The following is a 56,847-nucleotide window of genomic DNA, read 5'->3' on the forward strand; positions in this document are numbered from 1 at the left end:
CTGCGAGCGTGCCGAGAACATCAGTACACGGCTGGCCGGGGCGCGGATGAACAGCTCCTGCAGGGCCTGCTGGTTGTCCAGCTCACCGCTCATGTCGAGCACCACGATGTCTGGCTTGAGCTTTTCCGCCAGGCTCACGGCGGCCATGGCATCGCCCGTGTCGCCCACCACGGCGAAGTCTTTCTTCTGCTCCAGCAGGGCGCGCAGACCGGCGCGGAAGAGGGGCGAGTCGTCGGCAAGCAGGATTCGGCAAGGCATGGATAAGGGCCTGTTTCGCAAGGGAAGGGGGCGGCAGGCCTGCTCGATCCGAAAGCGCACTGCCGCGCGAAAGCGCGATCAGTCCTTTGCTGCCGATGGGCGCGGCAGTGCCTCCCATCATAGGCGCTCGAACACCGACGGCAGTAGCGGACGCAGGGGCAGGTCCAGTTCGTGGATGCTTTCGCTGTGGCCGATCATCAACAGGCCGCCGGGGCGCAGGTGCGCCAGCAACTGCCGGAGCATGCCACCTCTGTGGCGTGGCGCCAGGCTCGACAGCAGGTTGCGCAGAAGAATGACGTCGAAGCGCTCCAGATGTTCGGGCAGCGGCCGGATCAGGTTGATCGCTTCGAAGCGCACCTGCTCGCGCAAGGCGGGCGCGACGCGCAGGCGGCCGGCCATCTCGCCGATGCCGCACAGGCAGTGGCGGGTCAACCAGCCTTCGGGAAAGTAGCGGGCCTGGGCGATGTCGTAGATGCCGGCACTGGCATGTTCCAGGCGTTGCGTGTCGAAGTCGCTGGCCAGCACTTGCCAGCCGGGCAGTTGGGCGTGCTCGGCGGCAACCATGGCCAGGCTCCAGGCTTCCTCGCCGGTGGCGCAGGCGGCGCTCCAGAGGCGTGCGGGGTGGCCAAGAGCGGGCAGCCAGCGGGCCAGCCACTCGAAATGGCGATGCTCACGGAAGAAGTAGCTGTCGCGAGCGACCAGCAGGCGCAGCAACTGATCGTGCTCCTGCGTGCCCTGCTGCTGGTCGAGCAGTGTGAGGTATTGATCGAAGGTGCTCAGGCGATGAGCTTTCAGGCGCTTGTGCAGGCGCGCAGCGACTACGGCGCGGCGGTCGTTGGCCAGGTACACGCCGGTAGCTTGCTCGACCCGCTGGCGAATGCGCGCAAAGTTGTCTTCGCTGAGCAGTGGCGGGCGCGGCATCCTTCAGGCTCCTTTGGCCTTGGCTGAACAGTTGGGGCCTGTGGTGATCGCGCGCATTCCCTGCGTCCTGTCTGGAGTTGGTGGAGGGGATGATAGCTAGTGGCTACTTGCCTCCATATCGGGGGCGCCCTTAATCCTCAGGTGTGCGCGCAAATGAAAAAGCCCTGCCGGTGAGGGCAGGGCCTTAGGTGACAAGCTTAAGCCTGGGGATCAGTCGCGCCAGTGACGCTTGTGCTTGCGGTGGCCGTAGTGGTGGCCGCGGTCATAGTAGCGGCGATCGTCGTAGTCGCGACGGTAGCGGCGTGATTCGTGGCGCTCGTCTTCGTCGGCCTTGTTGCCCATGTAGTTGCCCAGTGCGCCACCGGCGCCACCACCGGCTGCCGCGCCGATATAACTGCCGGTGGTGCCGCCCATGGAGCGACCCACCACGTTGCCGCCGGCCGCGCCCAGTGCGCCGCCGATGGCCGCTTCGCCACGCTGGCGCTTGTCGGCACCCAGGGCGCCGCCGGCCGCGCCGCCCAAGCCGGCACCAATGGCGCCGCCGGTGCTACCACCGATGGAGTTGCCCACCACGGAGCCCAGTACCCCACCCAATGCGCCGCCAATGCCGGCCTCGGTGGTGCCGCCTGCCATGGCAACGCCGCTGAGCAAGCTGAAAGACAACAACAGAATCGAGGAGTACTTCTTCATCAAGAGAGCCTCAGAGGGATGACGAGGCGGAATTTGAGGCTCGGCGAGGCGCCTGGCAATTGAAATCCGACGAGTAGCACGAGTTGTACACAATTCTCTAAGTTATTGAATTATGTATGAAACTTTCGCGTTTTTCGGCTGTCTGAGCTACTTATGACGAAGCCCTGATCCATTGCGGAACAGGGCTTTTTTTGTGGAGATTGCCCGGCTCTGTAGAAGCGGCTTCAGCCGCGATGCGGGCAATACGGTGTCTGCCACCCGCTTCGCCGGTGATCGCGGCTAAAGCCTCCTACAAACACCTTCGCGAGCGAATCAGATGATTCGCCCGTTGTCCTCCGCGCGTTCCAGCTTGATGGCGATGAACTTCGACGTCGGCGTGTGGCTGCCATCGCCGATGCTCTCCAGCGGTACCAGTGGGTTCACCTCCGGATAGTACGCCGCCGCCTGGCCTGCGGGAATGTCGAACGCCAGCAGGGTGAAGCCCTGCACCCGGCGCACATGCTCATCCCCCCACAGCGATACGATGTCGACCTTCTGCCCCGGCTGGAAGCCCAGGCGGACGATGTCCGCTTCGTTGACGAACAGCACGTCGCGCTGGCCGCGCACGCCGCGGTAGCGGTCGTCCATGCCATAGATGGTGGTGTTGTACTGATCGTGCGAGCGCATCGACTGCATGATCAGGTCCGGCACCTGGCCGCTGGCACGCACACGCGCGTCGAGCAGGCTGTCGGGCAGCAGATTGGCCTTGAAATTGGCGCGGCCGCTGGCCGTTTTCCATTGCCGGCTGCCGGCACTGTTACCCAGGTAGAAGCCGCCAGGCAGTTGCAGGCGTTCGTTGAAATCGGCGAAGCCCGGGATGGTATCGGCGATCAGGTCGCGGATGCGGTCGTAGTCGGCCACCAGCCAGTGCCAGTCCACCGGCAGCTTGCCCAGGGTGGCGGCGGCGATGCCGGCGACCACCGCTGGCTCCGAGCGCATCTGCCTGGACAGCGGTTTGAGCTGGCCGTTGGAGGCGTGGACCATGCTGAACGAGTCTTCCACCGTGACCGCCTGGGGGCCTTCACCCTGCAGGTCGATGTCGGTGCGGCCCAGGCACGGCAGGATCAGCGCCTGCTTGCCGTGGACCAGGTGGCTGCGGTTGAGCTTGGTGCTGATGTGCACGGTCAGCTCGCAGTTGCGCAGAGCCTGCGCGGTGCGCTCGGTATCCGGCGTGGCCTGGGCGAAATTGCCGCCCAGCCCGATGAATACCTTGGCCCGGCCGTCGAGCATGGCGTGGATCGCCTCGACGGTGTTATGCCCGTTGTGGCGTGGCACCGGGAAGCCGAAGCGCTTTTCGAGGGCGTCGAGCAGGAACACCGGCGGGCGTTCGTTGATGCCCATGGTGCGGTCGCCCTGCACGTTGCTGTGGCCGCGCACCGGGCACAGGCCGGCGCCTGGCACGCCCAGGTTGCCGCGCAGCAGCATCAGGTTGACGATTTCCTGGATGGTCGGCACCGAGTGGCGGTGCTGGGTGATGCCCATGGCCCAGCACATGATCACCCGCTTGCCCTTGCAGTACATGCGTGCCGACAGCTCGATGTCGGCCAGGGTCAGGCCCGATTGCGCCTGGATCTGCTCCCACGGGGTGGCATCGACCACCGCCAGGTACTCATCCACGCCATGGCCGTGCTCGGCGATGAAGGCGTGGTCGAAGATCGGCGGTTCGCCTTTGGCGTGCGCCTCGCGCTCCCATTGCAGCAGGAACTTGGCCATGCCGCGCAGCAGCGCCATGTCGCCGCCCAAGGCTGGGCGGAAGAATGCGGTGTTGGTCGGGCGGTCGGTGTTGGTCAGCATCTCCAGCGGGTTCTGCGGGTGCTGGAAACGCTCCAGGCCGCGCTCCTTGAGCGGGTTGACGCAGACCACCTGGGCGCCGCGCTTCACCGCGTCACGCAACGGGTCGAGCATGCGCGGGTGGTTGGTGCCGGGGTTCTGGCCCCAGACGAAGATCGCGTCGGCGTGCTCGAAGTCGTCGTAGGTGACCGTGCCCTTGCCCACCCCCACGCTCTGGCCCAGGGCCACGCCGCTGGCCTCGTGGCACATGTTCGAGCAGTCGGGGAAGTTGTTGGTGCCGTAGGCGCGCACGAACAGCTGGTACAGGTAGGCTGCTTCGTTGCTGGCCCGGCCGGAGGTGTAGAACTCGGCCTGGTCAGGGCTGGCCAGGTTGTTCAGGTGGCGGGCGATCAGGGCGAAGGCGGCGTCCCAGTCGATCGGCTGGTAGCGGTCGGTGGTCGGGTCGTAGACCATCGGTTCGGTCAGGCGGCCCTGGTATTCGAGCCAGTAGTCGCTCTGCTCGCGCAGCGCGCTGACGCTGTAGCGGGCGAAGAACGCCGCGTCGACGCGGCGCTTGGTGGCTTCCCAGTTCACCGCCTTGGCGCCGTTCTCGCAGAACTTGACCATGCCGCTCTCGGGCGAGTCGCCCCAGGCGCAGCCGGGGCAGTCGAAGCCGCCGTTCTGGTTGGTCTTGAGCAGGGCGCGGATGTTCTTCAGGGCGTTGTCGCTGCCCACCCAGGCCTTGGCCACGCTGCGCAGCGCGCCCCAACCACCGGCGGGGCCGGGGTAGGGTTTGTAGCGGGGGGAAGAGGCGGGGGCGTTGTCTGGCAGTTTTTCGTAGGAGGTCACGGCTGTTGCTACTCCGCCGCTGGGCTGAACACCCGCGGTGCGCTGTGTTTGGGCAGATGGATGAGGTTGAGGTTGTGCTTGCGCGCCCATTGCAGGGCAAGGCCTGTGGGTGCGGAGAGGCTGACCAGGGTCTGGATGCCGGCGCGCAGGACTTTCTGGATCAGTTCCAGGCTGCAGCGGCTGGTGACGATGGCCAGGCCGCCGCTGGTGTCGATGCGCTGGCGCAGCAGGGCGCCGATCAGCTTGTCCAGGGCGTTGTGCCGGCCGATGTCCTCGCGGCCCAGCAGCAGCTGGCCGTCGTGGTCCATGAACAGCGCCGCGTGCACCGCGCCGCAATGCTGGCCCAACGGCTGGAAGGCATCGATGCGCTGGCGCAGGTCCTTGAGCCAGTGCGCGGGCGGCAGGGGCGCGCCGGGCAGCACGTCGAGCTCGGGCAGCGCCTGCTCCAGGGCCTCGACGCCGCATAGGCCGCAACCGCTGGTACCGGCCAGTTGGCGGCGCTGGTTCTTCAGGTTCCAGAAGGCGCGGCTGGAAATTTCCAGGTCGGCATACAGCGCCGAGCCGCTGCCGGACAGCTTCACGTCATAGATTTCATCGGTACCGGTGACGATGCCGCTGCCCACGCTGAAACCCACGGCGAAGTCTTCCAGGTCGGTGGGGCTGACCAGCATCACTGCCTGGTTGAGGCCGTTGTAGACGATGGCTAGCGCCACTTCCTCGGCCAGCGGCGTGGTGTCATGCGCGGCATCGGAGAGCTGGACATAGTCATAGGTGTTGCTGGCGGCGGGAAGGGCCAAAGGCATGGACGCCGCGCAGACCGGGGGCTTGCTGTTCATCGGAGCGAATACCGGCGGCAGTTTGACCTCACAAGCCTAGGCCGGTGGGCAGGTGCCGTCTAATCGCTAGCGTCTATGCCGTGATAGAGCGTGTCGATCAGTTGCAGGGGGGCGAGGTCGCCGATCCTGGCCTAGACTGCTGCTTCCACGGATTCACCATCAAAGGAGCGCCACATGAGCCTGTTCAGTTTCGTGAAGGAAGCCGGCGAGAAGTTGATCGACCTGCTGACGCCGGGCAATGCCAATGCCGAAGAACAGTTGAAGAAACACGTCCAGGACGTGGGGTTGGGCAACCCGAACATTTCGGCCACTGTAGAGGGCGACAAGGTCATCCTCAAGGGCGAGGTGAGCAGCCAGGAGGAGAAAGAGAAGATCATCCTGGCCGCCGGCAACATCGCCGGCGTGGCCTCGGTGGACGACCAGATCACCATCACCGGGCCCATCGCCCAGGCGGCGCGGTTCGTCACGGTGGAGAAGGGTGACACCCTTAGTGCCATCTCCAAGAAGGTGTATGGCGACGCCAACAAGTACAACAAGATCTTCGAGGCGAACAAGCCGATGCTCAAGCATCCGGACAAGATCTATCCGGGGCAGGTGCTGCGTATTCCGGACTGAGGGGTTCGCCTGTAGGGGCGGCTTCAGCCGCGATGCCTGGCACCCGCTTCGCGGGTGATCGCGGCTGAAGCCGTGCCTACGGGGTGAATGGGCCGTTACAACCCTTCCAGCAATGCCCGGTAATCCTCGACCGCCGCGAACTCCTGGGTGTCCCGCGGTTCGGCCCGGCTATCCGGCTGGCGCACCGCCAGCAGGTGCCCCACCCCGAAGCGCCGGGCGCTGCGCAGGATCGCCAGGGTGTCATCGATGAACAGGCTGCGCGCCGGCTCGAAGCCGATGTCCGCTTGCAATGCGTCCCAGAACTGCGGGCTTTCTTTCGGATACCCGTAATCATGCGAACTGATCAGCCGTTCGAAATAAGGCGCCAGTTCCACCCGCTCCAACTTCAGCGACAGCGAATCCCGGTGCGCATTGGTGATCATCACCACTCGCTTGTTCGCCTGGCGCACGGCTGCGAGGAAGGTGTCGGCATCCGGTTTCAGGGCGATCAGGTCGGCGATCTCCTGTTTCAGTTCGCGGATCGGCAGGCGCAGCTCGCGGCTCCAGAAATCCAGGCAGTACCAGTTGAGGGTGCCGGCGTGCTGCTCGAACAAGGGGCGCAGCTCCAGCTCGGCCATGGCCCGGCTCACGCCATGCAGCTCGGCATAGCGCTGGGGCAGGTGCTCCAGCCAGAAGCGGTTGTCGTAGTGCAGGTCGAGCAGGGTGCCGTCCATGTCCAGCAGGACGGTATCGATGGCGGACCAGGGAAGAACGGGCATGGGAAACTCTCGATCGGTCGGCAAGCCACGGTATAGTAACCCGTTCACGCCAAGGAGCCGCACCATGCGCCAGAAACCCACTGTCCTCAGCCGCGAAATCGTCGCCAGCAGCCGCCTGTTCAGGGTCGAAGCCGTGCAGTTGCGTTTCTCCAATGGCACCGAGCGCACCTACGAGCGCCTGGTTGGGCGTGGTAACGGCTACGGCGCAGTGATGGTCGTGGCCATGCTCGACGCTGAGCATGCAGTGTTGGTCGAGGAGTACTGCGGCGGCACCGACGAATATGAACTCTCGCTGCCCAAGGGGCTGATTGAACCGGGTGAGGATGTGCTGGCCGCCGCCGACCGGGAGCTCAAGGAAGAGGCCGGGTTCGGCGCACGCCAGCTAGAGCACCTGACCGAGCTGTCGCTGTCGCCCGGCTACATGAGCCAGAAGATCCAGGTGGTGTTGGCCACGGACTTGTACGAAGAGCGTCTGGAGGGCGACGAGCCGGAGCCGATGCGTGTCGACAAGGTCAACCTGCGTGAGCTCTCGGCCCTGGCCATGCACCCGCAGTTCACCGAAGGCCGCGCGCTGGCAGCGTTGTACCTGGCCCGTGACCTGCTGATCCAGCGCGGGGTATTGAGCGTATGAACGATCGGCAGTTGATGCAGGATGTGGTGACGCTCGCCTTGGCAGCGGGGGATGCGATCCTGCCGTTCTGGCGTGCGGATGTCACCGTGACCAACAAGGCCGACGATTCGCCGGTCACGGCAGCCGACCTGGCGGCCCATCGGGTTATCGCCGAAGGGTTGCAGGCGTTGGCACCACAGATTCCGGTGTTGTCCGAGGAGGACTGCGATATTGCGCTGGAGCGCCGTGCCGCCTGGCAGCGCTGGTGGTTGGTCGACCCGCTGGACGGCACCAAGGAGTTCATTGCCGGCAGCGAGGAGTTCACCGTCAACATTGCGTTGATCGAACGCGGCGAGGTGGTGTTCGGGGTGGTGGCGATGCCGACCAATGGGCGCTGTTATTTCGGCGGGCGCGAGCTTGGGGCCTGGCGTGCCGAGCGTGATGGCGCCGCGCAGTCGATCCAGGTGCGCGATGTGCCGCCACCCGGGACGAACTTCACGGTCGTCGCCAGCCGCCGTCATTCCAGCCCGCAGCAGGAGGCACTGCTGGCTGGCTTGAGCGGGGCGGTGGGTGAACTGGAGCTGGCCAATATCGGCAGTTCGTTGAAGTTCTGCCTGCTGGCGGAAGGAAGTGCCGACTGCTATCCGCGGCTGGCACCGACTTCGCAGTGGGACACGGCGGCTGCGCAAGGTGTGCTGGAGGGGGCCGGGGGCGTGGTGATCGGGTTGGATGGGTTGCCGTTTCAGTATCCGGCGCGGGAATCGTTGCTCAATCCATTTTTCCTGGCCTTGCCTCGGGCCGCGAAGTGGCGGCAGGCGCTGGTTGAGCTGGCAGGCGCGATCAGGGTTTGAGGTCGCCGGGGGCTGCTTTGCAGCCCATCACGGCTGAAGTCGCCCCTACAGAGGGACGCATTCCCTTGTACCGGCCTTAGCGATGCAGGACGTACTGCCCGCAGAATTTCACCGCAGGCTCGTCACTTCCTTCGTTGCTCACCACCGTTTCCAGCATCAGCCGCGCCCGCCCTCGGCGCTGGTACATCGCCAGGAACCGTTCCCAGGTCTTTTCGTCCGGCGCCGGGCAGCGCGCTATCGCCGTGCCAGTGACCGGCAGCGGGTAGCTGATCTGCCCTTCCTGGATGACGATATGCCCGTCATCGATCCCCAACTCACGCAAGCGCAGATGCAGCCAGCCCCAGCCCGCAAGCACCGCGCCGCAGTACAGGCTGCCGCCGAACATGGTGCTCTTGTGGTTGACGTTGGGGGCCAGCGGCAGCTTCAGATGCAGGCAGTGGTCCCGCCAGGCGATGACCTCCATCCCCATCTCGCGGGTGAGCGGGATGTCGCCGTGCAACACGGCTTGCAGGTACTGGCTATCGGTACTCATGAACGGTTGTCCTCCTGGTCGTCGTGCGCACCGTTACTGCCGTCGAAGCTCAGGCCGTGCTTGCGCAGCTTGTCGTGCAGGGTCTTGCGCGGGATGCCGAGGGCTTCGGCGAGGCTGCGCATCGAACCGTGTGGTTGGGTGAGTTCGGCGGCGATCAGCGAGCGTTCGAAATGCTCGACTTGCTCGCTGAGGGTGCCGGTCGGCGCGGGGCCTTGAACATCGTGGGGGCTGGCGGGCGCCTGGCCGTCGAGGGCCAGTTCCAGGCCCAGGGCGAAGCGTTCGGCGGCGTTTTGCAGCTCGCGCACGTTGCCCGGCCAGTCGTGGCGCAGCAGTAGGGCGCGCTGGGCCGGTTGCAGGGTGTTTGGCGGCAGGCCATGACGCTCGCTGGCGGCATCGGCGAAATGCTGGAACAGGACGAGGATGTCGTCGCCCCGTTCGCGCAGGGCTGGAATCCGCAGCGGCGCGACATTCAGGCGGTAGTAAAGGTCGGCGCGGAATCGCCCCTGGTCGGCGGCCTGGCGCAGGTCTTCCTTGGTTGCGGCAATGATGCGGATATCCAGCGGGATCAGCTGGTTGCCACCCAGGCGTTCGACCACGCGCTCCTGCAGCAGGCGTAGCAGCTTGACCTGCACGTCCAGGCTCATGCTCTCGATCTCATCGAGGAACAGGGTGCCGCCGTTGGCAAATTCGAACTTGCCGATGCGGCGTTTCTGCGCACCGGTGAAGGCACCGGGCTCATGGCCGAACAACTCGCTCTCGACCACCGACTCAGCCAGGGCGCCAGCGTTGATCGCCACGAACGGCCCGTCACGACGGCTCGAAAGATCATGCAAAGCGCGAGCTACCACCTCTTTACCGGCGCCGGTCTCGCCGAGGATCAGTACATCGGCCCGGGTCCCGGCGAGGGCGCCGATCTGCTCGCGCAGGCGTTGCATGCCCGGCGACTGGCCCACCAGGCGCGTGGCCAGTTGCTGGCGGTCGCTCAGGGCCAGGCGCAGGCTGCGGTTGTCCAGCACCAGGCGGCGCAGGGCCAGGGCGCGGCGCACGCTGTCGAGCAGGGCGTCGGTGGCGAAGGGTTTCTCGAGAAAGTCATAGGCGCCGGCGCGCATGGCCTGCACGGCCAGGGGCACGTCGCCGTGGCCGGTGATCAGCAGCACCGGCAGCTCGCTGTCGCGAGCGTGCAGTTGTTCCAGCAATTGCAGGCCATCGATGCCAGGCATGCGGATATCGCTGACCACCACGCCCGGCCAGTCGGCCTCGATGCGCGCGGCCAGGCCCTGGGCATCGGCCAATGGCACGACCTTGAGCCCGGCCAGGTCGAGGGTCTGGCTCAGGGCCTGGCGCAGGTGTGGGTCGTCATCGACCAGGATCACCTGGGCACGGCTGTCGATCAGTGTCTCGGTGGTCATGCCGAGGTGTCCTCCGAAGATTGCAGGTTGGCGCCGGGCTGGGCCATGCGCAGTTGCAGGGTCAGCAGGGCGCCGCCTTCCGGGTGGTTGGCCAGCAGCAGTTCGCCGCCCAGGGCGCGCATCAGGCTTTCGCAGATGGCCAGGCCCAGGCCCAGGCCCTGGGTGCGGGTCTTGGTGGTGAAGAACGGCTCCTTGGCGTGCTCCAGCGCCTGGCGGCTGAAACCGGGGCCGTTGTCGCGGATGTACAGGTAGACGCAGTCGTCCTGCCGTTCGGCACTCAGCCAGAGCTTGCGTGGGTTGGCTTTCTCGGTCAGGGCGTCGAGGGCGTTGGCCAGCAGGTTGCCCAGTACCTGGCGCAGGCGTGTTTCGCCCGCCTGCACCCACAGGGTGGCTTCTGGCAGGTCACGCACCAGCTCCACGGCCATGGCCCGGCGGCGCTTGGCCAGCAGCGCCAGGGCGTCGTCCAGCGCCGGTTGCAGGGCCACGCTTTCCGGGGCGTGGCGGTCGCGGCGGGCAAAGGCGCGCAGGTGGGCGATGATCGAGGCCATGCGCCCGGTCAGTTCACCGATCAGCTTGAGGTTGCCGCGCACGTCCTCGGTGCGCTGGTGGTCGAGCAGGATCTCGGCGTTCTCGGCGTAGCTGCGGATCGCCGCCAACGGCTGGTTGAGTTCGTGGCTGATGCTCGCCGACATGGTGCCTAGCACCGACAGTTTGCCGGCCTGAACCAGCTCGTCCTGGGCGCGCACCAGCTCCTGCTGGGTGTTCTCGCGCTCCAGCACCGCGCTTTTCAGCCGGGTGTTGAGGCCTTCGAGGTCGGCGGTGCGTTCTATCACGCGCTTTTCCAGCTCCTGGCGGGCACGGGCCTCGAAGTCGATGCGGTCGATGTAGTGACGGCGGCGTTGCATCACCAGGCCGGCCAGGAGCATGGCCACCAGCAGCGCGGCGCCGCCGATGGCCATGACGGTCTGCACCGAGCGGTCGACCAGCGTACGCGGCGCGAGGATGCTGACCTGCCAGCCGGTTTCCTTGATGTCGCGGGTCTGGATCAGCCAGGCAGCCTGGTCGAGGGTCAATGGCTGCGGGGCCTGGGTCGGGTAGGGCTGGATGGCGATGATCGCCTGGCGCTCGGTTTCGGTCAGCTCGCGGGTGGCGCGGAAGCGCCAGTCCGGGCGCGAGGTGAGCACCACCACGCCGTTCTGGTCGGTCAGCAGCAACTGCTCGGGGGTGCGGCCCCAGAGGGTTTCGGTATGGTCGAGGTCGACCTTGACCACCAGCACGCCAATCACCCGCTCGCGGTCGCGCACCGCCGCGGCGAAAAAGTAGCCGCGCTTGGCCGAGGTGGTGCCCTGGCCGAAGAAGCGCCCCAGGTGGCCTTCCATTGCCTCGATGAAGTAGGGGCGGAAGGAGAAGTTGCGGCCGAGGAAGCTGTCTGGCTTGTCCCAGTTGGAGGCGGCCAGGGTGTTGCCGCTGACGTCCATCAGGTACATCACTTCGGCACCGGTCTGGTGGGTGATGTCCTTGAGCAGGCGGTTGGCGTTGGTCACCGCCTCGAGCTTGAACGGGTCGGCCAGCACACCACGCAGGGCCGGCAGGTCGCCGAGGATCTGTGGCAGGGTCTCGTAGCGGTGCAGGGTGCCGAGCAGGTTGGCCACGTAAAGGTCGAGGGTCTGGCGGTTCTGCGAGGCCAGTTCGTCCTGGTAGTAGCGTTCGGCGAGGTGGTGCAGCGGCCACAGCAGTGGCGCCAGGCACAGGGCCAGCAGCGCCAGGCTGCGCCAGCGGGGGCGGCGTGGAGGCGTGGGTCTTGGAATCATCGCGATCATTGCGCCAGAAAAGTCTGGCGCAATTATGCGCTACTTCAGGCAGTCGATCAGCGCTTCATGCCAATGTGGTTGGCTGACCTGCCATTCCCGGGCGAGGCGCGAGCAGTCCAGGCGTGAATTGAGCGGGCGCCGGGCCGGCGTCGGGTACTCGCTGGACGGGATCGGCAGCAGCTCGGCGCAGGGCAGGCCCCGTGCCTTGAGCTGCTCGCCGATCGCCTGGGCGAAGCCGAACCAGGAGGTCTCGCCTTGGGCGGTCAGGTGGTAGGTGCCCCAGGCACCGGCCTGGTCTTGCTGCCAACGCTCGACCAGCGCGCGGGTGCTGGCGGCGATGGTGGCGGCCCAGGTGGGCGCGCCGATCTGGTCGTCCACCACCTTCAGCTGTGGCCGCTCCTGCAACAGCTTCTGCATGGTCAGCAGGAAGTTGCGCCCATGCCGCGAATACACCCAGCTGGTGCGCAGGATCAGGTGCTGTCCGCCGACCGCGGCGATCACCTGCTCCCCTGCCAGCTTGCTGCTGCCATAGACACCCAGGGGGTTGGTCGCGTCATCTTCGGTGTAAGGCGTGGCCTTGCCGCCGTCAAACACATAGTCGGTGGAATAGTGGATCAGCGGCACGCCAAGACGCGCGGCTTCTTCAGCGAGCACGCGCGGGGCTTGGGCGTTGATGGCGAAGGCCAGCTCCGGTTCGCTTTCGGCCTGGTCGACCGCCGTGTGGGCGGCGGCGTTGATGATCAGGTCGGGTTTCAGCTGGCGCAGCGGTTCGCGCAAGGCTTCCGGCCGGGCGAGGTCGAGCCGGTCGCGGCCAAGCGCCAGCACCTCGCCCAGGCCGTCCAGCGCGCCTTGCAGGGCTTGGGCGACCTGGCCATTTTGGCCACAGACGAGCATCTTCATGGGAACAGCTCGGCATCGCGCAACAATGCGCCGGCCTGGTCCTTGGTCGACAGGATCGGCGCGGCCTCGAGCCCCCATTCGATGGCAAGCTCAGGGTCGTCCCAGCGGATGCAGCGCTCGGCCTTGGGGTTGTAGTAGTCGGTCGTCTTGTAGAGGAAGTCGGCCGTTTCACTCAGCACCAGGAAACCATGGGCAAACCCCGGCGGGATCCAGAACTGCGTATGATCCTTGGCGCTGAGGCGCGTGGCGACCCACTTGCCGAAGGTCTTCGAGCTGCGCCGGATGTCCACGGCCACGTCGAGCACTTCGCCCTGGACAACCCGCACCAGTTTCCCCTGCGGGTTGTCGATCTGGTAGTGCAGGCCTCGCAGCACGCCGCGTTGCGAGCGGGAGTGGTTGTCCTGCACGAAGGCTGCCTCGAAGCCGGCTTTTTCAGCGAACTCGCGGGCGTTGAAGCTTTCGAAGAAGAAGCCGCGGTCATCACCGAACACTTTCGGCTCGATGATCAGGACTTCGGGTATGGCGGTCTTGACGATATTCATGGGGTCTCTTCAGCCAACTTTTGCAAGTACTGGCCATATCCTGTCTTTTTCAACTCCGCGGCCTTGGCCAGAAGGCTGTCGCGGCCGATCCATCCTTTCTGGAAGGCGATCTCCTCAAGGCAGGCCACTTTCAGGCCTTGGCGATTCTCGATGGTCTGCACGTACTGCGCCGCTTCCAGCAGGCTTTCGTGGGTCCCGGTGTCGAGCCAGGCGAAGCCGCGGCCGAAGCGCTCGACACGCAGGTCGCCACGCTTGAGGTAGGCATTGTTGACGTCGGTGATCTCCAGCTCGCCACGGGCGGAGGGACGAATATCCTTGGCGATCTTCACCACATCGTTGTCGTAGAAATACAGGCCGGTCACGGCGTAGCTGGATTTCGGCTGCGCGGGCTTCTCCTCGATCGACAACGCGCGGCCCTGCGCGTCGTACTCGACCACGCCGAAACGCTCCGGGTCCTTGACCCAGTAGCCGAACACGGTGGCGCCCGAGGGGTGCTTGACCGCTCGCTGCAGTTGTTCGCCGAAACCTTGGCCATGGAAGATGTTGTCGCCGAGGATCAGGCACACCGAATCGTCGCCGATGAACTGCTCGCCGATCAGGAACGCCTGAGCCAGGCCATCAGGTGAGGGCTGCTCGGCGTAGCTGATATTGATGCCGAACTGGCTGCCGTCGCCGAACAGCTGGCGGTACTGCGGCAGGTCACGGGGCGTCGAGATCAGCAGGATGTCGCGGATCCCGGCCAGCATCAGCACCGAGATCGGGTAGTAGATCATCGGTTTGTCGTAGATCGGCAGCAGTTGCTTCGATACACCGAGGGTGATCGGGTGCAGGCGGGTGCCGGATCCACCGGCCAGGACAATACCTTTAGTCATGCGATCAGGTCCTTGAAGTCGGAGTTGCCCAGACGCTCGCCCTGGTAGCTGCCATCCTGAACATGTTTGCACCAGTCTAGGTTAGCGAGGTACCACTGGACGGTCTTGCGCAGCCCTGTGAAGAAAGTTTCATCCGGTTTCCAGCCTAGCTCGTGTTCGATCTTGCTGGCATCGATGGCGTAGCGCTGGTCGTGGCCGGGGCGGTCCTGGACGAAGGTGATCAGGTCGACGTAGCGGGCCACGCCGGCCGGGCGGCGGTCGGGGGCGAGCTCTTCGAGCAAGTCGCAGAGGGTGTGCACCACGTCGAGGTTCTTCTGCTCGTTGTGGCCGCCGATGTTGTAGGTTTCGCCGACCTTGCCGGTGGTCACCACTGTCAGCAGGGCGCGGGCGTGGTCCTCGACGTACAGCCAGTCGCGTACCTGCTGGCCGTTGCCGTAGACAGGCAGCGGTTTGCCGGCCAGGGCGTTGAGGATCATCAGCGGGATCAGCTTCTCGGGGAAGTGATACGGGCCGTAGTTGTTCGAGCAGTTGGTGATCAGCACCGGCAGGCCGTAGGTGCGATGCCAGGCGCGGACCAGATGGTCCGAGGCCGCCTTGCTGGCCGAGTAGGGTGAGCTCGGTGCGTAGGGGGTGGTCTCGGTGAACAGGTCGTCGACGCCGTGCAGGTCGCCGTAGACCTCGTCGGTGGAGATGTGGTGGAAGCGGAACGCCGCGCGAGCGTCGGTGGGCAGGCCGTTCCACCAGGCACGGGTGGCCTCCAGCAGGGCATAGGTGCCGACGATGTTGGTGTGGATGAACGCGGCCGGGCCGTCGATGGAGCGGTCGACGTGGGACTCGGCGGCCAGGTGCATGATGGCCTGTGGCTGGAAGCGTTCGAGCAGGGCGCTGACCGTGGGCTGGTCGGCGATGTCGGCCTGGACGAACTCATAGCGGCTGTTGCTGGCGATGCCTTGCAGCGACTCCAGGTTGCCCGCGTAGGTCAGCTTGTCGAGGTTGAGGACTTCGTGCTCGGTGTTGTCGATCAGGTGGCGGACCAGTGCCGACCCGATGAAGCCGGCGCCGCCAGTGACGAGAATGCGCATGTGTTGTGTCCCTGCAGCTAGTCGATTTAAGAGGTGTGGCGTGGTGCTGCCGTCGGCCAGGCTCAACGGCGCGTCAGCGCCCGGCCAAGGGTGTCGACCACGCGGTCCTGCTGGGCAGGCTTGAGCCCGCACCACAAGGGCAGGCGCACCAGGCGCTCGGACAGGCTGTCGGTCTGCTGCATCGAACCATGCACACGGCCGTAGCGCTCGCCTGCTGGCGACGAGTGTAGCGGCACGTAGTGGAACACGGCGTAGATCTCTTCGGCGCGCAGGGCCTTGATCACCGCCTGGCGGTCCACGCCTGGCGCCAGCAGCACATGGTACATGTGCGCGTTGTGCTGGCAGTCGGCGGGCACGATCGGGCGTCGCAGCAGGCCTTGGGCCTCGAGCTCGGCCAGGGTGTCGTGATAGTGGTCCCAGCTGGCCAGGCGCTGGTCGGTGATGGTACGGGCTTCCTGCAACTGGGCCCAGAGGAAGGCGGCGATCAGTTCGCCCGGCAGGAACGACGAGCCCACTTCCTGCCAGGTGTACTTGTCCACCTGGCCTCGGAAGAAGCGGCTGCGGTCGGTACCTTTCTCACGGATGATCTCGGCGCGCAGCACCAGCTCCGGGTCGTTGACCAGCAACGCGCCACCTTCGCCGGAGATCACATTCTTGGTTTCATGGAAGCTGAACGCCCCCAGGTCGCCGATGCTGCCCAGGGCACGGCCCTTGTAGCTCGACATCACGCCTTGGGCGGCGTCTTCGACGACCCGCAGGCCATGTTTGCGGGCGATGGCCATGATGGTGTCCATCTCGCAAGCAACGCCGGCGTAGTGGACCACCGCGATGGCCTTGGTGCGCGGGGTGATCGCCGCCTCGATGAGTGTTTCGTCGAGGTTGAGGGTGTCCTCGCGGATATCGACGAACACCGGTATCGCGCCGCGCAGGACAAAGGCGTTGGCGGTGGAGACGAAGGTGTAGGACGGCATGATCACTTCATCGCCCGGCTGCAGGTCGAGCAGCAGCGCGGACATCTCCAGCGCGGCGGTGCAGGAGTGGGTCAGCAGGGCCTTGCCGCAACCGGTGCGCTCTTCCAGCCAGGCATGGCAGCGCTTGGTGAAGGGGCCGTCACCGGCGAGCATGTGGCCGAAGTTGGCCTCGGCGATGTAGTGGAACTCCTTGCCGGTCATGTGCGGGCGATTGAAGGGGATCTGGTCGTGGCTCATGGGCGGTTACCTGCGGGAGCGAGGGGCGCCTGGTCGCTGCGGATCGCACTGATGCGGCCGCCGATCTGGGTGCCCTTGGCAAGGTTGTCGTAGAAGTAGTCGGTGAAGCCGGCCTGGGCCATGGCGCGCTGGGCGGCTGCAATGTCGTAGGCGATGCGATGCAGGGTGAAGGCCTGGCCGTCCCAGGTGGCGAACGCCGCGCGCGGGTCGCCGTCGCGCGGTTGGCCCACGGAGCCGGGGTTGCACCAGGTCTTGCCGTTGCCGTGCCAGAGGTACTGCACATGGCTGTGGCCAGAGGCGAAGAAGCGCCCCGGGCGTTCGGCGAAATAAGCGTCGGAGGGCTCCAGGTATTCATCGAGCGGGTCGTTCCAGCCGCCGTGGATCAACGCCAGGCCATGCAGGTTGGCGCGCTCGGGCAGGCTTTCGAGCCAGGCGCGGTTCGCCGCGCTGATCACCTTGTGCTGGTAGTCGAGGCAGGCGTTGGCGCTGTTCGAGCGGGGGCAGGGCTCGCGGCGGGCGATGTAGGCATCGTGGTTGCCCAGCAGCGAGAAGATGCCACGCGCGCGCAGGGCGTCGCAGCAGGCGTTGATCTCGCTGTAGTAGCCGGCGGTGTCACCCAGGCAGACGATCTCGTCCACGCCCAGCCGGTCGAGCTCGGCGAGCACGGCGGACAGCGCGGCATAGTTGCCGTGGATATCAGAAATGATCCCGATCATGAACCACGTAGTCCTCGATGTAGCGCACGGCGAAGCCCGGGCGGATAGCCGGCTGCGTTGGCGTCTCGCCCTTCAGGTACCAGGCCAGGCACATGGCCGCCTCGTTGTAGCCGAACGCAGTGCGGATGGAACTGGTGGAGGAAATACGTGGGTTGATCTCCAACAGCTTCCAGGTACCGTCCGCCGCGCGCCGGAACTGCAGGTTGGTCGGGCCGACCGGCTTGAAGTGGCGGCACAGACGGGCGACCACGGCGTCCAGGGTCGGCTCGTGGCGCACCCAGGCCTTGGCGGTGGAACCGTCCGAGGCCAGGCTGCGCTGGAAAGTGATCGAGGCACAGGCCGCGCCACGGCCATCGCCGAACACCGCTACGGTGTATTCCTGGTTGGCGCTGCCGATGATCGGCTGGGCCATCAGCACCTCGCCCAGCAGTGGCGCCCAGGGGGTGAAATCAGCTTCCTCGCGCACCCAGACCAGGCCTTTGGAGGCGTAGCTGCGGCGAGGCTTGAGCAGGAACGGCAGGCCGAGCTCGGCGCTCAGCGAGGCAAAGTCACCGGCCAGGTGGCTGGGGATGCGACTGTCGTCCTTGACGGCCAGCAAGGCCTGGTCCATGGCGTACTTGTCGCGGGTCAGCGCGATCAGACGAGTGTCGTTGAGCACGACGCGGCAGCGGCTGCCAGCGAGCAGGTCGCGGTGTGCGTCGAGCCAGTGCACATCCTGTTCGATGCCGGGAATCAGCAGGTCGACCTGAAAACGTTCGATCACATCCAGCAGCCAGGTTGCATATTCCGGTGCGGCGGTCAGTGGGGCTTGCAGGAAGTGATCGCTCCAGGCCTGGCCGACCGCGTCGGCGTAGATGTCGGTGCCCACCAATGTCGCGCCGGGGGCGACGGCGCGCAGCGACTTGAGCAGCCCGTAGCCCATGATCGCGCCGACGCCGGTGACCAGAATGGTGCTCATTGGTGGTTCTCCTGGTGCTGCTTGAGCCGGGTCAGGCCCGTGTGCAGGTCGATGGCCGGCCAGTAGCCGATACGTTGGTAGAGGGCCTCGCAGCCACTGGCCATGGGCAGGTCCGGCAGGTCCGGCTTGCTGGCGTCGAAGCTGATTCGCTCTGGCGTGGCGAACACCTCGAACGCCGTCCGGGCGATCTGCGACAGGCGAAGGTCCTCGGGGTGGGCGCAGGTGAAGGTGCCGGTGACGCGCTGGGCGGCGATGCGGGTGCAGATTTCACCCAGGTCGTCGAGGTGCAGGTAGTTGCGCCGGGCGTCGAGCGTGCCGTGGAACGGCTGGGGCCGGCCCGCGCGGGCGTTGTCGGCAATGGCGTACAGCAGCGGTTGGTGGCGTCGGCAACGGGCCTGGCTGTCATACACCTGCGACAAGCGCAGCACGGTCAGTTCCAGGCCTTGCTGGGCACAGAACAGCGCCGCGACTTCCTCGGCGTGGCGTTTGGACAGGCTGTAGGCGCCGTAGTAGCGGTCGCCGGGTTGGTACAGCACCGACAACGACGACAGCAGGATCACCTGGCGTGCGCCACAGTGCTGGGCCAGGCGGCAGGCGGCGAGGGTGCCGACGCTGTTGACCCGTTCAGCGCGCACCAGGTCGTCCGCGCTCGGGCCACCGAAATCGGCGGCGGCCAGCACGACCAGGTCGAAGCGTTCGTCGACTTGCACAGGCGTTTGCCAATCGCTCAGGTCGAACGCAATGTCCGCCTCGCGGCGCCCGGCGAAGCGCACCTCGCCCAGCTGCGCCAAGGCCTGGCCCAGGGCTCGGCCAAGGGTCGAGGTGCTGCCGATCACCAGGCTGCGCATCAGTTGGCCGTCGCTTCGAGCATTAGCGCGCAGCTGAGCTCGGGGTAGTCGATGCCGACGGTGCACATGGCGCCGGTGATCTGCTCGCTGAGTTCGAGCTTGAGCAGTTGCGAGGTCATGAATGGCTTGAGGAACACGCCCTCCTTGCGGGTGACCTGGTAGCCGGCGTCGGTCAGCTCGCGGGTCAGGCTGTCCAGCGAATACACACGCTGGTGGCCCAGCTCCAGGTCGCCCTGGCCGAGGTTCATCATGTTCCCTAGCAGGCCGGCGGCGTGGCCGAAGCGGCGGTGCAGCGACTCGCCGTTGGGCACCAGCACGAACAGGCGCCCACCGGGCGCGAGGAAGCGGCGGAAGCGCTGCAGCACGGTCTGCGGGTCGTCCACGTGCTCGAGGACGAAGCCCATGACGATCAGGTCGAAGGTGCGCGGGCTGTCGAAGTTTTCGAAATAGCCCTCGACGATGTCCACGGGGCTTTCGGGGAACTGCTCGCGAAACTGCGCGATGACCGAGGCCGAGCCGTCGATGACGGTATGCGAGGCGAAGAACTGCGAGAAGCGATTGGTGGAGAAGCCATGGCCGACGCCCAGTTCGAGGATCGAGTCCTGCGGCTGGCACAGCTGCATGATCCGCTGGGGGTACCAGTTAAGGATGATGTCGTTGTCGAAGGCGTAGCCGAAGCGATCGCTGTAGGCGCCGATGTAGCTATCAAGCGTGTTGGTCATGGTGGGCTCGCAGGTCGGTTTCGGCGCGCTCTGGCGCGGTGGATGCAGAGGCGGACGGGAGCACGTGCTTCATGAAGCGCGGGGCTTCACGGCCGCAGTTGAACAGCAGGTCGAGGATGCTCACACCATGGGCGAATGCGCCCCACAGCTGTGGATACTCGGGGTAGCCGCGGTAGTCGAACCAGGTGACGGCGATGCCTTCGGCGTCGAACTGGCGTTCATCGAGGTAGTCACGCGCGGCAGGGCCCGACAGGTATTCGCTGGCGCCGGCCTGCCGGCACAGGTCGACCAGGCGCTCGGTCTTGCCTTCGCCGAGCTGGTAGTCCCAGGAGCGGCTGATGCGGGTGGTGATGCCAAGATAGTCGCAGACCGCTTGCAGCAAGGCATGGTTGAGCGCGCTGAGGTTGCCATGCGCCTGCTCCAGGTACAGGGGCTTGAGCCAGCGGGCGATTTCGGCGAAGCAGGGGGCCTTGGCGTAGTTGGCTTCCAGGGACTTCCAGTGCTTGACCTGCCAGCGGCTGTCGCGCAGCTCGACATCGCGGATACGCCGGTCGATGTCCTGGCCGGCGGGCACCGTCAGCCACTCGACACCCTTGGGCGTCTTGATCTGGTTGCGGTTGCGCCAGTCGTTCTTGGTGTACTGCATGTCGTCGTAGAGGATGAACTCGTCCACGGCGGCGATCAGGTCGAAATAGCCCTTCCAGGGGATGTAGTTCGACTGCAGGATGGCGACCCGCTTCATGGGCGCACTCCCATGCTGGCGCGACGTAGTTCTGACGCGAGCGGCAGCTTTGGCCTGGAATCGGCGTCAAGGCGCCGGGGAATAGCCAGCTGATCGTCGGGCATGTCGGGTTGGTTCCTGTTGGCCTGGGGGCGATGCGGAGCGCTCTGCGCCGTGGTTTTGCTGGGCGATACCGGTGTCTGGTCGCCTGGCGGGCCGGATCGTCCCTCTTGCTTCCGGGCAGCGGTAATGGCGATATAAGCAAAAAAGAGGCCGAGGTTCACACCATGCCGTTGCACACCCTGCTCCACCGCTCCAGCCAGTCCCGTCCCGTGGTTTCCGAAGCGCAGGCCCAGCAGGCTGTGCAGGCCTATTACGGCCTGCATGGCGCGTTGGTGCCCCTCGGTAGCCAGCAGGACGTGAACTTCTGGCTGGACAGTGATCAGGGCCGCTTCGTGTTCAAGGCCTGCCATGGTAGCTATGCCGAGTCGGAGTTGCAGGCGCAGCACGCGGCGCTGGCTTTCCTGCATCGACAGGGCATCGCCGTGCCGGCTGTGCGTCCGGCGGTTTCCGGCGAAACGCTGCTGGCGCTGGAGATCGAGGGCCAACCCTTGCGCGCCCGGATGCTCGACTACATCGAAGGTGAACCGTTGACTCGCCTCACGCACCTGCCGGCACGGCTGGTGGCCGAACTGGGCAGGCTCTGTGCCCAGGTTGACCAGGCCCTGGCCGGTTTCGACCATCCGGGCCTGGAGCGCACCTTGCAGTGGGACCCTCAGCATGCCCAGGCCCTGATCGAACACCTGTTGCCGACCCTTGAAGCAGGTGCGCGGCGCCAGCAAGTCGAGCGGGTCACCCGTCAGGCTGCCGAGCGCCTACAGCCGCTGGTCGACCTGTTGCCTGTTCAGGCCGTGCACCTGGACATCACCGATGACAACACGGTCTGGCGTCGCGACGACGCGCGGCAATGGCAATTGCAGGGGGTCATCGATTTCGGCGACCTCTGCCGCACCTGGCGCATCGCCGACCTGTCGGTCACCTGCGCGGCCCTGCTGCACCACGCCGAAGGCGACCCGTTGCGGATCCTTCCGGCGATTTCCGCCTACCAGGCGCTGAACCCGCTTGAGGAGGCCGAGCTGCGTGCACTGTGGCCCCTGGTGCTCAATCGCGCAGCGGTGCTGGTGCTCAGCAGCGAGCAGCAACTAGCCGTCGACCCCGGCAACCAGTACGTGCTCGACAACATCGGCCATGAGTGGGAAATCTTCGATACCGCTTGCTCTGTACCGGTGGCGCTGATGGAGGCTGCGATCCTGCAAGCAGCGGGCAGGGTGCCCGAGGCACCTGATTTCAGTGGCAGCCTGGCGCTGTTGCCCGCATTGGTGGGGCAGGTGATCGGCCGTGTCGATCTCGGGGTCCTCAGCCCGCACTGCGAGTTCGGCAACTGGGAGCAGCCGGGGTTCGACCAGCGCCTGCTGGTCGCGCAGCCGGCGCCTTCCAGCAGCCTGCACGGTCAGTACCGACTCTCGCAGACCCATATTGATCGACCCGATGAGCCTGCCACTTGTGCATTGGGGGTGGAACTCAACCTGTTCCCCGGCACCGTGCTGCAGGCCCCCGAGGCGGGCGTCTGGCAGCGCGGCGGCGATAACCGCGGCTGCTTGCGAACCGCGCAGTGGCAACTGTGGCTCAACGGCCTGGAGGAGGCGCCGGCGGATGGCCAGGTGCTGGAGAAGGGCCAGGTGCTAGGTGCCACCTGCGGTTTCCTCAGTGTGCAGTTGTGCCTGGAGGGGGAGGCGCAGCCGCCGTTCTTTGCCAAACCCTCCCACGCCGAGGCCTGGCTGGCCCTGTGCCCCTCGCCACGCGCGCTGCTGGGCTTCGACTGCGACGCCGAGCCACTGGCCGACCCGCTGGCGCTGCTGGCCCGGCGTGACGCCAGCTTCGCTCGTTCGCAGAAGCACTACTACGCCCAGCCGCCGCATATCGAGCGTGGCTGGCGCAACTACCTGATCGACATGCAGGGCCGCTCGTACCTGGACATGCTCAACAACGTCGCCGTGCTGGGCCATGGTCATCCGCGCATGGTCGCCGAGTCGGCGCGCCAGTGGTCGCTGGTCAATACCAACTCGCGCTTCCACTACGCCGCCATCGCCGAGTTTTCCGAGCGCTTGCTGGAAGTAGCGCCGGAAGGCTTCGACCGGGTGTTCCTGGTCAACAGCGGCACCGAGGCCAACGACCTGGCGATCCGCCTGGCCTGGGCCTACAGCGGCGGGCGCGACCTGCTCAGTGTGCTGGAGGCCTATCACGGCTGGTCGGTGGCCACCGACGCCATCTCCACCTCTATCGCCGACAACCCCCAGGCCCTGGAAACCCGGCCGGACTGGGTACACCCGGTGGAAGCGCCGAATACCTTCCGTGGTCGCTTCCGCGGGGCCGACAGCGCCGCCGACTACCTGCGCGATGTCGATGCGAAGCTGGCCGACCTGGATGCCCGTGGTCGCCAGCTGGCGGGCATGATCTGCGAGCCAGTGTATGGCAACGCCGGGGGCATTTCGCTGCCGGCGGGCTACCTGCGCGAGGCCTACGCCAAGGTGCGTCAGCGCGGCGGGGTGTGCATCGCCGACGAGGTTCAGGTTGGCTATGGGCGCCTGGGCGAGTACTTCTGGGGCTTCGAGGAGCAGGGCGTGGTGCCGGACATCATCACCATGGCCAAGGGCATGGGCAACGGCCAGCCGCTGGGGGCGGTGATTACCCGTCGGGAGATCGCCGAGGCGCTGGAGGCCGAGGGCTACTTTTTCTCGTCTGCGGGGGGCAGCCCGGTCAGTTGCCGTATCGGCATGGCGGTGCTGGATGTGATGCGTGACGAAGGGCTGTGGGACAACGCCCGTGACGTGGGGCGCCATTTCAAGGCGCGCCTGGAGGCCTTGGTCGACAAGTATCCGCTTGCCGGCGCCGCCCATGGCTCGGGCTTCTACCTGGGGCTGGAGCTGGTGCGCGATCGCCAGACCCTGGAACCGGCCACCGAAGAGACCATGATCCTGTGCGACCGCCTGCGCGAGCTGGGGATCTTCATGCAGCCGACCGGCGACTACCTGAACATTCTCAAGATCAAGCCGCCGATGTGCACCACGCGGGCGAGCGTGGACTACTTTGTCGACAGTGTGGAGCGAATCCTCGCCGAAGGGCTCTGAGGCGCTGCTTGCGAGCCGGGCAAGTCGATTGTTATCGGTTTGCCTGGCTTTTTTATGCCTAAATAATTTGTATTTTTCTATTTAAAGTCGATATTTATCGGTTGTAATATCGACGCATTGCCATGCTGCCTATACTGGCGAGCCTGCACCTTTTTTGATCACCGACCTGGCGCCCCTGGCACCGGGCCTTCGCAGAGGTTACCCATGAAGACCCTCAACTCGACCCCACGCGCCGACGGCTTCCACATGCCCGCCGAATGGGCCCCGCAGACCCAGGTATGGATGGTCTGGCCAGAGCGCCCGGACAACTGGCGCCTGGGTGGCAAGCCGGCGCAGGCGGCGCACGTGACCTTGGCCAAGGCCATCGCCCGCTTCGAGCCGGTGACCGTGGCGGTGTCTGCCGCTCAGTACGAGAACGCCCGCCGCCAGCTCGACCTGCCCAATATCCGTGTGGTCGAGATCAGCAACGATGATGCCTGGGTGCGCGACACCGGCCCGACCTTCGTCATTAACGATCATGGCGAGGTGCGGGGCGTGGACTGGGGCTTCAACGCCTGGGGCGGCTTCGACGGCGGCCTGTACGCGCCGTGGAACCGTGACGAGGAACTGGCCGCCAAGGTCATGGAGATGGAGCGCGTGCAGCGCTACCACACCGAAGGCTTCGTGCTCGAGGGCGGTTCGATCCACGTCGACGGCGAAGGCACCCTGATCACCACCGAAGAATGCCTGCTCAACCGCAATCGCAACCCGCACCTGAACCGTGAGCAGATCGAGGACATCCTGCGCGAGCACCTGGCGGTGGATACCATCGTCTGGCTGCCGGACGGTCTGTACAACGACGAGACCGACGGCCACGTCGACAACTTCTGCTGTTACGTCAGCCCAGGTGAAGTGTTACTGGCCTGGACCGATGATTCCAATGACCCCAACTACGCACGCTGCCACGCCGCCTACGAGGTGCTGAAAAACACCCGTGACGCCAAAGGGCGCGAGTTCGTGGTGCACAAGATGCCGATTCCGGGGCCGCTTTACGCCACCCAGGCAGAGTGCGACGGTGTCGATCACGTGGTCGGCAGCCAGGAGCGCGACCCTTCGGTGCGCCTGGCCGGTTCCTACGTGAACTTCCTGATCGTCAACGGCGGCATCATCGCCCCGAGCTTCGACGACCCGGCCGATGCGCAGGCCAGAGCGATCCTGGCCAAGGTCTTCCCGGACCACGAAGTGGTGATGATTCCAGGCCGTGAGCTGCTGCTCGGGGGCGGCAACATCCACTGCCTGACCCAGCAACAGCCGGCGCCGGCCAAGCGCTGACTGCCAGGTCAATGAAAGAGCCCGTCGCATGACGGGCTTTTTTGTGGGCGGCGACGGTCGGGGCGCGCAGATGGCACACCTCTTGTATTGTTTTTCCATTGTGTTTCAGACAGATAGGGCTACGCCGTTCTGTAACAAACCTTACGTAAGTTAGTCGCTCACGGGCCCAGGAGTGCGTGTGGAAATGAATGCAGCAAGTGAGTCGGCTTTGCCCCCATCGGCCGTGAATCACGAATCGCTCAAGCTATTGGCGCAGTGGTTGAAACACCATGGAAGCAACCGGGTCAGGAAGACCGACCCACGACGTCTGCTGGACGGGCGATACCCTCAGGGACTGATCAGCGATGCGGAGCTCGACGCTCTGATGGCGGTCTGGCACTGACCGGGAAGGATCCCGTTGCAATGAAAAAACGCCACCGCATTGCGGTGGCGTTTTCGTTTTGACCGTGGTTTGTGTAGCGGCTTTAGCCGCGATGCAGACGACGCTGTGCCTGGTACCCGCTTTGCGGGTAATCGCGGCTGAAGCCGCCTCTACAGGGGGGCGCAAGGCTCGGGGTCAGAAGCTGTAGCTGCCGGTCACCACCAGGCTGCGCGGGTCGCCGACCTGGATCTGTGCGGCGCTGGTCGCCGAGCTGTAGTAGGTCTTGTCGGTAATGTTGCTCAGCGCCGCGCGTACGTCCCAGTCATGGGTGCGGTAGCCGGCCAGCGCGTCCCAGCGGCCGTAGCCTGGCAGCACCACGGTGTTCTGGTTGTCGGCGTAGCGGTCACCGACCAGGGTCAGGCCGGTCTCGGCGTACCAGCCCAACTCCGGTTTCCAGGTCACGAACAGGCTGGCGTTGCGCTTGGCTACGTCGTTGATGCGGTTGCCTTCCTGGCCATTGTTGTCCTTGGCGATGGTCGCGTCCTGCAGGCCGATGCCGCCGCGCACATACCAGTTGCCAACGACGTTGCCGGTGGCGGTCAGCTCGATGCCGCGCGAACGCTGCAGGCCGGTCATCAGGGTGATGTTCGGGTCGAGCGGGTCGCGGGTGCGGCGGTTGTACAGTTCGAGCTCGTAGACCGCCAGGGTGGTGCTCAGGCGTTCGTCGAACCACTCGCTCTTGACCCCGATCTCCTTCTGCCGGGTCAGCTCCGGTTCGGTTTCGTTGGTGTTGCCCGCCGCGCCGGGGGTGATGCCGATCAGGCCGCCGCCGACCGGCGAGTAGGTTTTGCTCCAGGAGGCATAGAACGAATGGTCGCGCCACGGCGTGTAGACCACGCCCAGGCGTGGGCTGAAGCTGTTGTCCTTCTGCTTCTCGGCGATATTGCGCAGCTTGTTGGTGGTTTCCACCTCGAACTGGTCGAAGCGCACGCCGGCGAGGATCTGCCACTGGTCGTTGAGACGGATCTGGTCCTGCAGGTAGACGCCACGGCTGTCGACCACGGTGTGGTTGTTGCTCGACACCACCATCGGGCCGTTGTGCTGCAGCGCGCGGTTGGGATTGTTCAGGTCCAGGGACGGCACCGCCGTGCCGCCGGCGCTGACTGCCTTGGCGGTATACAGTAGCGGGTCGCGTCGCTGGTTGCCGAATTCCAGGCCCACCAGCACCTTGTGCTCCAGGCCCCAGGTGCTGACATCGCCCTCGGCCTCGAGGTTGTTGAACAGGTTGCGGGTGCTCAGGTCCTGCTGCCAACGCTGGCGGCTGACCAGGTTGGTGCGCGGGTCGTAGCCGGTCTGGTAGGTGTTGTCGAAGTCGCTGTCGAGCTTGAACAGGCCCAGAGTGTGGCGCAGCTGCCAGTTGTCGCTGAGCTGGTAGTTCAGGCGCGAGCGCAGCGACTGGGCCTTGTCGTCGATGTAGTCGCGCTGGGTGTCGCCGTAGGTGGTGCTGCGGCTGACGTCCGCCGGGCGGCCGTTGGCACCGGGGATGCCACGGTCCGGGGTGCGGTTGTAGCGGCTGTATTCGTACTGCACCAGCCAGTTGAGGTCGGGGGTCAGCTGCCAGCTCATCGACGGCGCGAACAGCTGGCGGTTGCCATCGATGCCTTTGCGGAAGCTGTTGCTGTCCTCGTTGCCCAGGTTCAGGCGCAGGCTGATGTTCTCGCTCGGGTCGGCGCTGAGGTCGGCGTACAGGCTGCGCAGGTCCTGGCTGCCGCCCTGGGCTTCGAGGGTCGAGCGGCGGCCGTGCTCCGGCGCTTTGCTCACCCGGTTGACGATGCCGCCCTGGCTGCCACGGCCGTACAGCACCGCCGCCGGGCCCTTGAGCACTTCGACCCGCTCGATGTTGTGCAGGTCGCGGGTGTACTGGCTGTCGTCGCGGATGCCGTCCAGGTAGAAGTCGTTACTGGCGTCGAAGCCGCGGATGCGCAGGCTGTCGAAGCGGGTGTCGCCGCCGGCGCTGACGTTGGGGATGCCCTCCAGCGCCTTGCCCAGGTTGCTGCTGCCGTAGTCCAGCACGTTGCTGGCCTTCACCGAATCGATGGCTTGAGGAACGTAGCGCGCCGGTGTCGAGGTCCGGGTCGCGGTGGTCACGTCCCGGACCCGCGGGTTGTCCTCTTCGCGCTCGTTGTCGGCGGTGATCGAGGTTTCCGGCAGGGTGGTGGTGGCGGCATTGACCAGCCCTGCGCTGAACAACAGCGACAGGCCCAGGGTCAGGGGCGAAAGGCGGCAGGGAGCAAGCATCGCGGGCGTCCGTAGGGGTAGGTGAGAAACTGGGCGCGAATGGTAATGCTTGCTATTTGCTGTTGCATGCCTATTTGTAAAGGCTTGTCTTTACATATGTATCAAATTGTTACTATCCCTTTGGGTGTATATTGGTATTGCATATGCGCGTATGGGTGATAAATGACAATTGTGCGGTTGTCACCGCGTTTGCATAAAAGAGACAAATTTGCGCTGACACACGGCAGATATGCATGGAAATGCACCGCCGCTGACCTTGTTTTTGGTTATATCAACCTGCATTTCACGTTTTTTTGACATGTATGAACAGGCAAGGCTAGGATTCGGCCTCTACGCCTGCTGGCCATGACATGGCCATGGGGCTGTAAGGGCCGTTGCAGACTCTCTGCAGGCCTTTCGGCCGGGATCCGCATAGCGTCGAACCTACGAAGGGGCGTTGGTTCTGGGCGTTCTAATGCAGCGCGTTTTTGAATACGAAATAAGGAAAATAAGATGTTGAAAACCAGGATCAGCCTGGTCGCTCTGGCGATGATCGCCGCGACCCAGGCACAGGCCAACGACCAGGCCGACAGCAAGGGCTTCATCGAGGACAGCCACGCCAACGTCCTTCTGCGCAACGCCTTCATCAACCGTGACAAGAAGCACGACGTCAACGACCAGTCCCAATGGGGCCAAGGCGTCATCGCCAACTTCTCCTCCGGCTTCACCCAGGGCACCGTCGGTGTAGGTGTCGACGCCTTCGGCCTGTACGCCTTGCGCCTGGACGGCGGCAAAGGCCGCAACGGCGGTGGTGGCATCGACTTCTTCAAGCGTGAGAACACCCTCAACGAGCGTGAGCGTAGCGACGCTGCGAACGACCTGGCCCGCGCCGGTGGCGCGATCAAGTTCCGCATCTCCAACACTGTGCTCAAGTACGGTGACCAGATGCCAGCCTTGCCGGTACTCCAGTACGACGACTCGCGCCTGCTGCCGGAAAGCTTCAGCGGCACCCTGATCACTTCCAAGGAGATCAAGGGCCTGGAACTGAATGCCGGTCGCTTCACCAGCGAAGTGCGCAAGAGCGCCCAGGGCCATGACAGTGGCGGCCTGAAGTCGATCAATGTCTTCGGTGGCAGCTATAAGTTCACCGACAACTTCACCGCGTCGCTGTACACCGCAGACAACGAAGACGTGATGAAGAAGCATTACCTGGGCCTGAACTACGTCCACCCGATCGCGGCCGACCAGTCTCTGACCCTGGACTTCAACGGCTACAAGTCGGACATCGACAAGAAGTTCGCCGAAGGCCGTCTGACCGGTGATTCCAACACCATCTGGAGCCTGGCAGCCACCTACGCCTACGGTCCGCACTCGTTCACCCTGGCGTACCAGCGCAGCACGGGTGACACCGGTTACAACTACGGTGGCTACCAGAATGATGGTGGTTTCAGTGACGGTGGCTCGACCATCTACCTGGCCAACTCCTACTGGTCCGACTTCAACGCCGAAGACGAGCGTTCCTGGCAGCTGGGCTATGGCCTGGACTTCGGTGCCTTCGGCGTGCCGGGCCTGACCTACAAGCTGGCCTACGTCGTGGGTGACAACATCAACACCCGTACCCTTGGCAAGCCGGAAGGCTACGGTGAAGGTAAAGAGCGCGAGATCTTCAGCCAGATCCGCTACGTTGTTCAGGAAGGTCCGGCCAAAGACCTGTCGGTCAAGCTGCGTGGTTCGTTCCTGCGTACCAACAATGCTGTCCAGCAGAACGGCAACTACACCGACGATGGCAACGAAGTCCGTGTATTCGTCGAGTACCCGATCAGCATCTTCTGATCCCGGTCCCGCGTCGCCAACAGCCCCGGCCTATGCCGGGGTTGTTGCTTTCCGGGGCTTGGCAATCACTGCCGGCGCCACTTCGATCTCGCCCGTCTCCGGCGCAAAGCTGTCACTGCGCGCCATTCGCCACATCCGTGCGTAGAACTCACTGTCGATCGCGCCGCTGAGCAGTTCCCCCGGTTTGAGGAAAGTGTGCAACTGCGAGAACAGGCTGATCTCGCTGGCGCTGATGCGCCGCGCCAGGTGCTTGGGCTTGAGTTCGGACGGGTGGGCAAGGCCGGCGGCGGCGAGCATCTCGGCCAGGGCGTGCAGGGTGTTGCGGTGGAAACTGGCCACCCGCTCGGCCTTCTCCGGCACCACTAGCGCCCGCTGGCGTAGCGGGTCTTGGGTGGCCACGCCGGTCGGGCACTTGTTGGTGTGGCAGCTTTGCGACTGGATGCAGCCGATGGCGAACATGAAGCCGCGTGCCGAGTTGACCCAGTCGGCACCGATGGCCAGCACGCTGGCGATGTCGAAGGCACTGACCAACTTGCCTGCCGCGCCGATACGGATGCGTTCGCGCAGGTTCAAACCCACCAGGGTGTTGTGCACGAACATCAGCCCGTCGCGCAGCGGCACGCCCATGTTGTCGGAGAACTCCCGGGGCGCTGCGCCGGTGCCGCCTTCCTTGCCGTCGACGACGATGAAGTCCGGGGTGATGCCGGTGGCCAGCATGGCCTTGGCGATGCCCATGAATTCCCACGGGTGGCCCAGGCAGAACTTGAAGCCCACCGGCTTGCCGCCGGACAGCTCGCGCAGCCGGGCGACGAAGCGCAGCAGTTCCACGGGGGTACGGAAGGCGCTGTGGGCGGCTGGTGAGATGCAGTCCTCGCCTTCACGCACGCCCCGCGTGGCGGCGATTTCTGCACTGACCTTGTGCCCTGGCAGGATGCCGCCATGGCCAGGCTTGGCGCCCTGGCTGAGCTTGATCTCGATCATCTTCACCTGGCCGTCGCGGGCCTGCACGGCGAAGCGTTCGGGGTCGAAGTGGCCATGCTCGGTGCGGCAGCCGAAGTAGCCGCTGCCGATTTCCCAGATCAGGTCCCCGCCGTGCTCGCGGTGATAGGGGCTGATGCTGCCCTCGCCGGTGTCATGGGCGAAACGGCCCAGGCGCGCACCTTTGTTCAGCGCGGCGATAGCGTTGGCGCTGAGGGCGCCGAAGCTCATCGCCGAGATGTTGAAGATCGAAGCCGAATACGGCTGGGTGCACTGCGGCCCGCCGATACGGATGCGGAACGAGGCCGGGTTGGCCATCGGTACCGGCAGCATCGAATGGCTGATGAATTCGAAACCCGGCTTGTAGGCATCGTTGAGCGTGCCGAAGGCCTTCTCGGCGCTTTCGTTCTTGGCCCGGGCATACACCAGCGAGCGCTGGGCGCGAGAGAACGGCAGCTTGTCGTCGTCGCCTTCGATCAGGTACTGGCGGATTTCCGGGCGGATGGTCTCGATCAGGTAGCGGATATTGCCCAGGATCGGGTAGTTGCGCCGCACCGCGTGGTGGCTTTGGCGCAGGTCGTTGAGGCCGACCAGGCTGAGCAGGGCGCTGACCAGGGTGAATGGCCAGAGCCAGGTGTGCACGGGCAGGAAGGGCGCGCTGGCGGCGGTGAAGATGAGGCATGCGGCCAGGCAGGCGTAGCGGCTGGGGAGCGAGTCTTTCATGGGTCCATCGCAGGCGAAATGACCTGCGTAGGATAGGTAAAGCCATGGCCTGGAAAACCTGGGGAATCGGTAAAAGACTATTACGGGTTAGGCGGGAGAGGCGCAGCGCCTGTGAGACCGAGCGTCCATCGCGGATGAATCTGCTCCTACGTTCGTTGCACCGGATAGGCCACGGTTGTCCGCCGGGTTTGCACGACGCGATTTTTCGGCTGCCTGTAGGAGCGGATTCATCCGCGATGCGCCGCACGGCGGCGCTCAATGGCATGAGCGCCACTACAAAATCTGCCTATACCACTATCACCCGCTTTTGCCTCAGCGCCACAGAACCTTCGCATACCCTTCCTAGCATGGTCCCATCGCTTCGATGAGGACCTGCCATGAACAACGCCACCCCGGGCGCGCAGATGAAAGTGCGCGGCATCCACAAGCGCTTCGGTGCCTTCACCGCGCTCAACGACGTGTCCCTGGACATCGCCGCCGGCGAGTTGGTGTGCCTGCTCGGCCCGTCGGGCTGCGGCAAGACCACCCTGCTGCGCTGCATCGCCGGCCTCGAGCGCCAGGACCACGGCACCCTGTACATCGGCGAGCGCGACATCTCCGAACTGCCACCCCAGGCCCGTGACTACGGCATCCTGTTCCAGTCCTACGCGCTATTCCCCAACCTCACCGTCGAAGCCAACATTGCCTACGGCCTGACCGGCGCCAGCCGCGAGGCGTCGCGCCAGCGGGTCGGCGAGATGCTCGAACTGGTAGGCCTTTCGGGCAGCGAGAAGAAATACCCCGGCCAACTCTCCGGCGGCCAGCAACAGCGTGTGGCCCTGGCCCGCGCCCTGGCGCCGTCGCCTTCGCTGCTGTTGCTGGATGAACCGATGTCGGCGCTCGATGCGCGGGTCCGCGAGCACCTGTGCACCGAGCTGCGCCAGTTGCAACGCCAGCTGGGCATCACCACGCTGATGGTCACCCACAACCAGGACGAGGCCATGCTGATGGCCGACCGCATCGCCGTGATGAACAACGGCCAGGTCGAGCAGTACGCCACGCCTCAGGAAATCTACGACCAGCCGGCCACGCCGTTCGTCGCCGAGTTCGTCGGCCAGGGCAACTGGTTGCCGTTCCAGCGCCGCGGCGACAGCCTCGCCCAGGTCGGTGGCATGAACATGCGCCTGGCGCCAAACGCCGGCAATGCCAGCAGTGGCCGGCTGTTCTGCCGCCCCGAGGCGATCACCGTCAACCCGATGGTGCATGAAGAAAACCTGTTCCCGGCCAAGGTTCGCGAAATCACCTTCCTTGGTAACCGCTGCCGCATGAGTTTCGAGTTCAAGGCGTTGCCGGGCCACGCGCTGCTCGCCGAGCTGGCGCCGGAAGCCATGCCGCGCCTGGGCTCACAGGACATCTGGGTGGCCCTGCCGCCGCAGAGCCTTCAGGTGTTCGCCTGAGATGGCCGCGCCCATGACCCTGCCGCTGGCCCACACCAAGGCCGCGCCGCAACGGGGTGTCGCCCTGGGTGACCGTGTGTTCGTCGTCGGTGGCAAGAGCCTGCTGCTGATCCTGTTGATGCTGGCAGTACTGATGCCGTTGCTGGCGATCTTCTGGCGTGGCCTGAGCGGCGATGCCGGGCAGGGCGGTGGCCTGGAGGCTGCCCGTGAGCTGTTCGCCAGCGCCAACTTCCACTGGTTGCTGGGCAACAGCCTGTCGGTGGCGTTCACCGTCGCCGCCATCGTGGTGCCGCTGGCCTACCTGTTCGCCTACGCCTTGCAGCGCACGCTGATCCCGGCCAAGGGCCTGTGGCGGGGGATCTCGCTGCTGCCGCTGCTGGCGCCGTCGATGTTGCCGGCCATCGCGCTGGTGTACCTGTTCGGCAACCAGGGCCTGCTGCGCGGGCTGCTCAGCGACAATATCTACGGCTTCTGGGGCATCGTGCTCGGCGAGGTCATCTACACCTTTCCCCATGCATTGATGATCCTGCTCTCGGCGTTGTCGCTGGCCGACGCACGGCTGTTCGACGCGGCGTCGAGCATGGGCGCCGGCCCCGCCCGGGCTTTCTGCAGCATCACCTGGCCGGCCACGCGCCAGGCAGTATTCGCTGCGTTCTGCCTGGTGTTCACCCTGACCATCACCGACTTCGGCGTGCCCGTGGTGGTGGGTGGCGATTACCAGGTACTGGCGCTGGAAGCCTACAAGGCGGTGGTCGGCCAGCAGCAGTTTGGCCGTGGCGCGCTGATCGGCATGGTGCTGCTGGTGCCGGCGCTGCTGAGCTTCGCCGTCGACGCCTGGCTGCGCCGCCGCCAGGGCGAGGCCATGAGCGGCCGCGCCCAGGTGTTCGAACCCAAGCCTTCGCGTCTGCGCGACGGATGCTACCTGATGATCGTCCTGCTGGTGTGCGCGGCCCTGCTGGGGGTGATTGGCATGGCGGTGTACTCGTCGCTGGTTACCTTCTGGCCGTACAACTTGTCGCTGTCGTTGAAGCACTACCTGTTCGACGACACCGCCGGTGGCGGCTGGCTGGCCTACCGCAACAGCGTGAGCATGGCCGTCGGTACCGCGCTGATCGGCAGCGTGGTGATCTTCAGCGGCGCCTACCTGATGGAGAAGACCCAGGGCCACCGCCTGCTCAACCAGCTGCTGCGCCTGCTCAGCTTCATTCCCATGGCAGTCCCCGGCCTGGTGCTGGGCTTGGGCTACGTGTTCTTCTTCAACCTCAACGGCAACCCGCTGCACGTGTTCTACGGCAGCATGACGCTGCTGGTGGTGTGCACTATCGCCCACTACCTGACCACCGCGCAGATGACCGCCACCACCGCGCTGCGCCAGCTCGACGGCGAGTTCGAGGCCGCCGCGCTGTCGCTCAAGGCGCCGCTGTACAAGCATTTCATGCGGGTCACCGTGCCGATCTGCCTGCCGGCGCTGCTGGACATCATCCGCTACCTGTTCGTCTCGGCGATGACCACCGTGTCGGCGGCGATCTTCCTGTACAGCCCCGACACCATCCTCGCCGCCGTCGCCGTACTGAACATGGACGATGCCGGCAATGTCGGCGGCGCCGCTGCCATGTCCACCCTGATCCTGCTGACCAGCGCCGCCGCCTCGTTGCTGCTGGCCGGTGCTTCACGCGGCCTGCTGCGCCGCTCCCAGGCCTGGCGCCAGCGCGCTCCCGGCCATTGACCGACTGCCCACACAGATAGGAACCGCATCATGTTCAAGCCCCTCGCACTGGCCGCTGCCGTCTCCGCCGTCTTCAGCCTGCAGGCCTCGGCCGCGACCCAGCTGACTGTCTACACCGCTCTTGAGGCCGAGCAGCTCAAGCGCTACAAGCAGGCCTTCGAACAGGCCAACCCCGACATCGAGATCAAGTGGGTGCGCGACTCCACCGGCATCATCACCGCCAAGCTGCTAGCCGAGAAAGACCGTCCCCAGGCCGATGCGGTATGGGGCCTGGCGGCCTCCAGCCTGGCCATCCTCGACCAGAACGGCATGCTGGAAGCCTATGCGCCGAAGGACTTGGGCAAGATTTCCGCCAACTACCGCGACGCCGCCAACCCGCCAGCCTGGGTGGGCATGGACGTGTGGGCCGCGACCCTCTGCTTCAACACCGTCGAGGCCGAAAAGCAGGGCCTGAGCAAGCCGCTGAGCTGGCAGGACCTGACCAAGCCCGAGTACAAGGGCAAGATCGTCATGCCCAACCCGGCGTCGTCCGGCACCGGCTTCCTCGACGTCAGCGCCTGGCTGCAGACCTTTGGTGAGCCCCAGGGCTGGGCCTACATGGATGCCCTGCACCAGAACATCGGGCAGTACGTCCATTCCGGTTCCAAACCCTGCAAGCTGGCGGCGGCCGGTGAGTTCCCGATCGGTATCTCGTTCGAATACCCGGCCGTGCAGCTAAAGCGCCAGGGCGCGCCGTTGGACATCGTGCTGCCGAAGGAGGGGCTAGGCTGGGAGATCGAGGCCACCGCCGTGATCAAGGGTTCGCCGAAGGCCGATGCGGCCAAGCGCCTGGCCGATTTTTCCGCCAGCCCGGCGGCCATGGAGCTGTACAAGGAGAACTTCGCCGTGCTGGCTGCGCCGGGGATCGCCAAGCCGCAGACCGAATTGCCGGCTGACTACGAGCAGCGCCTGATCAAGAACGACTTTGCCTGGGCCTCGAAGAACCGCGACGCGATCCTCAGCGAGTGGCGCAAGCGCTATGACGGCAAGTCGGAGAAGGTTGCGCAGCAGTAAGACCGGCGAGGCAATTGTAGGAGCGGCGTTAGCCGCGATGCGGCTGGCACCCGCTTCGCGGGTGATCGCGGCTGAAGCCGCTCCTACAGGCGAACATCCCGTGCACATCAGGAGCATGCCAGTGGCTACAACCGAGCAGATCATCCAGACCACCTTCGCCCTCTACGAGCGCCACGGCAGCGCCGACTACATCGGCGAGGCCATCACCCAGCTCGAGCACATGTCCCAGGCCGCGCAACTGGCAATGGCCGAGGGCTACGACGATGAAGTGGTCCTCGCCGCCTTCTTCCACGACATCGGCCACCTCTGCGAAGGCGAGGACATGGGCGGCTATGGCGTGGTCAGCCACGAACGCATCGGCGCCGAGTACCTGCGTCGCTGTGGCTTTGGCGAGCGCGTGGCGCGGCTGGTGCAGTACCACGTCGAAGCCAAGCGCTACCTGACCTTGCGTCAGCCGGGGTACTTCGAGCGGTTGAGCGAAGCGAGCCGGCGTACGTTGGCGTACCAGGGCGGGGTGATGAGCGACGCCGAGGCCGATGCGTTTGAAGGGGATCCGTTATTTACCGTCAGCCTGCGCATGCGTGAGTGGGACGAGATGGCCAAGGAAACAGGGGTGCCGGTGATGGACCTGAACATGCTCAAGATCAAGGCCCGCGCACTCCTGTAGGAGCCAGCCTTGCTGGCGAACAGCGTATTCGGAGTTGCCCGCAGGATTCGCCAGCAAAGCTGGCTCCTACAGCTCAGCTACCAGCGTCTCCAGTTGTTCCTGTCGTTCGGTTTGGTTCACTCGCGCTCCGGGATTGAGCGTCGACCACTGCGGATGCGCCCGTGCCTTGCCCAGCGCCTCCGGCAGCTTGCCTTCCCGCCAAGCTTTCTCATCCGGCGCTGCCAGGCGAATGCTGTCTTGCGCCGCATGCCCTCGATTTTCCAGTGCCGTCATCAACTGCTGCTGACGCAGTGCCAGCAGGCGCAGCACCGTGTCGTCCACCGTCAACTCACGCTGCCCCTTGAGCTTGCCCATCAAGCGCGAGCCATAGTTGCGCGCGGTTTGCAGCGCACCCCCGGCGATAGCGCCGGCCAAGGCCGCGGCACCCAGCGTCAGGCCGCCAACCAGCAGGTCCACCCCGGCGCCAGCCGCCGCCCCGGCCGCTACACCACTGCCCAGGCGCACCCCCAGCAGCTTCAACGTTTCCGGGTTGAACAGGTCATCGCCCCAGCGCCCATCCAGCAGCGGCAGGTCACCGGCCTGGGCGTCCTCCCGGCGGAAGGCATAGAGCTTGAGCAGCGCCTCGACGCAGCGCTGCTCGCGTTGGCGTACATCTTGGCGCAGGGCCTCGATGGCGCGCGCCTCGGCGGCAGGCTCGGCTTCGACGCTGCGCCGGCAGGCGGCGCAGTCCAGCAACAGCTCGGCGACCAGGCGCTTGCCGCTGTGCTGGCGGGCCAGGCGCTGGGCCTGCTGGTCGTCGATCAGCCGTTGCAGGGCCGGGCGGGCATCTTCCAGCAGCAGGGCGAGGCTTTCGTACAGGCGGCGCTCACCGTCTTCGGGTGGGGCCACGCTGTCGAAGCGCACCAGCGCGTGCAGGCCCAGGCGCGCCAGGGCCTCGCGCCACTCCGGCTCGCGGTGCTGGCTGCTGGCGACGAAGTTGAGCACCGGCAACAGGGGCTTGCCGCAGCCGGCCAGCACTTCCAGTTCGTCGCGGTACTTGGCCAGCACCGGTTCGCGGGCGTCGATCACATATAACCCGGCATTGCTTGCCAGCAACTGGCGCAGCACCTTGGCTTCCTGTTCGAAGCGTTGGCGCGCCTCGCTACCCTGGAGGAAGCGCTCCAGGCGGGCCGGGCCGTCCAGGCGTTCACCGGGGCGCTCCAGACGCTCCAGGTAGTCGAGCAGGGCGATGGCGTCTTCCAGGCCAGGGGTGTCGTACAGCTCCAGCAACGGCTCGCCATCGACCGAAAGCCGAGCACCCTCGACATGGCGGGTGGTGCTGGGGCGGTGGGAGACTTCGCCGAAGCCCACATCGCGGGTCAGGGTGCGCAGCAGCGAGGTCTTGCCGACATTGGTGTGGCCGACCACGGCCAGTTTCAGCGGCTCAGTCATGGCCATGCTCCAGCCAGGTCAGCGGTGAGGTGTCGGCATGGGGCAGGCCGAGGCGGTCGAGGGCTTCGTGCCAGTCGCCCAGCCGTGCGGCGTCCAGCGCCTGGCCGGGTTGCGCCTGGAGCAGCCAGATGCGCGTGGCGCCGGCATTGCGCGCCAGTTCGGCGAGCAGCGCCAGGCTGCCACGGTCCGGCGAGCGGCGTGGGTCGCAGGCGATGGCCAGGCGGGCGGGGGGGAAGCGGCTGAGCTGTTCGAGCAGCTTGTTGCGTGATTCGCGGCTGTCGAGCACGCCGGCATCGGTCACCGCCTTGGGTAGTGTCGGTGGCCAGGGGCGCTGATCGTCCAGCTCCAGGCCAACCAGCAAGGCGCCGCTGCTGCCGCTTTCCAGCTGGCCGGCCTCGAAGCGCGGCAACGCATCGGGTGCGGCATCCTGCACGCCGATGCGCTCGCTGCGGGGCATCAGGGCGTCGCGCAGTTGGGCGTAACCGGGCAGGTTGAGGTCCAGTGACAGGCGCCCGCGGCCCTGGCGCCAGCGCCACAGGCATAGCGCAGCCAAAGTCAGGCGTGGCAGCAGGCCGTAGACCAGCACCACGCCAAGCAGCCAGCTGGCCCAGGCTTGGCGAGCCAGGTCCAGGCTCGGCAGGGGGGCGCCGCTGGCGCGAATCATCGCTTCATCCGGCACGGCGAAGCCGAACAGCGAAGGCAGGGCACCCAAGGCCTGGGTGAGGGTGATGAAGGGCTCGGCGGCGAGCAGCGTGGTTTCCCAGACGAAGCCGTAGCGCCGGGTCGCCAGCAAGGCCAGCAACATCCCCAACGCCGCGACCATCGCCAGCAGCCACAAGCCATGCACCAGCAGGCCGAGCAGCCAGCGGTTCAGGCGTTGGCGCTGCAACAGCACCAACAGTGCCGGGGCCAGTTGCGCGGCCTTGGCGTCGCGGGCCAAGCGTTCACTGAGCCACAGCCACAACCGCCCCAAGGCGGCACCGTGTTCGCCACCGAAGAAGAATCCCAGGGCCCAGCCGAGCAGCAGCAAAAGGTTGAGCCCGAGCAGGCTGCCCAAGGCCCAGAACACGTTCACCGGGCGCTGGCCATCGCCCAGGGCCGCCAGGCCCAGCCCAGCGCCGCTCAACACGGCCAGCAGCATCAACGCCAGCAGGGCCAGGCGCGCGCCCTGTTTCCAGTGCCGCAGTGCGCTGGCCATGCCGTCGCGGTCGGCCAGGCACAGGGCGCGGGTCTCGATGCGTGCCGCCAGGTCGCCGCCCTGCTGGCGGGCGCGGCGGTTGGCTTCCTGGTCCTCCAGGGGGCCGGCGTGCTCTTCGCGCAGGCGCACCGCTTCGGTGAGCCAGCGTTTGTCGAGGGGAGTCGGTGCAGTCACGAGGTCTTCCATTGCACAGGTCAGGGCAGAAGCATAACCCACGTGCCCGGTGCTATCCTCGCCGGCATGAATACATCACTCCCCCTCAGCCTGATCGCGGCGCTCGCCGAGAACCGTGTGATCGGCATCGACAACTCCATGCCCTGGCACCTGCCGGGGGACTTCAAGTACTTCAAGGCCACCACCCTGGGCAAGCCGATCATCATGGGGCGCAAGACCTGGGACTCGCTGGGGCGGCCGCTGCCAGGGCGGTTGAACATCGTCGTCAGCCGCCAGCCTGGCCTGGAACTGGCCGGCGCCGAGGTGTTCGCTTCGCTGGAAGCGGCGCTGGTGCGCGCCGAGCAGTGGGCGCGGGAGCAGGGTGTGGGTGAGCTGATGCTGATCGGTGGGGCGCAGCTGTATGGGCAGGCGTTGGAGAAAGAGCTGGTGAGCCGGATGTACCTGACCCGGGTCGAGCTGTCGCCGCCGGGGGATGCGTGGTTCCCCGCGTTCGACAAGGGCCAGTGGCAATTGGCGTCGAGCGAACCTCAGGCTGAAGAGGGCAAGCCGGTCTATCACTTCGAGGTCTGGGACAAGGTCTGAGGTGGCCGGGCTGCTTTGCAGCCCTTTCGCCGGCAAGGCCGGCTCCTACTGTAGGAGCCGGCCTTGCCGGCGAATACGGCTTCAGGAATGACTCAGTTCGGCATGCTCATCCCCACCCAGCACCTGCTGGTCGGTCTGCTTGAGCAGCTGGCTGGTGACCACGCCCGCGGTCATCGAGCCGTTCACGTTCAACGCCGTGCGGCCCATGTCGATCAGTGGCTCCACCGAGATCAGCAAGGCCACCAGCTCGACCGGCAGGCCCATGGCCGGCAACACGATCAGTGCGGCGAAGGTCGCGCCGCCGCCCACCCCGGCCACACCGGCCGAGCTCAGGGTGACGATGGCCACCAGCGTGGCAATCCACAGTGGGTCGAAGGTATCGATGCCCACCGCCGGGGCCACCATCACCGCAAGCATGGCCGGGTACAGGCCGGCGCAGCCGTTCTGGCCGATGGTGGCGCCGAACGAGGCGCTGAAGCTGGCGATCGACTGCGGCACGCCCAGGCGCAGGGTCTGCGCCTCGATGTTCAACGGGATGCTGGCAGCGCTGGAGCGGCTGGTGAAGGCGAAGGTCAGCACCGGCCACACCTTGCGGAAGAAGCGCAGCGGGCTGACGCCGGTCAGCGCCAGGATCACCCCGTGGACCACGAACATCAGACCCAGGCCGATGTATGACACCACCACGAAGCTACCCAGCTTGAGGATGTCCTCGAGGTTGGAACTGGCGACCACCTTGGTCATCAATGCCAGCACGCCATAGGGGGTGAGCTTCATCACCAGGCGCACCAGGCGCATCACCCAGGCTTGTAGCACGTCGATGGCCGATAGCGCGCGCTCGCCCTTGTCCTTGTCGTCCTTGATCAGTTGCAGCGCCGCCAGGCCCAGGAACACGGCGAAGATCACCACGCTGATGATCGAGGTCGGCTTGGCCCGGGCCAGGTCGCCCACCGGGTTGGTCGGGATGAACGACAGCAGCAACTGCGGGATGTTGAGGTCGGCGACCTTGCCCGCGTAGTCGCTGTTGATGGCGTGCAGGCGGGCGCTTTCCTGGGCGCCGGCCACCAGCCCCTCGGCGCTCAGGCCGAACAGGTTGGTCAGGGCGATACCGATCAGCGCAGCGATGGCGGTGGTCAGCAGCAGGATGCCGATGCTCAGCACGCTGATGCGGCCCAGCGAGGAGGCGTTGTGCAGGCGGGCCACGGCGCTGAGGATCGAAGCGAAGATCAGCGGCATGACGATCATCTGCAGCAGGCCGACATAACCGTTGCCGACCAGGTCGAGCCAGGCCAGGGTGGCTTTCAGTACCGGATGGCCGGCGCCGTAGACCGTGTGCAGGGCCAGGCCGAAAACCACGCCCAGCACCAGGCCCAACAGCACTTTCTTGGCCAGGCTCCAGTCGGTGCGACGGGTTTGCGCCAGGCCCAGCAGCAGGGCCAGGAACGCCAGCAGGTTGAGTGACAGCGGCAGGTTCATTGAAGCTCCAGGAAAAGGCGGAAGAGGCATCGCCTCTGTGAGCGATTACGAACGGAAATGCTAACAGCCTGAAAACAAACGAATTTATACCTAAAAGTAATTTGCATAGTCGCTTATGGAATAACGCCTTGTCGCAATTGGCAATGAACGTGGCGTTTGCGGTTGCCTCAACGTCGGTCGCGAGTGCCTGCCTGTCACAAATCAGGCATAGGGTTGAGCGGCCACGTCTTTGGGAGAACCGCACATGATGTCTGCTCCGAGAATCCTTGCCGGCGGCCTGGCCCTGTTGCTGAGTGCCAGCAGCTGGGCGGCCACCGAGCTCAAGCACTGGCCGGCCGAAGCCGCGCAGAAGCTCGACGCGATGATTGCCGCCAACGCCAACAAGGGTAACTACGCAGTGTTCGACATGGACAACACCAGCTACCGCTTCGACCTCGAGGAAGCGCTGCTGCCGTTCATGGAGAACAAGGGCCTGTTGACCCGCGACAAGCTCGACCCCTCGCTCAAGCTGATCCCGTTCAAGGATACCGCCGAGCACAAGGAGAGCCTGTTCAGCTACTACTACCGCCTGTGCGAGATCGACGACATGGTCTGCTACCCCTGGGTGGCCCAGGTGTTCTCGGGGTTCACCCTCAAGGAGCTCAAGCAGCAGGTCGACGAACTGATGGCCTCGGGCAAGCCGATCCCCAGCACCTATTTCGAGGGCGACCAGGTCAAGCCCATCGAAGTGCAGCCACCCAAGGTGTTCACCGGCCAGGCCGAGCTGTACAACAAGCTGATGGAGAACGGCATCGAGGTGTACGTGATTTCCGCCGCTTCGGAAGAACTGGTGCGCATGGTCGCCGCCGATCCGAAGTACGGCTACAACGTCAAACCCGAGAATGTGATCGGCGTGAGCCTGTTGCTCAAGGACCGCGCCAATGGCCAGCTGACCACCGCGCGCAAGCAGATCACCGCCGGGCACTACGACCCCAAGGCCAACGAAGGCCTGGAACTGACCCCTTACCTGTGGACACCGGCAACCTGGATGGCCGGCAAGCAGGCGGCGATCCTGACCTATATCGATGAGTGGAAGAAGCCGGTACTGGTGGGTGGCGACACCCCGACCAGCGATGGCTATATGCAGTTCCACAGCGTCGATGTGGGCAAGGGCGGCATCCACCTGTGGATAAACCGCAAGGCCAAGTATATGGACCAGCTGAATGGCATGATCGCCAAGCATGCGGCGGCCCAGGCCAAGGAAGGGTTGCCGGTGACGGCGGACAAGAACTGGGTGATCGTGACGCCGGAGCAGATTCAGTAATCGGTGTTGCTCCCTTCGCCGGCAAGCCGGCTCCAACAGGTAATGTGCCGCCCCTGTAGGCGCCGGCTTGCCGGCGAAGAGGCCGGTACAGGCAATAAAAAAACCGGCGCACCAGGCGCCGGTTTTTTATTGCCCTCAGAGCCTCACAGCCCGTCGAGCATCGCCTTGTTGCGCACCGCGCCCTTGTCGGCGCTGGTGGCCAGCAGGGCATAGGCTTTCAGCGCGGTGGTCACCTTGCGTGGGCGCACTTCAGCCGGCTTCCAGCCCTTTTTGTCCTGCTCGACGCGACGCGCGGCCAGCTCGTCATCGCTGACCAGCAGGTTGATCGAGCGGTTGGGGATGTCGATCAGCACCTTGTCGCCATCACGCACCAGGCCGATCGCGCCGCCTGCCGCTGCTTCCGGCGAAGCGTGGCCGATCGACAAGCCCGAGGTGCCGCCGGAGAAGCGGCCGTCGGTGAGCAGGGCGCAAGCCTTGCCCAGGCCTTTCGACTTCAGGTACGAGGTCGGGTACAGCATCTCCTGCATGCCCGGGCCGCCTTTCGGGCCTTCGTAGCGGATGATGACGATGTCACCGGCTTTCACTTCATCGGCGAGGATGCCGCGCACGGCGCTGTCCTGGCTTTCGAAGATCTTCGCGTTGCCTTCGAACACCAGGATGGAGTCATCCACGCCGGCGGTCTTCACCACGCAGCCGTCCTGGGCGATGTTGCCGTACAGCACGGCCAGGCCGCCTTCTTGCGAGTAGGCGTGCTCGACGCTGCGGATGCAGCCTTCGGCGCGGTCGTCGTCCAGCGTCTCCCAACGGGTCGACTGGCTGAACGCGGTCTGCGTCGGGATGCCGGCCGGACCTGCCTTGAAGAAGGTGTGCACGGCTTCGTCATCGGTCTGGGTGATGTCCCACTTGGCGATGGCTTCTTCCATGCTGCGGCTGTGCACGGTGGGGAGGTCGGTGTGCAGCAGGCCGCCACGGGCCAGCGAGCCGAGGATGCTGAAGATGCCGCCGGCGCGGTGCACGTCTTCCATGTGGTACTTCTGGATGTTCGGCGCCACCTTGCACAGCTGCGGCACCTTGCGCGACAGGCGATCGATGTCGCGCAGGTCGAAGTCCACTTCCGCCTCCTGGGCCGCGGCCAGCAGGTGCAGGATGGTGTTGGTCGAGCCGCCCATGGCGATGTCGAGCATCATGGCGTTCTCGAACGCCTTGAAGTTGGCGATGCTGCGCGGCAGTACCGACTCATCGTTCTCGCCGTAGTAGCGCTTGCACAGCTCGACGATGGTGCGCCCGGCAGTGAGGAACAGTTGTTCGCGGTCGGAGTGGGTGGCGAGCGTGGAGCCGTTGCCCGGCAACGCCAGGCCCAGGGCTTCGGTCAGGCAGTTCATCGAGTTGGCGGTGAACATGCCTGAGCACGAACCGCAGGTTGGGCAGGCGCTGCGCTCGTACTCGGCGACCTTCTCATCGGAGGCGCTGGAGTCGGCGGCGATGACCATGGCGTCGACCAGGTCAAGGCCGTGGCTGGCCAGCTTGGTCTTGCCGGCTTCCATCGGGCCGCCGGAGACGAAGATCACCGGGATGTTCAGGCGCAGCGCGGCCATCAACATGCCGGGGGTGATCTTGTCGCAGTTGGAGATGCAGACGATGGCGTCGGCGCAGTGGGCGTTGACCATGTACTCGACGGCGTCGGCGATGATCTCGCGGCTGGGCAGCGAGTACAGCATGCCGTCGTGGCCCATGGCGATACCGTCGTCCACGGCGATGGTGTTGAACTCTTTCGCCACGCCACCGGCGCGTTCGATTTCGCGGGCGACCAGCTGGCCCAGGTCCTTCAAGTGCACGTGGCCCGGGACGAACTGGGTGAACGAGTTGGCGATGGCGATGATCGGTTTCTTGAAGTCTTCGTCCTTCATCCCGGTGGCGCGCCACAGGGCACGGGCGCCGGCCATGTTGCGGCCTTGGGTGGAAGTCTTGGAACGATAATCAGGCATATAGCGCTCCTGGCGGCTTAATCAGGTCACTGGGTTTGCGCGAAAAGTGCCTGCGCGACGATCATGCTGCGTTGAAAACAGGCTCGGAATGCTCATTTGCAACCAGCAAAGTCGAACGCGACTCCGACCGTTCCTCGCCTGTTTCGCCTTGCCTGATCGCCGCTCGGCGACTTTTCGCGCAAACCCAAATAAGGGAGTGAGCTTCTCTTGTCCTGAACGCCTGGGCCGGTTGCCGCTGGCACGGATGGGGGTCGAAAGACCGCGCGGGATCGCCGCAGGCTCGACCAGAGCTCATAAACCCGCCGGGGATGTCTGGCGATGAATGGCTCGATTCTACACCGCCGCGCCCGCGAGGGAATGGCGTTGTGATAATTGGCTGACGCCAGCCCGCAAGGTAAAGGCCTTGGCGTGGTTAGAGCCGGTTTCGGTAGACTTGCGCGCCTCCTACCTCACTGGCCAAAAGGATTTGCAATGCCAGCGCCAAGTCGCTCTTTACTGTTCTACGTCATCATCGGTCTGATCCAGGGCTTGGTGGTACTCACCACCGTGAAAGGAGAGGGTGAACTGCTGGGGTTCAGCCTGTCGGTGGCCCTGTGTGTCGCGGTGGCGGTGGCCGGCCTGAACCTGCAATTGCTGGGCAGCGCGGTGCTGCAACGTGGCACAGGCTGGCTGGTACTGGGCCTGACCGTGCTGATCAGCGGTATCAGTGGCTGGCTCTCCCGTTTCGAGCACCTGGGGTGGCTGCAGCAGACCTGGTGCCTGGCCGCCATCGTGCTGGGTTATATCGGCACTGCGTTCATTCTTGCCTGGCCCACCCGCGAAGGGTTGCGGCCACGCTATGAGGACCTGTTCAGGCACGCCTGGAACAACGTGTTCATCCTGTTCCTGGCGCAGTTGCTGATGGGCCTGTTCTGGCAGCTGCTTTGGCTGTGCGCACTGTTGTTCGCCATGCTGGGCATCCCGCAGGTCAAGCATGTGGTGGAGGCCCCCGAGTTCCTCTGTCTGCTGCTGCCGGTGGTGTTCTCCCTGGGGATGCGCATGGGCCGGGAAAACGAAAAGGTCATCGGGCTGCTGCGCGGTATCCTGCTGACACTGTGCCGTTTCCTGTTGCCATTGAGTGCGGTGATTGCCGTGGTGTTCACCCTGGCACTGCCTTTCAGCGGCCTGCAACCGGTGTGGGACACGGGTTATTCGACCGCGCTGCTGTTGGTGCTGGCAGGCATCAACCTGTTCCTGACCAATGGTGTGTTCCAGGACGGTCATCAAGGCAACGCCTATCCCGCGCCGCTCAAGCGCCTGGTCGAGGCCAGCCTGTTGTGCCTGCCGGTGCTGGTGGGCCTGGCGGCCTATGCCAGTTGGTTGCGCATCGACCAGTACGGCCTGACCCCGTCGCGCATCATGGCCATGCTGTTGGTGGGCGTGATGGTGGCGCACAGCCTGGCGGCGGTGTGGGCAGTGGTGAGTTCACGGCAGGCCTGGCTGAACAGCCTGAGGCTGAGCAACCCGTGGATCGCCTTGCTCAGCGCGGTGCTGGTGGTGCTGTTCTATACACCGCTGCTGGACCCGCTGGCGCTGAGCGCGAAGAACCAGGTCGAACGCCTGGTCAGCGGGCGCACGCCTATCGATGAGTTCGATGCCAGCCACTTGTACTACCGCCTGGGCGACCCAGGGCGTGCGGCATTCAATGAGTTGCAGGCGCAGTTGCAAGGCCCGGCGTTGTTCGACCAGGCCGACCGCGAACGGCTTCTGCTCAACATGGCCAAGGTGCATGAGCCGCTGGTCGAAGAGCCCCGTGGCCCGCAGCTCGAGTGGCTGGGCGCTGCGGTACGCAACAGCCAGGCATTCGATACGTTGGTCATGACCGAGAGCCAGTGCGGCGGCAAAGGCTGTTTCCTGTGGGCGGTGGACATGGACGGCGATGGGCGCGACGAAGTGTTGATGATCCCGCGTCATGTCTATGCGTCCAACGTGTTCGTCTTCGCCAGTGAAGGGGGGTGGCACCAGATTGGCACCCTGTACGGTGATTTCGAGAACACCGAAGAGTTGGTCAGGCAGATACGCCAAGGGGCGATGACACCGGTCACGCCGAAGTACAAGACCCTGAGCCTCAATGGCGAGGAACTGTCCCTGCGGTTGGAAAAGTAGCCTTTCACAGGCATGAAAAATCCCGGCGCCCGGCCGGGATTTTCTTGTAGCGGGTGCCTTAGCTGTTGGGCAGCAAGCGGCAGGTGATGCTCTTGATGTAGCGGGTCTCGGCGATCGCCGGGTGCACCGGGTGGTCCGGGCCCTGGCCGCCGCGCTCAAGCAGCTGCAGGTTGCGGTCCAGGTGGCGGGCGCTGGTCAGCAGGATGTTGTGCAGGTCATCTTCCGGCAGGTGCATCGAGCACGAGGCGCTGACCAGGATGCCGTCTTTGCTGAGCATGCGCATGGCCTGTTCGTTGAGACGGCGGTAGGCGGCCTCGCCGTTCTTCAGGTCCTTCTTGCGTTTGATGAAGGCGGGCGGGTCGGCGATGATCACGTCGAAGCGCTCTTCGGCGGCTTTCAGTTCACGCAGCGCCTCGAACACATCACCTTCGATGCAGGTCAGCTTCTCGCTGATGCCGTTCAGCGCGGCGTTGCGCTCCACGCCATCGAGGGCGAAGCCAGAGGCGTCCACGCAGAACACTTCGCTGGCGCCGAACGCGCCGGCCTGCACGCCCCAGCCACCGATGTAGCTGAACAGGTCGAGCACGCGCTTGCCCTTGACGTAGGGCGCCAGGCGCGCGCGGTTCATGCGGTGGTCGTAGAACCAACCGGTCTTCTGCCCTTCACGCACCGGGGCTTCGAACTTCACGCCGTTCTCTTCCAGCGCCACCCAGTCCGGCACTTCGCCGTAGACGGTGTCGACATAACGCTCGAGGCCTTCGGCGTCGCGGGCGGCGGAGTCGTTCTTGAACAGGATGCCGCTGGGTTTGAGCACCTGCACCAGGGCGGCGATCACGTCGTCCTTGTGGGCTTCCATGGTGGCCGAGGCCAGTTGCACCACCAGAATGTCGAAGAAGCGGTCGACCACCAGGCCTGGGAGCAGGTCGGAGTCACCGTAGACCAGGCGGTAGCAAGGCTTGTCGAACAGGCGCTCGCGCAGCGACAAGGCCACGTTCAGGCGGTGCACCAGCAGCGACTTGTCCAGCGGCAGCTTGGCGTCGCGCGACAGCAGGCGGGCGCAGATCAGGTTGCTCGGGCTCATGGCCACCACACCCAGGGGCTTGCCGTTGGCGGCTTCGAGGATGGCCTGCTGGCCGGCCTTCAGGCCCTGCAGTGGGGTCGCGGCGACGTCGACTTCATTGCTGTAGACCCACAGGTGGCCGGCGCGCAGGCGGCGGTCGGCATTGGCTTTGAGGCGAAGGCTGGGCAGGGACATGACGTCGCTCCGGGAAAAAGAGCGGGAGTATACCGTGTTGGCCCCGGATTCGCTGTGGGGCGCGACCAAGCGTGGGCATATCGCTTCATCCTGTAGGAGCCCGCCTTGCTGGCGAACACCGGCGAAGCCGGTGCCATGCATCGCGGCGTGTGGTTCGCCAGCAAGGCTGGCTCCTACAGCGCTAAAGAAATTCCTGGATCCAACGATCCACTGATAGGTTGCCCTGCCGGCGTACAGGGTTAGAATCCCCCGTCCCCCGCGAGTGTGCACTTATGTCCCAGGAACTTACCGCCGAACAGATCCAGCAAGCCTTGCAAGGCATCACCATCCCGCCGCAGCCGCAGATCATGGTCGACCTGCAGTTCGAGCAGTACATGCCCGACCCTGATCTTGAGACCATCGCCAAGCTGATCAGCCAGGACCCGGGCCTGTCCGGCGCCCTGCTCAAGCTGGTCAACTCGGCGCAGTTCGGCCTGGCGAACAAGATCGGCTCGATCCAGCGCGCGGTGAACCTGCTGGGCAGCCGCTCGATCATCAACCTGATCAACGCCCAGTCGATCAAGGGCGAGATGAGCGACGAGACCATCGTCACCCTCAACCCGTTCTGGGACACCGCCCAGGACGTGGCCATGACCTGCCTGACCCTGGCCAAGCGCACCGGCATCCAGGCAGTCGACGAGGCCTACACGCTAGGGTTGTTCCACGACTGCGGCGTGCCGCTGATGCACAAGCGTTTCCCCAACTATATGGAAGTGCTGGAAGAGTCCTACGCCAAGGCCAATGACGAAATCCGCGTGGTGGACACCGAGAACCGTGTGTTCAACACCAACCACTCGGTGGTCGGCTACTTCACCGCCAAGTCCTGGCGCCTGCCGGAGCACATCAGCGCCGCCATCGCCAACCACCACAACGCCCTGGCGGTGTTCCGCGATGAGTCCTCGCGCAACACCCAGACCCAGCTGAAGAACCTGCTGGCGGTGCTGAAGATGTCCGAGCACATCTGCGCGTCCTACCGCGTGCTGGGCAACCAGACCGTTGATCACGAGTGGGAGATGGTCGGGCCGCTGGTGCTGGACTACATCGGCCTGACCGAATACGACTTCGAGCAGCTCAAGCAGAACATCCGCGAAATGGGTGGGCACTGAACAATGCCGGAATTGCCAGAGGTCGAGACGACGCGGCGGGGTATTGCCCCGCATCTGGTGGGCCAGCGGGTCAGCCGCGTGGTGGTGCGTGACCGGCGCCTGCGCTGGCCGATCCCGGAAGACCTCGATGTACGCCTGTCGGGGCAGTGCATCGTCAGCGTCGAGCGCCGCGCCAAGTACCTGCTGATCAACGCCGAGGTTGGCACCTTGATCAGCCACCTGGGCATGTCCGGCAACCTGCGCCTGGTCGAGCTGGGGTTGCCGGCGGCCAAGCACGAGCATGTGGACATCGAGCTGGAGTCGGGGTTGATGCTGCGCTACACCGACCCACGGCGTTTCGGGGCCATGCTGTGGAGCCTCGACCCGCTCAACCACGAATTGCTGATCCGCCTGGGGCCGGAGCCGTTGACCGACCTGTTCGATGGCGAGCGCCTGTTCCAGCTGTCCCGTGGCCGCTCGATGGCGGTCAAGCCGTTCATCATGGACAACGCCGTGGTGGTGGGCGTGGGCAACATCTACGCCACCGAGGCATTGTTCGCCGCAGGCATCGACCCGCGCCGCGAGGCGGGGGGAATCTCCCGGGCGCGCTATCTGAAGCTGGCGATCGAGATCAAGCGCGTGCTCGCGGCGGCCATCGAGCAGGGCGGGACGACATTGCGCGATTTCATCGGTGGCGATGGCCAGCCGGGGTATTTCCAGCAGGAGCTATTCGTCTACGGCCGCGGCGGGCAGCCGTGCAAGCTCTGTGGCAGCGAGCTGCGAGAGGTGAAGCTGGGGCAGCGGGCGAGCGTGTTCTGCCCGAAATGCCAGCGTTGAGTGGTTCGCCGGCAAGCCGGCTTCTAGGGGGTGGGTGTCGAACCTTGTAGGCGCCGGCTTGCCGGCGAAACGGCCGCCTCGCCAACACCTCGCGGATCACTGGCGGCCTCCACGGTCCCGCCAGCCTTGTCCCAGTACAGCACCTGCTGGTTCCCGTAGCTGCGCCCTATGTCCTTCAACTGATACCCGCGTGCTTGCAGCTCGGCTTTCTGCGCGGGACTGAACGCCCCCGGCTCATGCTCGACCACGTCCGGCAGGTACTGATGGTGATAGCGCGCCGTCGCCGGCCATTCGGCCACCGGCCGGCCTTCCAGGAACCCCATCACCGACAGCAGCACCATGCTGGGTATCCGGCTGCCACCCGGGGTGCCGAAACTGGCGAACTGGCTGGGGCTCTCGATGAACGTCGGGCTCATGCTCGACAGCGGCCGCTTGCCCGCCGCCACCGCGTTGGCCTGGCTGCCCGCCAGGCCGTAGCTGTTGCTGCCGCTGGGGTCGGCGGCAAAATCGTCCATCTCGTTGTTCAACACCACGCCGGTGCCCGGCACGCTAAAAGCCGCGCCGAACGGCAGGTTGACCGACAGCGTGGCGGACACCGCGTTGCCGTCGGCGTCGATCACCGTGAAGTGGGTGGTGTGGTCGCCCTCGCGCCAAGCCGGCGAGGGCGGCAAAGTGTTGCTGGGTGTGGCTTGATGCACATCGATGCCGTCGGCCAGCCCCGTGAGGTATTGGCGCGCCAGCAGGCGATTGATCGGGTTGGCGACGTAGTCCGGGTCGCCGAGCAGGCCGCGGTCGCGGTAGGCCCGGCGCAGCACTTCGATCACGTAGTGGCTGCGCTGCACCGGCTCGGCGCTTTGCCAGGGCAGGCGCTGGAGCATGGCCAGGCTCTGGGCCAGGGCCACGCCACCGGCCGACGGCGGCGGGCTGCTGATCAGCTCGTGCTGGTTGGCCAACGAGTAGCGTAGAGGTTCGCGCCAGGCGGTGTGGTAGCCGGCGAGGTCGTCGAGGGTCCAAACGCCACCGGCTTGGCGTACGCCATCGACCAGGCGCTGGGCCATCGGGCCGCGGTAGAAACCGTCACGGCCGTGTTCGGCCATGCGCTGCAAGGTGGCGGCCAGTTCCGGCTGGCGGATCAGCGTGCCCAATGCTGGCACGTCGTTGATGCGAAGGAACAGCCGGGCGCTTTCGGGGTCGTCGCGCAGGGCACTCAGGCGCATGGTCGCCCGGTCGCGGTAGATGCGGTCGACGGCAAAGCCCTGGTTGGCCAGGCGGATGGCTGGGGCCAGGGTGTCCTTCAAGGGCAGCTTGCCGTGGGTCGCGGCCAGGTCGGCCAGCGCCTGGGGCAGGCCGGGGATGGCGGCGGCCAACGGGCCGTTGATCGACAGCCCCGGCTGAACCTTGCCATCTTTCACGTACATGTCTGCCCGGGCGGCGGCCGGCGCCCGTTCACGGGCATCGAGGAAGGCGTAGCGTGGCGTGTCGGCGCTTTCGCGCAGCAGGAAGAAACCGCCACCGCCCAGGCCCGAGCCATAGGGCTCGACCACTGCCAGCGCGGCGCTGATGGCCACGGCGGCGTCGAAGGCGTTGCCGCCCTGGGCGAGAACCTGCTGGGCTGCTGCGGTGGCTTCGCCGTGCGGGCTGGCGATGGCCGCGCGGCCTGGGCCATCAGCCTGGGCGGCGGTGGCCAGCAGCGCCAGGGCGGCGCCGAGGAGTGAGCGTCGAACTGCGGCGACGAACGGCATCAGGCCTTGCCGGTGATCCGGCGGTACTTGGCCATCAGTTCGTCTTCGGTTTCCGGGTGGGCTTCATCCAGGGGGATGCAGTCGACCGGGCAGACTTGCTGGCACTGTGGCTCGTCGTAGTGGCCCACGCACTGGGTGCACAGGTTCGGGTCGATCACGTAGATCTCCTCGCCTTGCGAGATGGCGGCGTTCGGGCACTCAGGTTCGCAGACGTCGCAGTTGATGCAATCGTCGGTGATGATCAGGGACATGGAGACTCCGGCCGGGGCGTCGGGCCCGGGCATGTTTCAAAGCGACAAGCGCAATTGTGCCGGATTCGCGCCCGCAGTGCACGCGGGCGCGACATCCTGACCGCATGGTTACTTGCGGAAGCGCTCGGTCAATGCGTCGGCCACGGTGGGGTGGACGAACTTGCTGATATCACCGCCCAGCGCGGCGATTTCCCGGACCAATGTCGAGGAAATGAACGAATAGCGCTCGGAAGGGGTGAGGAACAGGCTCTCGACGTCCGGCGCCAACTGGCGGTTCATGTTGGCCAGCTGGAACTCGTATTCGAAGTCGGAAACTGCGCGCAGGCCGCGCAGGAACACGTTCGCGCCCTGTTCCTTGGCGAAATGCGCCAGCAGCGAGGAGAAGCCGATGACTTCGACATTGGGCAGGTGCTTGGTGACCTCGCGGGCCAGCTCGACCCGTTGCTCCAGCGGGAACAGGGGGTTCTTCTTGGGGCTGGCCGCCACGGCGATGATCACATGGTCGAACAGCCGCGAGGCGCGCTCGACCAGGTCGCCATGGCCTTTGGTAATGGGGTCGAAAGTACCCGGGTACAACACTCGGTTCATCGCGTCATCCTGGCTGGAGTGCGTTGGGGAGTCGGATGGTAGCGCAGCGATTGCGCCCGGCCAAGTCGCGTGGCTGGCTGATGGCACTATAGACAGTGCGTGTATTGGCTGTCATGCGCCGTTTGCCAGGCGGCCGATCAGCGCGTCGCTGAGCCGCGCGGCCAGGGCATAGACCGACAGCTGCGGGTTGGCGCCGATGCTGGTGGGGAACAACGAGCCGTCGTGGATCGACAGGTTCTCCAGCTGGTGATGCCGGCCCAGGCTGTCGCACACCGCCTGGCGCGGGTCTTCGCCCAGGGCGCAGCCGCCCATGACATGGGCACTGCCCAGGCGCATGCGCAATAGCTCCAGGGGCAGGCTGTCGATCAGTGCCTTGGCCTGGTCCGGCGTTTCGACGTAGCAGGCGTCGCCATGCACCGGCAGCACCTGGTGAGCGCCGGCGGCGAACTGGATCTGCGCCATGCTGTGCCAGGCCCGGCGCAGGCCGTCGCGCAGGTAGTCGGTGACGGGGTAGTCGAGCACCGGCGAACCGTCGCCACGCAGTTCCACCTGCCCGCCCGGGCTGTCGGGGTTGAAGCCATCGCGCAGCAGCGCCAGCATCACGTGGGTGTGGGGCAGCTCGGCCATGCGCAGGGCATTGTCCTGGCCGTGCCCGCCAAGCAGGGTGCTGGCCAGGGCCGGGTGCAGCGGGGGGACCTCGAGCTTGTAGCCGACCGGGCCGCTGACACCGCCCTGCCACTGGAACTGGTCACTGTAGATCGATTGCGGCGCGCCGTAGTACGGGTCGATCCTGTCGGCGAATTGCGCGGCGCTGAAGTTGACCAGGTGCAGGAAGGTGCGCTTGCCCAGGCGCTGGTGCGGGTCGGGCGCCTGCGAGCGTAGCAGCAGGGCCGGGCTGTTGATGCCGCCACCCGCCAGCACATAGTGACGGGCGCGTACGCGGACCTGTCGCCCAGTCGGTTGGATACCCTTGGCGTCCAGGGCCTGGCACTGCAGGTGGTCGATGCGCTGGCCGTCATGGCTGAAGCGCTCGGCACGGGCCAGGTAGAGCAGTTCGCCGCCCTTGTCCAAGGTGGCGGGGATGCTGGTGACCAGCATCGACTGCTTGGCGTTGACCGGGCAGCCCATGCCGCAGTAACCCAGGTTCCAGCAGCCGCGCACGTTGCGCGGGATGACCGCCCAGCGGTGGCCCAGGGCTTCGCAGCCTCGACGCAGCACGTCGTTGTTGGCGTTGGGTGGCATTGCCCACGGGGCGATCCCCAGGCGCTGCTCCATGCGTTCGAACCAGGGGCGCAGGGTTTCGCCGTCCAGGCCCTTCACCCCGTGCTCGCGGGCCCAATGCTCCAGTGTTTGCGGTGGTGTACGGAAGCTGGATGTCCAGTTGACCAGTGTGGTGCCACCCACTGCACGGCCCTGGAGGATGGTGATGGCGCCCTCCTTGCTCAGGCGCCCCAACCCTTCCTGGTAGAGGTCGGCGTAGGCCTCGTGTTCCAGCAGGTGGAAGTCGCTGCTGGTCTTCAGAGGGCCTTCCTCGATCAGCAGCACCTTCAGGCCGGCGGCGCTGAGCAGTTCGGCCGTGGTGGCGCCACCGGCACCGCTGCCGATTACGGCGACATCGGCTTCGAGGGACAGGTCCTGGTCCAGGCGTGAGCCATCGTGGGTGGTCCAGCCTCGTTCAAGGCCTTGGCGAAACGGATCTGGGACGGGCATGAGGCGATTCCTTCTGGACAAGGCAAGGCGGATCGATCTGCGGGGAACTTGTCACACCAGGCGGTGCATGGGTGGCCGTTCAGACCTTCGGCGGCCCCGGATACCCGCAAGCGGTCCAGGCCTCGGGGCGCTCATACCAGGCCATCAGCAATAGCTGCAGCAGCGAGGCGTGCCCCTGGCGCAACAGGTTCAACGAGCTGGTGCGCCAACGATCCAGGAACCGCTCCACATCCATGCTCGTGGCGTTGTCCCAGCTGCCCCAGACTCCGGTCAACGGCCCACGGGTCAGGGGCAGGCTGAGCACATCGAACAACTGCCGGGTCAGTTTGAGCATGGCCGGGGAGAGCGACGCCAGCTTGTGGTCGAGGCTCGCGAGCACGGTATTGGTGGAGGCCTGGGTTCCCGCCAGCACGATCGGGATCAAGGCCTGCAACAGCGGCAGGTCGTCCTCGCGCAGCACCTGATAGCCAGAGGAGGGCGCCTCTTTCGTGCAGCCGATCAGGCTCGCGGCACCGAGGAACAGGCTGGCGCCCAGGCTGAACCTGAGCAGGTCGCGACGTTGCATGGCCTGCCCCGCTCAGCGGATGAACAGCTTGTAGACCAGGCGCTGCAAGGCCTTGCCATAAGGCGGGTAGATCACCTTGGCAGCGTTTATTCGCTGCTTGGCCAGCACGGCCTTGGCCTTGCTGAAGGTGAGGAAACCTTCGTGGCCATGGTAATGCCCCATGCCGGACGGGCCGATGCCGCCGAACGGCAAGTCGTCCTGGGCCACGTGCAGCAGGGTGTCGTTGAGGCACACGCCACCGGAGTGGGTGTCGCGCAGCACCCGCGCCTGCTCGCTACGGTCGTAGCCGAAGTAGTAGAGCGCCAGAGGCCGTGGCCGCTGGTTGATGTAGGCCAGGGCATCGTCGAGCCGGTCGTAGGGCACCAGCGGCAGCAGCGGGCCGAAGATTTCGTCCTGCATCACTTGCATGCCGTCGTGAACCTCCAGCAGCAGGTGGGGCGGCAGGCGCCGGCCCTGGCGCGGCTCATCGGCATACAGGTCGAGCACCTTGGCGCCCTGGGCACGGGCGTCGTCCAGCAGGTGGTTCAGGCGGGCGAGTTGGCGCTCGTTGATGATCGCGCTGTAGTCGGGATTGTCGGCGAGGCGCGGGTAGGCGCTGCGCACGGCGCGCTGGTAGGCCTCGGCGAAGGCGCCCAGGCGTTCGCGGGGCACCAGCACGTAGTCGGGGGCGACACAGGTCTGCCCGGCGTTGAGGGTCTTGCCGAAGGCGATGCGCTCGGCGGCGGTGTCCAGCGGCACATTTGCCGAGACAATGGCCGGCGACTTGCCGCCCAGCTCCAGGGTCACCGGGGTGAGGTTCTGCGCGGCCGCCAGCATCACGTGGCGGCCGACGCTGGTGGCGCCGGTGAACAACAGGTGGTCGAACGGCAGGCGGGCAAAGGCCTGGCCGACCTCTACCTCACCCAGCACGACGCTGACCAGGTCGCTGGGGAACACCCGCTCCAGTAGGGCCTTGAGTGCCTGGCCGCTTGCGGGGGTCGATTCGCTGAGCTTGAGCATCACCCGGTTTCCCGCAGCCAGGGCGCCGGTCAGCGGGCCGATGGCGAGGAACAGCGGGTAGTTCCACGGCACGATGATCCCCACCACCCCCAATGGCTGGTACTGCACCCGTGCACTGGCGGGCTGGAAGGCCAGGCCGACCTTGCGCCGCGACGCGCGCATCCAGCGCTGCAGGTGGCGCTCGGCATCGCGCAGGCCCAGCACCGAGGGCATCAGCTCGGCGATCAGGGTTTCATCGCGGCTACGCCCACTGAAGTCGGCATCGATGCTGGCGATCAAGGTTTCCTGGTCCGCCAACAGCGCCTCGCGCAGGCTCTTGAGCCACTGCCGGCGCTGGGCGGCCGGGGGCATGGGGTTGCTGGCGAACGCCTGGCGCTGGGCGTCGAACGTCGCTTGCAGGTCGAGGTCGGATTGCACGGGAGGGAGAACGGCAGGCGAGGTCATGGCGGCTCCGAGGGGGGGGCGAATGGCTAGAGCATATACTCTAACTGGTACGATGGTGCACCTATTTTCATGACCTTGGCGGTGCACCCGACCGGCTGGAGGCCGTAAGATGGCCCTGATCATTCACCCTGGAGACCGGAGCTGAGCATGGCCCCGCGCATGAAGACCCGAGAGCGCATCGTGCAGAACAGCCTGGAGCTGTTCAACCAGCAGGGCGAGCGTAGCGTCAGCACCAACCACATTGCCGCGCACATGGAAATCTCGCCCGGCAACCTGTACTACCACTTCCCCAACAAGCAGGCGATCATCGCCGTGCTGTTCAACCAGTACGAAGAACTGGTCGACAGCTTCCTGCGCGCCCCCCAGGGGCGGGCCGCCACGGTCGAGGACAAACGCTTCTACCTCAAGGCCTTGCTGGCGGCGATGTGGAACTACCGCTTCCTCCACCGCGACCTGGAGCACCTGCTCGACAGCGACCCGGAGTTGGCCGCGCGCTATCGACGTTTTTCCCGGCGCTGCCTGCAACATGGCCAGGCCATCTACCGTGGTTTCGTCGACGCCGGGATCCTGGCCATGGATGCGACGCAGATCGAGTCGCTGACCATCAATGCCTGGATCGTCCTGACGTCCTGGGTACGTTTCCTCAGCACCACCCGCGAGCACACCGCCCACCTGGGTGAAGAAGCCTTCAAGCGTGGCGTCTATCAGGTGGTGGTGCTGGAACTGGGCTATGTCACCCCGGCCTCGCGGGCTGCCGTGCAGGCGCTGTGCGATGAGTATCACGTTCCGTTCAACCAGGCCCTGGAGCACTGAGCTGGGGTTTTCGAGCCATTCAACAGGAGATTGTCATGCCCCTTGCGCAACTGATCACCCCGCAGCGACTGGCCGAGCGCCTGGACTCGCCCGGGCTGGTGATCCTCGACTGTCGTTTCGCCCTGGAAGATGTCGACTACGGCCAGCGCAGCTATGC

Annotated in this window: 49 protein-coding genes (2 of these 49 running past the window's edge); 17 read left to right on the forward strand and 32 right to left on the reverse strand. The window is 65.5% G+C overall.

The genetic code is table 11. The annotated features are described in order from the left end of the window. The 5 genes from IM733_RS20525 to fdhD all read right to left on the reverse strand — a co-directional run. On the reverse strand, positions 1-258 hold the 5' portion of the coding sequence (locus IM733_RS20525) for a response regulator (RefSeq protein ID WP_248918249.1). The gene continues 396 nt to the left of window position 1, outside the view; the window shows 258 of its 654 coding nt (coding positions 1-258); the start codon lies at positions 256-258; the stop codon falls past the left edge of the window. Between the two features lie 117 nt (positions 259-375). Further along, the gene (locus IM733_RS20530) at positions 376-1,179 is read right to left on the reverse strand and encodes a CheR family methyltransferase (protein ID WP_248918250.1); all 804 of its coding nucleotides are present in this window, start codon (positions 1,177-1,179) and stop codon (positions 376-378) included. A gap of 210 nt (positions 1,180-1,389) precedes the next feature. After that, positions 1,390-1,869: a glycine zipper domain-containing protein gene (locus tag IM733_RS20535; protein ID WP_011531665.1), complete on the reverse strand. Its 480-nt coding sequence runs from the start codon at positions 1,867-1,869 to the stop codon at positions 1,390-1,392. A 312-nt stretch (positions 1,870-2,181) separates the two neighbouring features. Beyond that, positions 2,182-4,527 (reverse strand): FdhF/YdeP family oxidoreductase, encoded by a 2,346-nt coding sequence (locus IM733_RS20540; protein WP_248918251.1) that lies wholly within the window; start codon positions 4,525-4,527, stop codon positions 2,182-2,184. An 8-nt stretch (positions 4,528-4,535) separates the two neighbouring features. Next, positions 4,536-5,363 carry a formate dehydrogenase accessory sulfurtransferase FdhD gene (gene fdhD, locus IM733_RS20545; RefSeq protein ID WP_248918252.1) on the reverse strand — a complete coding sequence of 276 codons (828 nt, stop codon included), beginning with the start codon at positions 5,361-5,363 and terminating at the stop codon, positions 4,536-4,538. 174 nt (positions 5,364-5,537) lie between these two features. On the opposite strand from fdhD, the gene lysM reads away from it, so the two are divergent. After that, entirely contained in the window at positions 5,538-5,978 is a 441-nt protein-coding gene (gene lysM / locus IM733_RS20550; protein ID WP_248918253.1) for a peptidoglycan-binding protein LysM, read from the forward strand. A gap of 95 nt (positions 5,979-6,073) precedes the next feature. Here the strand turns inward: lysM and yrfG are convergent, their stop codons facing one another. After that, positions 6,074-6,736, reverse strand: coding sequence for a GMP/IMP nucleotidase (gene yrfG / locus IM733_RS20555; RefSeq protein WP_248918254.1), 663 nt, complete (start codon positions 6,734-6,736; stop codon positions 6,074-6,076). A 64-nt stretch (positions 6,737-6,800) separates the two neighbouring features. On the opposite strand from yrfG, the gene nudE reads away from it, so the two are divergent. Both nudE and cysQ read left to right on the forward strand, forming a co-directional pair. Then, a complete protein-coding gene (gene nudE, locus IM733_RS20560) occupies positions 6,801-7,367 on the forward strand; it encodes an ADP compounds hydrolase NudE (protein ID WP_213659158.1) in 567 nt (188 codons plus the stop codon). Continuing rightward, complete coding sequence (gene cysQ, locus IM733_RS20565; RefSeq protein WP_248918255.1) at positions 7,364-8,197, forward strand: 3'(2'),5'-bisphosphate nucleotidase CysQ; 834 nt, start codon at positions 7,364-7,366, stop codon at positions 8,195-8,197. Before nudE ends, cysQ begins: the two co-directional genes overlap by 4 nt. Before the next feature lie 76 nt (positions 8,198-8,273). Here cysQ and IM733_RS20570 read toward each other — a convergent pair whose 3' ends face one another. The 13 genes from IM733_RS20570 to IM733_RS20630 form a co-directional block, all read right to left on the reverse strand. Further along, complete coding sequence (locus tag IM733_RS20570) at positions 8,274-8,729, reverse strand: YiiD C-terminal domain-containing protein (RefSeq protein ID WP_248918256.1); 456 nt, start codon at positions 8,727-8,729, stop codon at positions 8,274-8,276. Then, entirely contained in the window at positions 8,726-10,138 is a 1,413-nt protein-coding gene (locus IM733_RS20575; protein WP_248918257.1) for a sigma-54-dependent transcriptional regulator, read from the reverse strand. Before IM733_RS20575 ends, IM733_RS20570 begins: the two co-directional genes overlap by 4 nt. After that, entirely contained in the window at positions 10,135-11,949 is a 1,815-nt protein-coding gene (locus IM733_RS20580; protein WP_248918258.1) for a sensor histidine kinase, read from the reverse strand. The genes IM733_RS20575 and IM733_RS20580 overlap by 4 nt, the downstream gene beginning before the upstream one ends. A gap of 39 nt (positions 11,950-11,988) precedes the next feature. Continuing rightward, positions 11,989-12,849, reverse strand: a complete 861-nt coding sequence (gene rfbD / locus IM733_RS20585; RefSeq protein WP_248918259.1) for a dTDP-4-dehydrorhamnose reductase — start codon at positions 12,847-12,849, stop codon at positions 11,989-11,991. After that, positions 12,846-13,391 carry a dTDP-4-dehydrorhamnose 3,5-epimerase gene (rfbC, locus tag IM733_RS20590; protein ID WP_248918260.1) on the reverse strand — a complete coding sequence of 182 codons (546 nt, stop codon included), beginning with the start codon at positions 13,389-13,391 and terminating at the stop codon, positions 12,846-12,848. The genes rfbD and rfbC overlap by 4 nt, the downstream gene beginning before the upstream one ends. Further along, positions 13,388-14,263: a glucose-1-phosphate thymidylyltransferase RfbA gene (gene rfbA / locus IM733_RS20595; protein WP_248918261.1), complete on the reverse strand. Its 876-nt coding sequence runs from the start codon at positions 14,261-14,263 to the stop codon at positions 13,388-13,390. The genes rfbC and rfbA overlap by 4 nt, the downstream gene beginning before the upstream one ends. Beyond that, positions 14,260-15,345, reverse strand: a complete 1,086-nt coding sequence (gene rfbB / locus IM733_RS20600; protein ID WP_248918262.1) for a dTDP-glucose 4,6-dehydratase — start codon at positions 15,343-15,345, stop codon at positions 14,260-14,262. Before rfbB ends, rfbA begins: the two co-directional genes overlap by 4 nt. Positions 15,346-15,407: 62 nt before the next feature. Continuing rightward, the gene (gene rffA / locus IM733_RS20605; RefSeq protein WP_248918263.1) at positions 15,408-16,553 is read right to left on the reverse strand and encodes a dTDP-4-amino-4,6-dideoxygalactose transaminase; all 1,146 of its coding nucleotides are present in this window, start codon (positions 16,551-16,553) and stop codon (positions 15,408-15,410) included. Then, positions 16,550-17,269 carry a metallophosphoesterase family protein gene (locus tag IM733_RS20610; protein WP_248918264.1) on the reverse strand — a complete coding sequence of 240 codons (720 nt, stop codon included), beginning with the start codon at positions 17,267-17,269 and terminating at the stop codon, positions 16,550-16,552. The genes rffA and IM733_RS20610 overlap by 4 nt, the downstream gene beginning before the upstream one ends. Beyond that, positions 17,250-18,227: an ATP-grasp domain-containing protein gene (locus IM733_RS20615; protein WP_248918265.1), complete on the reverse strand. Its 978-nt coding sequence runs from the start codon at positions 18,225-18,227 to the stop codon at positions 17,250-17,252. Before IM733_RS20615 ends, IM733_RS20610 begins: the two co-directional genes overlap by 20 nt. Next, on the reverse strand, positions 18,224-19,075 hold the full coding sequence (locus IM733_RS20620; protein ID WP_248918266.1) for an NAD-dependent epimerase/dehydratase family protein: 852 nt from the start codon (positions 19,073-19,075) through the stop codon (positions 18,224-18,226). Before IM733_RS20620 ends, IM733_RS20615 begins: the two co-directional genes overlap by 4 nt. Further along, the gene (locus tag IM733_RS20625; protein WP_248918267.1) at positions 19,075-19,797 is read right to left on the reverse strand and encodes a class I SAM-dependent methyltransferase; all 723 of its coding nucleotides are present in this window, start codon (positions 19,795-19,797) and stop codon (positions 19,075-19,077) included. Before IM733_RS20625 ends, IM733_RS20620 begins: the two co-directional genes overlap by 1 nt. Next, on the reverse strand, positions 19,781-20,539 hold the full coding sequence (locus IM733_RS20630; protein WP_248918268.1) for a WbqC family protein: 759 nt from the start codon (positions 20,537-20,539) through the stop codon (positions 19,781-19,783). The genes IM733_RS20625 and IM733_RS20630 overlap by 17 nt, the downstream gene beginning before the upstream one ends. Before the next feature lie 266 nt (positions 20,540-20,805). Between IM733_RS20630 and IM733_RS20635 the strand changes: the two genes are divergently transcribed. Beyond that, entirely contained in the window at positions 20,806-23,706 is a 2,901-nt protein-coding gene (locus IM733_RS20635) for an aminotransferase (RefSeq protein ID WP_248918269.1), read from the forward strand. 204 nt (positions 23,707-23,910) lie between these two features. Further along, the gene (gene aguA / locus IM733_RS20640) at positions 23,911-25,017 is read left to right on the forward strand and encodes an agmatine deiminase (RefSeq protein WP_248918270.1); all 1,107 of its coding nucleotides are present in this window, start codon (positions 23,911-23,913) and stop codon (positions 25,015-25,017) included. 556 nt (positions 25,018-25,573) lie between these two features. On the opposite strand, the gene IM733_RS20650 is transcribed toward aguA, so the two are convergent. After that, a complete protein-coding gene (locus tag IM733_RS20650; protein WP_248918272.1) occupies positions 25,574-27,676 on the reverse strand; it encodes a TonB-dependent receptor in 2,103 nt (700 codons plus the stop codon). 492 nt (positions 27,677-28,168) lie between these two features. On the opposite strand from IM733_RS20650, the gene IM733_RS20655 reads away from it, so the two are divergent. Next, a complete protein-coding gene (locus tag IM733_RS20655) occupies positions 28,169-29,488 on the forward strand; it encodes an OprD family porin (protein WP_248918273.1) in 1,320 nt (439 codons plus the stop codon). 30 nt (positions 29,489-29,518) lie between these two features. Here the strand turns inward: IM733_RS20655 and IM733_RS20660 are convergent, their stop codons facing one another. After that, a complete protein-coding gene (locus tag IM733_RS20660) occupies positions 29,519-31,189 on the reverse strand; it encodes an FMN-binding glutamate synthase family protein (RefSeq protein ID WP_248918274.1) in 1,671 nt (556 codons plus the stop codon). 377 nt (positions 31,190-31,566) lie between these two features. Between IM733_RS20660 and IM733_RS20665 the strand changes: the two genes are divergently transcribed. From IM733_RS20665 to IM733_RS20680, 4 genes are all read left to right on the forward strand, one after another. Continuing rightward, positions 31,567-32,625 (forward strand): putative 2-aminoethylphosphonate ABC transporter ATP-binding protein, encoded by a 1,059-nt coding sequence (locus IM733_RS20665; RefSeq protein ID WP_248918275.1) that lies wholly within the window; start codon positions 31,567-31,569, stop codon positions 32,623-32,625. 1 nt (position 32,626) lies between these two features. After that, positions 32,627-34,351, forward strand: a complete 1,725-nt coding sequence (locus IM733_RS20670) for a putative 2-aminoethylphosphonate ABC transporter permease subunit (RefSeq protein ID WP_248918276.1) — start codon at positions 32,627-32,629, stop codon at positions 34,349-34,351. 30 nt (positions 34,352-34,381) lie between these two features. Then, a complete protein-coding gene (locus IM733_RS20675; RefSeq protein ID WP_248918277.1) occupies positions 34,382-35,404 on the forward strand; it encodes a putative 2-aminoethylphosphonate ABC transporter substrate-binding protein in 1,023 nt (340 codons plus the stop codon). Between the two features lie 115 nt (positions 35,405-35,519). Then, a complete protein-coding gene (locus IM733_RS20680; RefSeq protein WP_432760436.1) occupies positions 35,520-36,071 on the forward strand; it encodes a phosphonate degradation HD-domain oxygenase in 552 nt (183 codons plus the stop codon). A gap of 66 nt (positions 36,072-36,137) precedes the next feature. Here the strand turns inward: IM733_RS20680 and IM733_RS20685 are convergent, their stop codons facing one another. After that, positions 36,138-37,502, reverse strand: coding sequence for a GTPase/DUF3482 domain-containing protein (locus IM733_RS20685; RefSeq protein WP_248918279.1), 1,365 nt, complete (start codon positions 37,500-37,502; stop codon positions 36,138-36,140). Next, entirely contained in the window at positions 37,495-38,886 is a 1,392-nt protein-coding gene (locus IM733_RS20690; RefSeq protein WP_248918280.1) for a DUF2868 domain-containing protein, read from the reverse strand. The genes IM733_RS20685 and IM733_RS20690 overlap by 8 nt, the downstream gene beginning before the upstream one ends. A 54-nt stretch (positions 38,887-38,940) precedes the next feature. Here IM733_RS20690 and IM733_RS20695 point away from each other — a divergent pair, with 54 nt between their 5' ends. After that, entirely contained in the window at positions 38,941-39,456 is a 516-nt protein-coding gene (locus IM733_RS20695; protein WP_248918281.1) for a dihydrofolate reductase, read from the forward strand. Positions 39,457-39,537: 81 nt separating this feature from the next. Here the strand turns inward: IM733_RS20695 and IM733_RS20700 are convergent, their stop codons facing one another. Continuing rightward, positions 39,538-40,929 (reverse strand): L-cystine transporter, encoded by a 1,392-nt coding sequence (locus IM733_RS20700; RefSeq protein WP_248918282.1) that lies wholly within the window; start codon positions 40,927-40,929, stop codon positions 39,538-39,540. 247 nt (positions 40,930-41,176) lie between these two features. On the opposite strand from IM733_RS20700, the gene IM733_RS20705 reads away from it, so the two are divergent. Then, positions 41,177-42,232: a haloacid dehalogenase-like hydrolase gene (locus tag IM733_RS20705; RefSeq protein ID WP_248921210.1), complete on the forward strand. Its 1,056-nt coding sequence runs from the start codon at positions 41,177-41,179 to the stop codon at positions 42,230-42,232. 143 nt (positions 42,233-42,375) lie between these two features. On the opposite strand, the gene ilvD is transcribed toward IM733_RS20705, so the two are convergent. Continuing rightward, positions 42,376-44,217 (reverse strand): dihydroxy-acid dehydratase, encoded by a 1,842-nt coding sequence (gene ilvD, locus IM733_RS20710; RefSeq protein WP_248918283.1) that lies wholly within the window; start codon positions 44,215-44,217, stop codon positions 42,376-42,378. A gap of 471 nt (positions 44,218-44,688) precedes the next feature. On the opposite strand from ilvD, the gene IM733_RS20715 reads away from it, so the two are divergent. Further along, entirely contained in the window at positions 44,689-46,362 is a 1,674-nt protein-coding gene (locus IM733_RS20715; protein WP_248918284.1) for a DUF4153 domain-containing protein, read from the forward strand. A 58-nt stretch (positions 46,363-46,420) separates the two neighbouring features. Here IM733_RS20715 and IM733_RS20720 read toward each other — a convergent pair whose 3' ends face one another. Next, a complete protein-coding gene (locus IM733_RS20720; RefSeq protein ID WP_248918285.1) occupies positions 46,421-47,617 on the reverse strand; it encodes a class I SAM-dependent rRNA methyltransferase in 1,197 nt (398 codons plus the stop codon). Between the two features lie 326 nt (positions 47,618-47,943). Between IM733_RS20720 and IM733_RS20725 the strand changes: the two genes are divergently transcribed. Then, a complete protein-coding gene (locus IM733_RS20725; protein WP_248921211.1) occupies positions 47,944-48,762 on the forward strand; it encodes an HDOD domain-containing protein in 819 nt (272 codons plus the stop codon). A gap of 3 nt (positions 48,763-48,765) precedes the next feature. Further along, positions 48,766-49,578, forward strand: a complete 813-nt coding sequence (mutM, locus tag IM733_RS20730; protein WP_248918286.1) for a bifunctional DNA-formamidopyrimidine glycosylase/DNA-(apurinic or apyrimidinic site) lyase — start codon at positions 48,766-48,768, stop codon at positions 49,576-49,578. Between the two features lie 23 nt (positions 49,579-49,601). On the opposite strand, the gene ggt is transcribed toward mutM, so the two are convergent. From ggt to IM733_RS20760, 6 genes are all read right to left on the reverse strand, one after another. Continuing rightward, entirely contained in the window at positions 49,602-51,320 is a 1,719-nt protein-coding gene (gene ggt / locus IM733_RS20735) for a gamma-glutamyltransferase (RefSeq protein ID WP_248918287.1), read from the reverse strand. Further along, entirely contained in the window at positions 51,320-51,571 is a 252-nt protein-coding gene (locus tag IM733_RS20740) for a YfhL family 4Fe-4S dicluster ferredoxin (protein WP_011531711.1), read from the reverse strand. Before IM733_RS20740 ends, ggt begins: the two co-directional genes overlap by 1 nt. Before the next feature lie 108 nt (positions 51,572-51,679). Then, positions 51,680-52,159: a pantetheine-phosphate adenylyltransferase gene (gene coaD / locus IM733_RS20745; protein ID WP_011531712.1), complete on the reverse strand. Its 480-nt coding sequence runs from the start codon at positions 52,157-52,159 to the stop codon at positions 51,680-51,682. 111 nt (positions 52,160-52,270) lie between these two features. Continuing rightward, positions 52,271-53,869 (reverse strand): GMC family oxidoreductase, encoded by a 1,599-nt coding sequence (locus IM733_RS20750; RefSeq protein ID WP_248918288.1) that lies wholly within the window; start codon positions 53,867-53,869, stop codon positions 52,271-52,273. A gap of 79 nt (positions 53,870-53,948) precedes the next feature. Next, positions 53,949-54,434, reverse strand: coding sequence for a twin-arginine translocation pathway signal protein (locus IM733_RS20755; RefSeq protein WP_248918289.1), 486 nt, complete (start codon positions 54,432-54,434; stop codon positions 53,949-53,951). Between the two features lie 12 nt (positions 54,435-54,446). Continuing rightward, a complete protein-coding gene (locus IM733_RS20760; protein ID WP_248918290.1) occupies positions 54,447-55,877 on the reverse strand; it encodes a coniferyl aldehyde dehydrogenase in 1,431 nt (476 codons plus the stop codon). 147 nt (positions 55,878-56,024) lie between these two features. On the opposite strand from IM733_RS20760, the gene IM733_RS20765 reads away from it, so the two are divergent. Further along, the gene (locus IM733_RS20765) at positions 56,025-56,690 is read left to right on the forward strand and encodes a TetR/AcrR family transcriptional regulator (RefSeq protein ID WP_213659191.1); all 666 of its coding nucleotides are present in this window, start codon (positions 56,025-56,027) and stop codon (positions 56,688-56,690) included. Positions 56,691-56,725: 35 nt separating this feature from the next. After that, positions 56,726-56,847, forward strand: partial view of a sulfurtransferase gene (locus tag IM733_RS20770; protein WP_248918291.1) — the beginning only. 733 nt of this gene lie beyond the right edge of the window; the window shows 122 of its 855 coding nt (coding positions 1-122); the start codon lies at positions 56,726-56,728; its stop codon lies off the right edge, out of view.

The organism is Pseudomonas entomophila, assembly GCF_023277925.1.
GTDB lineage: Bacteria > Pseudomonadota > Gammaproteobacteria > Pseudomonadales > Pseudomonadaceae > Aquipseudomonas > Aquipseudomonas entomophila_D.

Coding starts and splice junctions, on each gene's coding strand:
- cysQ (WP_248918255.1), top strand. CDS start 7,364: ATGAACGATCGGCAGTTGATGCAGGATGTGGTGACGCTCGCCTTGGCA.
- fdhD (WP_248918252.1), bottom strand. CDS start 5,363: ATGAACAGCAAGCCCCCGGTCTGCGCGGCGTCCATGCCTTTGGCCCTT.
- IM733_RS20670 (WP_248918276.1), top strand. CDS start 32,627: ATGGCCGCGCCCATGACCCTGCCGCTGGCCCACACCAAGGCCGCGCCG.
- IM733_RS20610 (WP_248918264.1), bottom strand. CDS start 17,269: ATGATCGGGATCATTTCTGATATCCACGGCAACTATGCCGCGCTGTCC.
- IM733_RS20615 (WP_248918265.1), bottom strand. CDS start 18,227: ATGAGCACCATTCTGGTCACCGGCGTCGGCGCGATCATGGGCTACGGG.
- IM733_RS20655 (WP_248918273.1), top strand. CDS start 28,169: ATGTTGAAAACCAGGATCAGCCTGGTCGCTCTGGCGATGATCGCCGCG.
- mutM (WP_248918286.1), top strand. CDS start 48,766: ATGCCGGAATTGCCAGAGGTCGAGACGACGCGGCGGGGTATTGCCCCG.
- rfbA (WP_248918261.1), bottom strand. CDS start 14,263: ATGACTAAAGGTATTGTCCTGGCCGGTGGATCCGGCACCCGCCTGCAC.
- IM733_RS20690 (WP_248918280.1), bottom strand. CDS start 38,886: ATGGAAGACCTCGTGACTGCACCGACTCCCCTCGACAAACGCTGGCTC.
- IM733_RS20760 (WP_248918290.1), bottom strand. CDS start 55,877: ATGACCTCGCCTGCCGTTCTCCCTCCCGTGCAATCCGACCTCGACCTG.
- IM733_RS20575 (WP_248918257.1), bottom strand. CDS start 10,138: ATGACCACCGAGACACTGATCGACAGCCGTGCCCAGGTGATCCTGGTC.
- IM733_RS20740 (WP_011531711.1), bottom strand. CDS start 51,571: ATGTCCCTGATCATCACCGACGATTGCATCAACTGCGACGTCTGCGAA.
- IM733_RS20715 (WP_248918284.1), top strand. CDS start 44,689: ATGCCAGCGCCAAGTCGCTCTTTACTGTTCTACGTCATCATCGGTCTG.
- IM733_RS20700 (WP_248918282.1), bottom strand. CDS start 40,929: ATGAACCTGCCGCTGTCACTCAACCTGCTGGCGTTCCTGGCCCTGCTG.
- IM733_RS20665 (WP_248918275.1), top strand. CDS start 31,567: ATGAACAACGCCACCCCGGGCGCGCAGATGAAAGTGCGCGGCATCCAC.
- IM733_RS20650 (WP_248918272.1), bottom strand. CDS start 27,676: ATGCTTGCTCCCTGCCGCCTTTCGCCCCTGACCCTGGGCCTGTCGCTG.
- IM733_RS20660 (WP_248918274.1), bottom strand. CDS start 31,189: ATGAAAGACTCGCTCCCCAGCCGCTACGCCTGCCTGGCCGCATGCCTC.
- IM733_RS20530 (WP_248918250.1), bottom strand. CDS start 1,179: ATGCCGCGCCCGCCACTGCTCAGCGAAGACAACTTTGCGCGCATTCGC.
- coaD (WP_011531712.1), bottom strand. CDS start 52,159: ATGAACCGAGTGTTGTACCCGGGTACTTTCGACCCCATTACCAAAGGC.
- IM733_RS20750 (WP_248918288.1), bottom strand. CDS start 53,869: ATGCCCGTCCCAGATCCGTTTCGCCAAGGCCTTGAACGAGGCTGGACC.
- ggt (WP_248918287.1), bottom strand. CDS start 51,320: ATGCCGTTCGTCGCCGCAGTTCGACGCTCACTCCTCGGCGCCGCCCTG.
- IM733_RS20635 (WP_248918269.1), top strand. CDS start 20,806: ATGCCGTTGCACACCCTGCTCCACCGCTCCAGCCAGTCCCGTCCCGTG.
- IM733_RS20630 (WP_248918268.1), bottom strand. CDS start 20,539: ATGAAGCGGGTCGCCATCCTGCAGTCGAACTACATCCCCTGGAAGGGC.
- IM733_RS20695 (WP_248918281.1), top strand. CDS start 38,941: ATGAATACATCACTCCCCCTCAGCCTGATCGCGGCGCTCGCCGAGAAC.
- ilvD (WP_248918283.1), bottom strand. CDS start 44,217: ATGCCTGATTATCGTTCCAAGACTTCCACCCAAGGCCGCAACATGGCC.
- lysM (WP_248918253.1), top strand. CDS start 5,538: ATGAGCCTGTTCAGTTTCGTGAAGGAAGCCGGCGAGAAGTTGATCGAC.
- yrfG (WP_248918254.1), bottom strand. CDS start 6,736: ATGCCCGTTCTTCCCTGGTCCGCCATCGATACCGTCCTGCTGGACATG.
- IM733_RS20570 (WP_248918256.1), bottom strand. CDS start 8,729: ATGAGTACCGATAGCCAGTACCTGCAAGCCGTGTTGCACGGCGACATC.
- aguA (WP_248918270.1), top strand. CDS start 23,911: ATGAAGACCCTCAACTCGACCCCACGCGCCGACGGCTTCCACATGCCC.
- rfbB (WP_248918262.1), bottom strand. CDS start 15,345: ATGCGCATTCTCGTCACTGGCGGCGCCGGCTTCATCGGGTCGGCACTG.
- IM733_RS20755 (WP_248918289.1), bottom strand. CDS start 54,434: ATGCAACGTCGCGACCTGCTCAGGTTCAGCCTGGGCGCCAGCCTGTTC.
- IM733_RS20685 (WP_248918279.1), bottom strand. CDS start 37,502: ATGACTGAGCCGCTGAAACTGGCCGTGGTCGGCCACACCAATGTCGGC.
- rfbD (WP_248918259.1), bottom strand. CDS start 12,849: ATGAAGATGCTCGTCTGTGGCCAAAATGGCCAGGTCGCCCAAGCCCTG.
- IM733_RS20675 (WP_248918277.1), top strand. CDS start 34,382: ATGTTCAAGCCCCTCGCACTGGCCGCTGCCGTCTCCGCCGTCTTCAGC.
- IM733_RS20765 (WP_213659191.1), top strand. CDS start 56,025: ATGGCCCCGCGCATGAAGACCCGAGAGCGCATCGTGCAGAACAGCCTG.
- IM733_RS20680 (WP_432760436.1), top strand. CDS start 35,520: ATGCCAGTGGCTACAACCGAGCAGATCATCCAGACCACCTTCGCCCTC.
- IM733_RS20580 (WP_248918258.1), bottom strand. CDS start 11,949: ATGATTCCAAGACCCACGCCTCCACGCCGCCCCCGCTGGCGCAGCCTG.
- IM733_RS20620 (WP_248918266.1), bottom strand. CDS start 19,075: ATGCGCAGCCTGGTGATCGGCAGCACCTCGACCCTTGGCCGAGCCCTG.
- IM733_RS20535 (WP_011531665.1), bottom strand. CDS start 1,869: ATGAAGAAGTACTCCTCGATTCTGTTGTTGTCTTTCAGCTTGCTCAGC.
- IM733_RS20720 (WP_248918285.1), bottom strand. CDS start 47,617: ATGTCCCTGCCCAGCCTTCGCCTCAAAGCCAATGCCGACCGCCGCCTG.
- rfbC (WP_248918260.1), bottom strand. CDS start 13,391: ATGAATATCGTCAAGACCGCCATACCCGAAGTCCTGATCATCGAGCCG.
- rffA (WP_248918263.1), bottom strand. CDS start 16,553: ATGAGCCACGACCAGATCCCCTTCAATCGCCCGCACATGACCGGCAAG.
- nudE (WP_213659158.1), top strand. CDS start 6,801: ATGCGCCAGAAACCCACTGTCCTCAGCCGCGAAATCGTCGCCAGCAGC.
- IM733_RS20705 (WP_248921210.1), top strand. CDS start 41,177: ATGTCTGCTCCGAGAATCCTTGCCGGCGGCCTGGCCCTGTTGCTGAGT.
- IM733_RS20625 (WP_248918267.1), bottom strand. CDS start 19,797: ATGACCAACACGCTTGATAGCTACATCGGCGCCTACAGCGATCGCTTC.